52 protein-coding genes (2 of these 52 only partly in view) are annotated in these 56,934 nt (G+C 65.0%); 32 read left to right on the top strand and 20 right to left on the bottom strand.

Going from position 1 to position 56,934, the window contains the following annotated elements; translation table 11 throughout:
• The 5 genes from XM53_RS15885 to XM53_RS15905 form a co-directional block, all read right to left on the bottom strand.
• A protein-coding gene (locus tag XM53_RS15885) for an NADP-dependent isocitrate dehydrogenase (protein WP_057795080.1) crosses the window boundary here: on the bottom strand, positions 1–1,579 show its 5' portion. It extends 629 nt beyond the left edge of the window; the window shows 1,579 of its 2,208 coding nt (coding positions 1–1,579); the start codon lies at positions 1,577–1,579; the stop codon falls past the left edge of the window.
• A gap of 115 nt (positions 1,580–1,694) precedes the next feature.
• Complete coding sequence (locus XM53_RS15890) at positions 1,695–2,933, bottom strand: multidrug effflux MFS transporter (RefSeq protein WP_057795081.1); 1,239 nt, start codon at positions 2,931–2,933, stop codon at positions 1,695–1,697.
• Positions 2,934–3,047: 114 nt separating this feature from the next.
• The gene (locus tag XM53_RS15895) at positions 3,048–3,518 is read right to left on the bottom strand and encodes a metal-dependent hydrolase (RefSeq protein WP_057795084.1); all 471 of its coding nucleotides are present in this window, start codon (positions 3,516–3,518) and stop codon (positions 3,048–3,050) included.
• 102 nt (positions 3,519–3,620) lie between these two features.
• Positions 3,621–4,271: a DsbA family oxidoreductase gene (locus tag XM53_RS15900; protein ID WP_057795086.1), complete on the bottom strand. Its 651-nt coding sequence runs from the start codon at positions 4,269–4,271 to the stop codon at positions 3,621–3,623.
• Entirely contained in the window at positions 4,258–5,784 is a 1,527-nt protein-coding gene (locus XM53_RS15905; RefSeq protein WP_057795301.1) for a class I adenylate-forming enzyme family protein, read from the bottom strand. The genes XM53_RS15900 and XM53_RS15905 overlap by 14 nt, the downstream gene beginning before the upstream one ends.
• Before the next feature lie 67 nt (positions 5,785–5,851).
• Between XM53_RS15905 and XM53_RS15910 the strand changes: the two genes are divergently transcribed.
• From XM53_RS15910 to XM53_RS15920, 3 genes are all read left to right on the top strand, one after another.
• The gene (locus XM53_RS15910) at positions 5,852–6,475 is read left to right on the top strand and encodes a helix-turn-helix domain-containing protein (protein WP_057795087.1); all 624 of its coding nucleotides are present in this window, start codon (positions 5,852–5,854) and stop codon (positions 6,473–6,475) included.
• A 262-nt stretch (positions 6,476–6,737) separates the two neighbouring features.
• Positions 6,738–7,817, top strand: coding sequence for an efflux RND transporter periplasmic adaptor subunit (locus tag XM53_RS15915; protein ID WP_160321400.1), 1,080 nt, complete (start codon positions 6,738–6,740; stop codon positions 7,815–7,817).
• A complete protein-coding gene (locus XM53_RS15920; RefSeq protein ID WP_057795091.1) occupies positions 7,814–10,885 on the top strand; it encodes an efflux RND transporter permease subunit in 3,072 nt (1,023 codons plus the stop codon). The genes XM53_RS15915 and XM53_RS15920 overlap by 4 nt, the downstream gene beginning before the upstream one ends.
• 13 nt (positions 10,886–10,898) lie before the next feature.
• On the opposite strand, the gene XM53_RS15925 is transcribed toward XM53_RS15920, so the two are convergent.
• From XM53_RS15925 to XM53_RS15935, 3 genes are all read right to left on the bottom strand, one after another.
• Positions 10,899–11,594, bottom strand: coding sequence for an EI24 domain-containing protein (locus tag XM53_RS15925; protein ID WP_057795093.1), 696 nt, complete (start codon positions 11,592–11,594; stop codon positions 10,899–10,901).
• Positions 11,591–12,169 carry a nitroreductase family protein gene (locus XM53_RS15930; RefSeq protein WP_057795095.1) on the bottom strand — a complete coding sequence of 193 codons (579 nt, stop codon included), beginning with the start codon at positions 12,167–12,169 and terminating at the stop codon, positions 11,591–11,593. The genes XM53_RS15925 and XM53_RS15930 overlap by 4 nt, the downstream gene beginning before the upstream one ends.
• A 104-nt stretch (positions 12,170–12,273) precedes the next feature.
• Positions 12,274–12,513 (bottom strand): hypothetical protein, encoded by a 240-nt coding sequence (locus XM53_RS15935; protein ID WP_057795303.1) that lies wholly within the window; start codon positions 12,511–12,513, stop codon positions 12,274–12,276.
• Between the two features lie 128 nt (positions 12,514–12,641).
• On the opposite strand from XM53_RS15935, the gene XM53_RS15940 reads away from it, so the two are divergent.
• The 3 genes from XM53_RS15940 to XM53_RS15950 all read left to right on the top strand — a co-directional run bounded on the left by XM53_RS15940 (position 12,642) and on the right by XM53_RS15950 (position 14,096).
• Positions 12,642–13,349: a M48 family metalloprotease gene (locus XM53_RS15940; RefSeq protein WP_057795097.1), complete on the top strand. Its 708-nt coding sequence runs from the start codon at positions 12,642–12,644 to the stop codon at positions 13,347–13,349.
• 9 nt (positions 13,350–13,358) lie between these two features.
• Positions 13,359–13,718, top strand: a complete 360-nt coding sequence (locus XM53_RS15945; RefSeq protein WP_057795099.1) for a YigZ family protein — start codon at positions 13,359–13,361, stop codon at positions 13,716–13,718.
• 111 nt (positions 13,719–13,829) lie between these two features.
• Positions 13,830–14,096 (top strand): DUF6455 family protein, encoded by a 267-nt coding sequence (locus tag XM53_RS15950; RefSeq protein ID WP_057795101.1) that lies wholly within the window; start codon positions 13,830–13,832, stop codon positions 14,094–14,096.
• 24 nt (positions 14,097–14,120) lie between these two features.
• On the opposite strand, the gene trhA is transcribed toward XM53_RS15950, so the two are convergent.
• The 3 genes from trhA to rimO form a co-directional block, all read right to left on the bottom strand.
• Positions 14,121–14,819 carry a PAQR family membrane homeostasis protein TrhA gene (gene trhA / locus XM53_RS15955; protein WP_057795103.1) on the bottom strand — a complete coding sequence of 233 codons (699 nt, stop codon included), beginning with the start codon at positions 14,817–14,819 and terminating at the stop codon, positions 14,121–14,123.
• A 125-nt stretch (positions 14,820–14,944) separates the two neighbouring features.
• Complete coding sequence (locus XM53_RS15960; RefSeq protein WP_057795105.1) at positions 14,945–15,451, bottom strand: hypothetical protein; 507 nt, start codon at positions 15,449–15,451, stop codon at positions 14,945–14,947.
• Between the two features lie 172 nt (positions 15,452–15,623).
• Positions 15,624–17,012 carry a 30S ribosomal protein S12 methylthiotransferase RimO gene (rimO, locus tag XM53_RS15965; RefSeq protein ID WP_057795107.1) on the bottom strand — a complete coding sequence of 463 codons (1,389 nt, stop codon included), beginning with the start codon at positions 17,010–17,012 and terminating at the stop codon, positions 15,624–15,626.
• Between the two features lie 101 nt (positions 17,013–17,113).
• On the opposite strand from rimO, the gene XM53_RS15970 reads away from it, so the two are divergent.
• Both XM53_RS15970 and XM53_RS15975 read left to right on the top strand, forming a co-directional pair.
• Positions 17,114–19,066 (top strand): AsmA family protein, encoded by a 1,953-nt coding sequence (locus tag XM53_RS15970; RefSeq protein WP_057795109.1) that lies wholly within the window; start codon positions 17,114–17,116, stop codon positions 19,064–19,066.
• A gap of 31 nt (positions 19,067–19,097) precedes the next feature.
• Positions 19,098–20,528, top strand: coding sequence for an FAD-binding oxidoreductase (locus XM53_RS15975; RefSeq protein ID WP_057795111.1), 1,431 nt, complete (start codon positions 19,098–19,100; stop codon positions 20,526–20,528).
• Between the two features lie 176 nt (positions 20,529–20,704).
• Here the strand turns inward: XM53_RS15975 and XM53_RS15980 are convergent, their stop codons facing one another.
• The 4 genes from XM53_RS15980 to XM53_RS15995 are packed head-to-tail and all read right to left on the bottom strand — an operon-like array spanning position 20,705 to position 23,149.
• Positions 20,705–21,184: a DUF6505 family protein gene (locus tag XM53_RS15980; protein WP_057795113.1), complete on the bottom strand. Its 480-nt coding sequence runs from the start codon at positions 21,182–21,184 to the stop codon at positions 20,705–20,707.
• Entirely contained in the window at positions 21,181–21,891 is a 711-nt protein-coding gene (locus XM53_RS15985; protein ID WP_057795115.1) for a biotin/lipoate--protein ligase family protein, read from the bottom strand. The genes XM53_RS15980 and XM53_RS15985 overlap by 4 nt, the downstream gene beginning before the upstream one ends.
• A complete protein-coding gene (apbC, locus tag XM53_RS15990) occupies positions 21,888–22,955 on the bottom strand; it encodes an iron-sulfur cluster carrier protein ApbC (protein WP_057795117.1) in 1,068 nt (355 codons plus the stop codon). Before apbC ends, XM53_RS15985 begins: the two co-directional genes overlap by 4 nt.
• A 2-nt stretch (positions 22,956–22,957) precedes the next feature.
• Entirely contained in the window at positions 22,958–23,149 is a 192-nt protein-coding gene (locus XM53_RS15995) for a DUF6494 family protein (protein WP_057795119.1), read from the bottom strand.
• 115 nt (positions 23,150–23,264) lie between these two features.
• On the opposite strand from XM53_RS15995, the gene XM53_RS16000 reads away from it, so the two are divergent.
• Entirely contained in the window at positions 23,265–23,975 is a 711-nt protein-coding gene (locus XM53_RS16000) for a hypothetical protein (protein ID WP_057795121.1), read from the top strand.
• Here XM53_RS16000 and XM53_RS16005 read toward each other — a convergent pair.
• Entirely contained in the window at positions 23,969–25,927 is a 1,959-nt protein-coding gene (locus XM53_RS16005) for a 4Fe-4S binding protein (RefSeq protein WP_057795123.1), read from the bottom strand. The two genes, XM53_RS16000 and XM53_RS16005, sit on opposite strands and share 7 nt — an antisense overlap.
• Positions 25,928–26,284: 357 nt before the next feature.
• Between XM53_RS16005 and XM53_RS16010 the strand changes: the two genes are divergently transcribed.
• From XM53_RS16010 to XM53_RS16050, 10 genes are all read left to right on the top strand, one after another.
• A complete protein-coding gene (locus XM53_RS16010; RefSeq protein ID WP_236544529.1) occupies positions 26,285–26,854 on the top strand; it encodes a DUF3305 domain-containing protein in 570 nt (189 codons plus the stop codon).
• Complete coding sequence (locus tag XM53_RS16015; protein WP_057795125.1) at positions 26,851–27,477, top strand: DUF3306 domain-containing protein; 627 nt, start codon at positions 26,851–26,853, stop codon at positions 27,475–27,477. Before XM53_RS16010 ends, XM53_RS16015 begins: the two co-directional genes overlap by 4 nt.
• Positions 27,474–28,112: a TorD/DmsD family molecular chaperone gene (locus XM53_RS16020; RefSeq protein WP_057795126.1), complete on the top strand. Its 639-nt coding sequence runs from the start codon at positions 27,474–27,476 to the stop codon at positions 28,110–28,112. Before XM53_RS16015 ends, XM53_RS16020 begins: the two co-directional genes overlap by 4 nt.
• A 41-nt stretch (positions 28,113–28,153) precedes the next feature.
• The gene (locus tag XM53_RS16025) at positions 28,154–28,342 is read left to right on the top strand and encodes a ubiquinol-cytochrome c reductase iron-sulfur subunit N-terminal domain-containing protein (protein ID WP_057795128.1); all 189 of its coding nucleotides are present in this window, start codon (positions 28,154–28,156) and stop codon (positions 28,340–28,342) included.
• A gap of 112 nt (positions 28,343–28,454) precedes the next feature.
• Positions 28,455–31,565, top strand: a complete 3,111-nt coding sequence (locus XM53_RS16030; RefSeq protein ID WP_057795130.1) for a formate dehydrogenase subunit alpha — start codon at positions 28,455–28,457, stop codon at positions 31,563–31,565.
• Between the two features lie 12 nt (positions 31,566–31,577).
• Positions 31,578–32,171, top strand: coding sequence for a formate dehydrogenase FDH3 subunit beta (gene fdh3B / locus XM53_RS16035; RefSeq protein WP_057795132.1), 594 nt, complete (start codon positions 31,578–31,580; stop codon positions 32,169–32,171).
• Positions 32,172–32,381: 210 nt separating this feature from the next.
• The gene (locus XM53_RS16040; RefSeq protein ID WP_057795134.1) at positions 32,382–33,623 is read left to right on the top strand and encodes a formate dehydrogenase subunit gamma; all 1,242 of its coding nucleotides are present in this window, start codon (positions 32,382–32,384) and stop codon (positions 33,621–33,623) included.
• Entirely contained in the window at positions 33,624–34,922 is a 1,299-nt protein-coding gene (locus XM53_RS16045) for a c-type cytochrome (protein ID WP_057795137.1), read from the top strand. It begins immediately after the preceding gene.
• A gap of 37 nt (positions 34,923–34,959) precedes the next feature.
• Positions 34,960–35,082 (top strand): hypothetical protein, encoded by a 123-nt coding sequence (locus XM53_RS23960; protein WP_268873931.1) that lies wholly within the window; start codon positions 34,960–34,962, stop codon positions 35,080–35,082.
• A 3-nt stretch (positions 35,083–35,085) separates the two neighbouring features.
• Entirely contained in the window at positions 35,086–36,468 is a 1,383-nt protein-coding gene (locus XM53_RS16050) for a sigma-54-dependent transcriptional regulator (protein ID WP_057795139.1), read from the top strand.
• Positions 36,469–36,489: 21 nt separating this feature from the next.
• Here XM53_RS16050 and XM53_RS16055 read toward each other — a convergent pair whose 3' ends face one another.
• A complete protein-coding gene (locus XM53_RS16055) occupies positions 36,490–38,454 on the bottom strand; it encodes a sensor histidine kinase (protein ID WP_057795142.1) in 1,965 nt (654 codons plus the stop codon).
• Positions 38,455–38,780: 326 nt separating this feature from the next.
• Between XM53_RS16055 and XM53_RS16060 the strand changes: the two genes are divergently transcribed.
• The 8 genes from XM53_RS16060 (at position 38,781) to XM53_RS16095 (ending at position 45,523) form a co-directional block, all read left to right on the top strand.
• On the top strand, positions 38,781–38,993 hold the full coding sequence (locus tag XM53_RS16060; protein ID WP_057795144.1) for a hypothetical protein: 213 nt from the start codon (positions 38,781–38,783) through the stop codon (positions 38,991–38,993).
• A 5-nt stretch (positions 38,994–38,998) separates the two neighbouring features.
• Positions 38,999–39,895: a 5-bromo-4-chloroindolyl phosphate hydrolysis family protein gene (locus tag XM53_RS16065; RefSeq protein WP_057795146.1), complete on the top strand. Its 897-nt coding sequence runs from the start codon at positions 38,999–39,001 to the stop codon at positions 39,893–39,895.
• A gap of 23 nt (positions 39,896–39,918) precedes the next feature.
• Positions 39,919–41,115, top strand: a complete 1,197-nt coding sequence (locus tag XM53_RS16070; protein ID WP_057795148.1) for a toxic anion resistance protein — start codon at positions 39,919–39,921, stop codon at positions 41,113–41,115.
• A gap of 15 nt (positions 41,116–41,130) precedes the next feature.
• A complete protein-coding gene (locus XM53_RS16075) occupies positions 41,131–42,081 on the top strand; it encodes a DUF2927 domain-containing protein (RefSeq protein WP_236544530.1) in 951 nt (316 codons plus the stop codon).
• 98 nt (positions 42,082–42,179) lie between these two features.
• Positions 42,180–43,304: an SPFH domain-containing protein gene (locus tag XM53_RS16080; RefSeq protein ID WP_057795151.1), complete on the top strand. Its 1,125-nt coding sequence runs from the start codon at positions 42,180–42,182 to the stop codon at positions 43,302–43,304.
• Positions 43,301–43,744: a hypothetical protein gene (locus XM53_RS16085; protein WP_057795153.1), complete on the top strand. Its 444-nt coding sequence runs from the start codon at positions 43,301–43,303 to the stop codon at positions 43,742–43,744. The genes XM53_RS16080 and XM53_RS16085 overlap by 4 nt, the downstream gene beginning before the upstream one ends.
• A 4-nt stretch (positions 43,745–43,748) precedes the next feature.
• Entirely contained in the window at positions 43,749–44,852 is a 1,104-nt protein-coding gene (locus XM53_RS16090) for a TFIIB-type zinc finger domain-containing protein (protein WP_057795155.1), read from the top strand.
• Positions 44,849–45,523, top strand: coding sequence for a nitroreductase (locus XM53_RS16095; RefSeq protein WP_057795157.1), 675 nt, complete (start codon positions 44,849–44,851; stop codon positions 45,521–45,523). Before XM53_RS16090 ends, XM53_RS16095 begins: the two co-directional genes overlap by 4 nt.
• Before the next feature lie 10 nt (positions 45,524–45,533).
• Here XM53_RS16095 and XM53_RS16100 read toward each other — a convergent pair whose 3' ends face one another.
• The gene (locus tag XM53_RS16100) at positions 45,534–47,432 is read right to left on the bottom strand and encodes an acyl-CoA synthetase (protein ID WP_057795159.1); all 1,899 of its coding nucleotides are present in this window, start codon (positions 47,430–47,432) and stop codon (positions 45,534–45,536) included.
• 199 nt (positions 47,433–47,631) lie between these two features.
• On the opposite strand from XM53_RS16100, the gene XM53_RS16105 reads away from it, so the two are divergent.
• Entirely contained in the window at positions 47,632–48,654 is a 1,023-nt protein-coding gene (locus XM53_RS16105; protein ID WP_057795161.1) for a Fe(3+) ABC transporter substrate-binding protein, read from the top strand.
• Positions 48,655–48,815: 161 nt separating this feature from the next.
• Here the strand turns inward: XM53_RS16105 and XM53_RS16110 are convergent, their stop codons facing one another.
• Entirely contained in the window at positions 48,816–50,381 is a 1,566-nt protein-coding gene (locus tag XM53_RS16110) for a 2-isopropylmalate synthase (protein WP_057795163.1), read from the bottom strand.
• A 264-nt stretch (positions 50,382–50,645) separates the two neighbouring features.
• On the opposite strand from XM53_RS16110, the gene XM53_RS16115 reads away from it, so the two are divergent.
• Together XM53_RS16115 and XM53_RS16120 are read left to right on the top strand one after the other, a co-directional pair.
• On the top strand, positions 50,646–51,311 hold the full coding sequence (locus tag XM53_RS16115; protein WP_057795165.1) for an SDR family NAD(P)-dependent oxidoreductase: 666 nt from the start codon (positions 50,646–50,648) through the stop codon (positions 51,309–51,311).
• The gene (locus tag XM53_RS16120) at positions 51,305–52,834 is read left to right on the top strand and encodes a cryptochrome/photolyase family protein (RefSeq protein WP_057795307.1); all 1,530 of its coding nucleotides are present in this window, start codon (positions 51,305–51,307) and stop codon (positions 52,832–52,834) included. Before XM53_RS16115 ends, XM53_RS16120 begins: the two co-directional genes overlap by 7 nt.
• 308 nt (positions 52,835–53,142) lie before the next feature.
• Here the strand turns inward: XM53_RS16120 and XM53_RS16125 are convergent, their stop codons facing one another.
• Positions 53,143–54,705: an MORN repeat-containing protein gene (locus tag XM53_RS16125; protein WP_082631055.1), complete on the bottom strand. Its 1,563-nt coding sequence runs from the start codon at positions 54,703–54,705 to the stop codon at positions 53,143–53,145.
• Positions 54,706–54,868: 163 nt separating this feature from the next.
• Between XM53_RS16125 and XM53_RS16130 the strand changes: the two genes are divergently transcribed.
• A complete protein-coding gene (locus XM53_RS16130) occupies positions 54,869–56,527 on the top strand; it encodes an NAD+ synthase (RefSeq protein WP_057795167.1) in 1,659 nt (552 codons plus the stop codon).
• Positions 56,528–56,592: 65 nt separating this feature from the next.
• Positions 56,593–56,934, top strand: the 5' portion of a protein-coding gene (locus XM53_RS16135) for a hypothetical protein (protein WP_057795169.1). It continues 192 nt past the right edge of the window; only the first 342 of its 534 coding nucleotides appear in the window; the start codon lies at positions 56,593–56,595; the stop codon falls past the right edge of the window.

The raw sequence follows: 56,934 nt of genomic DNA on the forward strand, positions 1-56,934 counted from the left end.
TTTCCAAAGACGCGCGGGTGGCTTCGCGCGGGGCCATGATCTCGAACTTGTCGGCGACGCCTTTCGCCTCAAGGATCGGCTTCACAAAGGAAATGAGCTCGGCATCGTGGGCGCGGGTCTCGTCGAGCCAGAAGATCGCGCGGTAGCCGGTGGCCTTCTGCCGTTCGATAGCAAGGTTGACCCAGTCCTCGATCGGCGCCTTGCGGGCCGAGGCGGAGCGCCAGATGTCGCCTTTCTTGACCTCGTGCGAGTGCAGCACGGTGCCGTCTTCGAGGATCATCTTGACGGTGCCGTCCTCGGGGATCTCGAAGGTGGTCGGGTGGCTGCCGTATTCCTCGGCCTTTTGCGCCATGAGCCCGAGGTTCTGCACGGTGCCGGCGGTGGCCGGGTCCAGTTTTCCGTTTGCCTTGAAGAACTTGATGCTCTCGTCATAGACCGGCGCGTAGGAGCTGTCGGGTATGATGCAGACGGCATCGTGTTCCTTGTTGTCCGGGCCCCAGCCCTTGCCGCCCGAGCGGATGAGGGCGGGCATGGAGGCGTCGATGATGACGTCGGAGGGCACGTGCAGGTTGGTGATGCCCCGGTCGCTGTCGACCATGTACATCGGCGGGCGCGCCGCGCGGCAATCCTCGATGGCGGCCATGATTTCGGCGTCGTCTTTGACGCGCTCCAGCAGGTCGCCCAGGCCGGAGGCGGGGTTGACGCCCAGTTCCTTCATCCGGTCGCCGTATTTGTCGAACACCGGCTTCAGCCACTCCTTGACCGCGTGGCCGAAGATGATGGGGTCGGAGACCTTCATCATGGTGGCCTTGAGGTGCAGCGAGAAAAGCACGCCCTCTTCTTTGGTCTTCTTGATTTCCTCGGCGAGGAAGGCATCGAGCGCGGAGGCGCTCATGTAGGTGGCGTCGACGACGGTGCCGGCGGGATAGCTGACGCCCTCCTTCAGCACGGTTTCGCCGTTGGCGCCTTCCAGCACGATTTTCGCGGTGGCGGCGCCGTCGAGCGTGGCGGATTTCTCGTTCGAGAAGAAGTCGCCCGCGTCCATCGAGGCTACGCGCGTCTTGCTGTCGGACGACCAGTCGCCCATGCGGTGCGGATTGTTCTGGGCGTATTTCTTGACCGGCGCGGCGGCGCGGCGGTCGGAGTTGCCTTCGCGCAGGACGGGGTTCACGGCCGAGCCCTTGATCGCGTCGTAGCGGGCGCGAACCTCTTTTTCTGCGTCGGTTTCCGGCGTCTCGGGGTAGTCGGGGATGGCGTAGCCCTGGCCCTGAAGTTCGCGCACGGCGGCCACCAGCTGCGGCACGGAGGCCGAGATGTTGGGCAGCTTGATGACGTTGGCGCCGGGTTGCTTGACCAGTTCGCCCAGGGCGGCAAGGTCGTCGGAGACGCGCTGATCCTCGGTCAGGTGATCGGGGAAGGTGGCCAGGATGCGGCCCGCCAGCGAGATGTCGCGGGTGCCGACGGTGATGTCGGCGGCGGTGGCGAAGCTCTGGATGATGGGCAGGAGGGACGCGCTGGCCAGTTCGGGGGCCTCGTCGACCTTGGTGTAGATGATATCGGGAGTGGAGGTGTCGGCCATCGGAAATACCTTTCGATCAGGACATGACAAAGCGTGAGTCTTGAGCGCGTCATAGACCATGGCCGGGGATTTGGCCAGACGGTATGCGACAGTATACCGATTAAATTTTCGGCGATCAGTGGGCTTGGCTTGGTTCGCGGTCGAGCTTGCGCATGAACTGCGTGAGCAGCAGCGCCAGACTGGCGAAGATCGCGACGCCGATCAAGAGGGGCTGGGGCGTGCCGTTGAAGGCAAGGCCCACGGGAACGGCCAGCAGAATCGAGCCCACCGTCGCGAGCCCTGCGGTGATCGACGCGGCCATGCCGGCGATGTGGCCAAGGGGTTCGAGCGCCAGGGCGTTGAGGTTGCCCAGAGTCAGGCCGATCTGGAAGAACACCGTGACCTGCCAGACGAAGTAGACCGGGAAGCTGCCGCCCCCTGCGAGGAACGTGGCGAGCACGGCGAGGGTCAGACCGGCCTCAATCATCAAGGCCATCTGGATCAGGCGGCGCATTCCCAGACGCATCACCAGCGCGGCGTTCACCAAGCTGCCCACGGCGGCCACGGCGGCAATGGCGGCGAACCAGAAGGGAAATTCCTCTGCCCGGTCATAGGTCACGTCCATGATCTGCTGGATCGAGCTTATGGACGAGAAGAGCATGGCAAAGCACAGCGTCTGCACCGCCATCGAGAGGCGCACCATGGGATAGCGAAAGACCTCGGCGGCGGCGCCGAGGAGCTTTTGCGGGCGGAAGGCGACGCGGCGGTCGCGCGGCAGCGGCTCGGCCAGGCGGGTGGCCATCCAGAGCACGCTGATCCCCGAGAACACGAGGAACGAGATGAAGATGCCGCGCCACTCGTAAAGCGCGATGATGCCGGCCCCGGCCATGGGGGCGATGGCCGGAACGAGCGTGAAGACCAGCATGATGAAGCTCATGAGCCGGGCCATTTCGCGGCCCTTGAAGAGGTCGCGGATGATGGCCATGGCGACGACCCGGGCCGCGGCGGCGCCCAGCCCTTGAAGTACGCGGGCGGCGAGCAAGGTTTCGAGCGTGGGCGCGAGCAGCGCCAGAACGGCACCTGCGCAATAGACGCCCGCGCCCCAGGTGATGACCCGCTTACGGCCATAGGCATCCGACAGCGCGCCGACAAAGAACGTGCCGACGCCTAGGCCCAGCACGAAGCTGCCGATCACCAGCTGCGCCTGGTTGGGCGCGTCGGGCGAGAGCTCGGTCCCGATGGCGGGCAGGGCGGGCAGCATGGCGTCGATCGTATAGGCGACCGTGGCCACCAGCATCGCCATCATCGCCACGAACTCGGGCCGTCCGATGACGGGGGCATGGGAAGTGGCGGGATGGTCGGTGGGGGCGGTCATGCACGGGCGCTATCATGGCGCGTGGATGTGCGCCAGAGAGGGATTTGCACAGACAGGGGGCCGTTTTCGCACAGGTGCCTGGATGCCCGACAGGTCACCTTTCACGTGGTCGCTTCAGGTCGGGCTGCGCCGGAGCAATAGGAAAAGGGCCGTCGCCCAAATGCCCAGTTCCGCGAGGAAAACAGGGTGGAGGATGAAGTTCAGGATCCAATGGCTGTGGGCAGCAGGCACGGTGACAAGGTGAAAGAAGCGGTCCGAGGCGGGCCAGAGCCACTTGATGTCGCCGGCCACGGTGTCGAGCAGCAGGTGAACGAGGATCGCGGCGAAGAAGGCCAGGGTGGGGCGGACCCAGTGAGAGCAGCGCCACGCGGTCAGAGGCAGGACGATCAGGGCGAAGGCGGCCCAGAAGGTCGGGATGTGCACCCAGTAGTGGTGGTGGTGAAAGGCGCGGCCATCAATGAGATAGAACCAGATCAGGTCAAGATCGGGCAGGAGGCCGCCAAGCATCGCGGCCCAGAACACTGGCCCGGACCGGGCAAAGGCACGGGCTGTGAGGTAGGCGGCTGGCAAGTGGGCTGTGATCATGCCCACAGGCTAGACAGGGTCGTGCGGGCCTTTTTTTGCAGCGGTTCATGAGTTTTGGAAGAGCGTCCGCGCAATTTGCGCGTTCACTCGTGTTGCGGCGGTTCAGGCGTCTTGGTCGGTTTCAAGGTTCTCGACGATCTCGTCGATGACCTTGATCCAGAGGTCGGGAGCCTGACAGCCCGGCACGGCGTGCTTGCCGGCCACGATGAAGCAGGGCACGCCGGTGATGCCCATCTCGCGGAAGGCCTTGTCGCGGCCCGCGATGCCCTCGATATCGGCGTCGGAGGCCAGCAGTTTCTGCACCACGGCGGCATCCATCTCGGCACTGTCGGCGATATCGCCCAGAACCTCGTGCTCGCTGATGTCGCGCCCGTCCTCGAAATAGGCGCGGAAGAGCGACATGGCGACGGCCATCTGGCGGCCCTCGATGCCCGCCCAGTGGATTAGACGGTGGGCATCCATCGTATTGGGCGTGCGTTGGATCTTGTCGAAATTGATCGTGAGCCCCTCGGCCTCGGCCCGTTCGGCGATGGGCGCGTAGGCCTGCACGGCACCCTCCTTGCCGCCGAATTTCTTTTCGAGATACTCACGCCGGTCCATGCCTTCGGGCGGCATGTCGGGATTGAGCTGGTACGGATGCCATTCAATCTCGAACGGGTGGCCGGGGCGTTCGGCCAGCGCCTTGTCGAGGCAGGCCTTTCCGATATAGCACCACGGGCAGATCGGGTCGGAGACGATATCAAGCTTGACCATGCAGGTCCTTGTAGATCGGCCGCAGGGCGCGGCGCAGGAGTTTTCCGTTGGCGCCCGTGGGCAGCGCGTCGAGGTGGAAGAAGCCACGGGGGCGCTTATAGGCGGCGAGGTTATCGTTGACATAGGCCTTGAGCGCGTCCTCGGCAACCGGGGCGGGGGCGGTGTAGAAGGCCATGATGAGGCGGGCGTCCTGTTTGACCTCGATCTCGGTCACGGCGGACTGTGTGATGTCGGGATGCGCGTTCAGGACCGCCTCGACCTCCATGGGCGACACGCGGAAGCCGCCGGCGTTCATCATGTCGTCGGAGCGGCCCAGATAGGTGATATCGCCTTCGGGGGACATGACACCCTGGTCACCGGTGAGGAACCACTCGCCTTGAAAGCGGTCGGCGGTCTCGTCCGGTTCATTGAGGTAGCCCAGCATGAGGCCTGGGTCGGAGCGGTGGATGGCGATGGTGCCTTCCTCGCCTACGGGCACGGGGCCGTTTTCGCCGATCAGCGCCACCTTGCGGCCCGGTTGCGGGCGGCCCAGCGTGCCGGGCGCGGCGGGGTGAGCGGGGCAGCCGGAGATGAAGGTGGAGCATTCGGACATGCCGTAGGCTTCGAAGAGCGGCGTGCCGGTCGCCTCGCGCCACTGGGCGTCGATGGTGGCAGAGAGCTTTTCGCCCGCGGTCAGGCCGTGGCGAAGTTTCGACAGGTCGAGCGTCTTGCCGGGCGTGACGAACTTGCGGAAGACGCCGGGGGCGGCGGCGAAGATGGTGGCGTCGTGGCGTTTCATCAGCAGGGGCAGCTGGTCGGGCGTGACGGATGTGGCGGGGATGAGGGCGGTGGCGCCCGCGGTCCACGGATCCATCAGGCCGGTGCCGAGCGTGTAGGTCCAGTTGAAGGCGCCGGCGTGCATCAGGCGGTCGTCCTGGCGCAGGCCGTACCAGCCGTCGACCATCATCTGCCGCGCCCAGATGGCGCGATGCGCGTGCATTACGGCGCGTGGCGTGCCAGAGGTGCCGGAGGTATAGATGATATAGGCCAGCCGGTCGGGATCGCCCATGTCGAACGCGGCCGGGGCATTGTCGTGCATGGCGCGCAGGGTGTCGGTGCCGAGGGCGGGGATGTCAGTGTCGGGGCAGGGAATGCCGTCGCCGCGCAGGATCGCCTTGGGTTGGGTCGTCTTGAGGATGCCCGCGACCTCGCGCTCGGTCAGTTGCGAGGAGGTGGGGATCGGCACGAGGCCGATGGCTATGGCGCCGAGATAGGCGATGGGGAAGTCGACGGTGTTGCCGAGGCGCATGAGGACACGGTCGCCGGGTTGAAGGCCGTGCTCCAAAAGGCCTGCGCCGGTGCCCAGGACCGCGGACTTCAGGCGCGCGAAGCTGTAGCGTTCGGAACCGGAGAGCCCGAGTATTGCAAGCGCGATCTTGTCGGGCAAGTCGTCGGCGTGGCGCAGCACGTGTGCTGCGAGGTTGAAGGGCGCCGGGCAGGGCGGAAAGGCGGTGGTGTCGGTCTCGGAGCGCATGGACCGGAGGATTATGGGCGCCACGGCGAAGTTGCAAGCCATGGCGGCCCTGCGTATAGCGTAGGACATGGAAGACAGATCGCCCGTGAGCCTGATCAGGCTGGCCCGTGAAAGCGGGGAAGAGGACGCGGCCCAGCCGCTGAACCTTGCCGAACGGGTGCGCGATTTGCGCAAGTCGCGGGGCTGGACGCTGGAACAGGCCGCAAAGCAGGCGGGGCTGGCGCGGTCCACCTTGTCGAAGATCGAGAACGGGGTGATGTCGCCCACCTACGATGCGTTGAAAAAGCTGGCGGTGGGGCTGGAGATTTCCATTCCGCAGCTGTTCACGCCGCCGCAGCGCGAGCAGGTGAGCGGGCGGATGGCGGTGACGCGGGCCGGGCAGGGCACGGCGCAGGCGACCACCACCTATGAGCATGAACTTCTGGGCGATGCCCTGTTGAAAAAGCGGATGCTGCCCTATCGCGCCCGCATCCGGGCCCGGTCCGTCGAGGAGTTCGACGGCTGGGTGCGCCATGACGGCGAAGAGTTCATGTATGTTCTGACGGGCGTTGTCCGGCTTTATACCGAGTTCTACGAGCCGATCGAGATGCGCCGGGGCGACAGCGCCTATTACGATGCCACGATGGGCCATAACGTGGTGTCGGTGAGCGACGAGGATGCGACGATCCTGTGGGTGACGTCGCTGGCGTGAGCGTAGTGTGCGTGGGGGCGGCGCGTGGGCTTTCGCCCACCCGACGCAGGCGACACCTCGCGGTTTTGTGATGGCATGGCGGCCGCATTCGCCCGTGACCGAATGACCCGTGGCCTGTTCCTTGGTCCGGGCTGCCCTATCTCGCCAGTTTAACCCGATCGGACGGTCCTGCGCTTGCGCACAGTGCCCTGCATCGGCCTGTGACCGCTTGGAGGTAGTTGATTTGGGCACGGTTTTCAAAACCATACTCGGCCTTTGTGTCGTGGCTGTTTGTGCCGCTGCGGGGCTTTGGGGCACGCAGCAGATCCTGTCGCAGGGCGGTTCGGGCGAGGCCGCGTCGGCGCCGCCGGCGGTGCGCGTGGAACTGACACAAGCCGAAACACGGCAGATCGAGGACCGGGTGAGCGGGGTCGGCACGCTGATTCCGGTGCGCTCGGTCGAGCTGGTCCCGGCGGCGGCCGGGCGGGTGACGGCTGTGCCGGTCTCCTCCGGGGAAGAAGTCACCGAGGGCGAGATCCTCGTGCAGCTGGACGACCGGGCGGCCCGCGCGGCGCTGGCCGAGGCCGAGGCGACCTTTGCCGAGGCGGAAGACGAGTTCCGCCGGGTCGAGGAACTGACCGACAGCAACGCCGCCGCCGAGGCGCGGCTGGAAGAGGCGCGCGCGGCCTATCGCCGGGCGGAAGCCGCCTTGATGATGGCGCGCGCCGATCTGGAAGACCGGACGCTGGTGGCGCCTTTCGACGGGGTGCTGGGGCTCATTGACATCGAGACGGGCACGTTTCTGGGCGAAGGCATGGCCGTGACGCGGCTGTCGGACATCACGACGATGGAACTGACGGTGTCGCTGCCCGAGCGGTATTTCGACCGCATCCGGGTGGGGCAGGCGGTGAACGTGACGACGCCGGCCTACCCGGATGCCGAATTCGACGGCGAAGTGACGGTGCGCGCGCCGGAGGTGAACCTGGAGACGCGCAGCTTCAACATCCGGGCCGAGATCGACAATGCCGACGGGCGGCTGGTGGGCGGCATGTTCGCCGATGCCGAGATCGTGTTGGACACCTACGAAGGCTTGGCCATCGCCGATGACGCGATCATCAGCGAGGGATTGGCAAGCTATGTCTACACCGTCGCGGACGGGGCCGCGGTGCGCACCGAGATCGAGCCGGGCCAGTCGCTGGGCGCGATGACGGAAGTGCGTGAGGGGCTGAGCCTGGAGGACCGGGTGGTCGTGTCGGGGTGGGACAACCTGACGGACGGGGCGTCGGTCGAGGTGGCCGAGGATGTGGACCAGCAGGACGACGCGTCGGCACAGGGCGACGACGCGGAGGGCGCCACCCAATGACGCTGCCCGACCTGTGCATCAAGCGGCCCGTGCTGGCCACGGTCATGTCGATCCTGATCATCGTGGTGGGCATTGCCGGGCTGACCCGGATGCCAGTGCGGGAATTGCCCGACACCACCACGGCCGAGGTCACGGTCAGCGTGCCCTATATCGGGGCCGGTCCTGGTGTCGTGGACAGCGAGCTTGCGACGGTGATCGAAGGCGCGCTGTCGACCGTGTCGGGTATCGACAGCATGAACACCGAATCCGAGCTGGGCGGTTTGCGCACGGTCATCACGTTCCGGCAGGGGCGGGATATCGACCAGGCGGCGGCGGATGTGCGCGCGGCGGTCGAGGGCGTGGCGGGCGATCTGCCTGAAGAGGCCGAAGAGCCGCAGGTGGAGAAGAACGACAGCCAGGGTGACCCGATCCTGTGGATGACGTTGACGTCCGAGACCCTGTCGGCCTCGGAGCTGACGGATTACGCGGACCGCTTCATCACCGACCGGCTGGAAACGCTGAGCGGTGTGGCGGCGGTGCAGATTTACGGCGACCGGGCCTATGCTATGCGCGTCTGGCTGGATCCGCAGGCGATGGCGGCGCGGGGTGTGACCGCGAACGAGATCGCCGACGCGCTGCGGGCCAACAACCTGGAACTGCCTGCGGGCACCATCGAGAACAAGGCGCGCACGTATTTGCTGCGTACCGAGACGCGGCTGTCGAGCGTCGAGGCGTTCGAGGATCTGATCGTGCGGTCGGACGAGAATGGCAGGGTTCTTTTGGGCGACGTGACCCGGATCGAGCTGGGAGTCGAGAGCGATGACAGCGAATTCCGGGCCAATGGCGAGACGGCGCTGGGCCTGGGTGTGTTGCGGCAATCCTCGGCCAATACGCTGTCGATCTCGGCGGCGGTCAGCGAGGAAGTGGAGCGGATCGCGGCAGACCTGCCAGGTGGGACGGATTTGCAGATCACGTCGGACGACGCGGATTTCATCGAGAACTCGATCCGGCAGGTTCTGACAACGCTGGCCATCGCCGTGGGGATCGTGGTGGCGGTGATTTATGTGTTTCTGACTTCGATCCGGACCACGGTGATTCCGGCGGTGACCATTCCCATTGCGCTGTTGGGCGCTTGCGCGGGGATCGCGCTGGCCGGGTTTTCGATCAACATTCTGACGCTGTTCGCATTGATCCTGGCCATCGGGCTGGTGGTCGACGATGCCATCGTGGTGCTGGAGAACATCGAGCGCAAGGTCGAGGAAGGCGAGGACCCAAAGGAGGCTGCGCGCACGGGCGCGAACCAGGTCTTCTTTGCCGTGGTGTCGACCTCGGCGGTGCTGATCTCGGTTTTCGTGCCGCTGTCGCTGCTGGAAGGCGAGTTGGGCAAGCTTTTCCGCGAGTTCGGGGTGACGCTGGCCATTGCGGTGGCGCTGTCCACCTTCGTGGCGCTGACGCTGTGCCCGGTGATTGCCAGCAAGCTGCTGAAGAAGGGCATGAACGACAGCTGGTTTGCGCGCGGTGTGAAGCGGGTGACGCAACGCACCTCGGACGGGTATCGCAAGCTGCTGACCCGGGCGATCAAGGCGCCGCTGGTGGTGCTGGCCGTGGCGGCGGTGCTGACGGGGATGTCCTGGACGCTGTACCAGCAATTGCCGTCGCAGCTGACGCCGGCATCGGACCGGGGGATATTCTTTGTCTCGATCCAGGCGCCGCCGGGGTCGGCCTTGCCGCTGACCGACAATGCTGTGAGCCAGGTCGAGGAGCTGATCGCGCCTTACCGAGACGACGGCGTGGTGGAAGACACCATCGCAATTGTCGGCCAATACGGCGAGTCTGGCCGGGCCTTCGTGGTGGCGGTGATGTCGCCGTGGGGCGAGCGCGACATGGGGCCGCGCGACGTGCTGAACGAGCTGCGGCCCGAGTTCGCCAAGATCACCCGCGCCAGCGTGCGTGCGTTCGCGCCCTCGGGGCTTGATGCGGGCAGTGGCTCGGGGTTGGAGGTAATCGTCACAGGGCCGAGTTTCGAGGATGCCGCCGAGTTTTCGCGGCAGATGGAAGAGGCGATGCGCGCCAGCCCCGACCTGACCGGGGTGCGGCGCGACTACGAGATCAACACGCCGGGCTTCGACATCAGCGTGAACCGGGCCTTGGCACGTCAGATTGGGGTTGAGGCGCGGGATATCTCGGACGCGGTGCGCACCTTCTTTGCCTCGGCAGAAGTGACCGAGTTCATCTCGCGCGACCGGCAGTATCCGGTGATCCTGCAGGCGCCGGACGCGCGGCGGACCAATATCGCGGACCTGACCGGCGTGAACGTGCGGACCGCGACGGGCGAGCTGGTGCCGCTTGACGGGCTGGTCACGCTGGAGCGGCGCGCATCGGTGCGGGCCTTCAACCGCTACAACCGCCTGCCTTCGGTCGAGATCAGCGCGTCTCTGGCGGAAGGTGTCGACCTTGGGTCTGCCATCGCGACGGTCGAGGAGATTGCCGCGGACATGCCCTCGGCCATGCAGATCAGCTATTCCGGGCAGGCCGAAAGCTATCAGGAGACGTCGGGGGGGATCGCGCTGACATTCGCGCTGGCGCTGTTGATCGTGTTCCTTGTGCTGGCGGCGCAATTCGAGAGCTTCATTCAGCCGGTGGTGATCCTGCTATCCGTGCCTTTGGCCGTGGCGGGGGCGCTGTTGACGCTTTTTGCGCTGGGCGAGGCTATCAACATCTATACCCAGGTGGGGATGGTGATGCTGATCGGGCTGATGGCCAAGAATGGCATCCTGATCGTGGAATTTGCCAACCAGCTGCGCGAGGAAGGCCGAAACGTGCGTGACGCGGTGATCGAGGCGTCGGCGGTGCGGCTGCGGCCGATCCTGATGACAGTGATGTCGACGGTGCTGGGCGCGGTGCCGCTAGTGCTGTCCACCGGCGCGGGGGCGGCCAGCCGTTTTTCCATCGGGATCGTCATCATCGGCGGGTTCATGTCGGCCTCGGTGCTGACGCTGTTCCTGACGCCGGTGCTGTATGACCTGTTGCAGAAGGACCGGCAAAAGGAAGATGCGCCAGAGGGTGCGGGCGCGCAGCCGGCGGAGTAGGGGCGCCTGCGCCTCAGATTTCTGATTTGGCTACCTTGTGATAGATATGGGTGAAGGTCGCCGCGCCCAGGATCGGGATCACGAGGTTCACCAGCGGGATCGACAGGGGCAGGGCCATCAGGGTGCCGGCCATCCAGATCGTGCCGCGATGTTCCTTGCGCAGAACCTTGGCGTTGGCGCGACCGACGCGGCGCATGGCGGCCAGTTGAAAATACTCCATTCCCAGCAAGTAGCCGTTCACGCCCCAGAAGATGAAGGGCGTGGCGGGCGGAAAGAAGGCGTAGAGGATGAAGGCCAGGAGGTTGGCCGCGATGATGACGCCGAGGAAATTGACGCTGTCCTTCAGCCCGTCGAAGAAGGGCACCGGCGGAACGGTGGGCAGGTTGGGATAGTGCCGGTCCTCGACCGCCTGGGCGACCGTGTCGAGGAAGAGCGAGGTGATGGCCGAGGCCACGGGCACCATCAGGAAGACCGACAATATCAGCATCAGGAAGAAGCCGGACCAACCGAGCAGGTCGTCGATCCAGTTGACCTCGCCGATGACGGGCAGGGTGGTGGTGTCGCCGGTGGCCCACTGGATGAACATCAGAAAGGCGGCGGTGGTGGCGACGAGCAGCAGGAAAGACAGCGCTACGCCCAGCCAGAAGACCTTGCGAAAGCGCGGATCGCCCAACTGCCCCAAGGCCTTGAAGAAGGCAGTGAAGATCATTCCGTTACCCAGGTGGTGATCGCGTCGATATCCGGGCGGGGGCGCTCGGGCGGGGCCGATGTTTCGGTGCCGAGGAAGATCAGGCCGGCGATGCTTTCATTGTCGGCAAGGCCGAAACCCTGCGTAAGGAAATCACGGTCGTGAGCCGCCCAGCCGGTGAGCCAGTTGGCGCCCCAGCCCGAGGCCAGAGCGGCGTTCAGCAGCGCAAGGCAGACGGCCCCGGCGGAGTAGGTCTGTTCGATGGCGGGGATTTTTTCCGATGGTTTCTGTACCTCGACCACCGCCACGGCCAGTTGTCCGTCTTCGTACTGTTTGGCGGCCTTGGCGATATCCTCTTCCGATTTGCCCAAGGCGGCGCCGCGCGCGCGGGCCAGGGCGGCCAGGCGGGGCATGGCGGCGCGATCCAGCACGATGAAGCGCCACGGCTCCAGCTTGCCGTGATCGGGCGAGCGGGCGGCGGCCTGGAGAATGGGCAAAAGGTCGTCGCGCGAGGGCGCCGGGCCGGTCAGCGTCTTGGCCGGGCGCGAGCGGCGCGTCAGCAGGAATTCCATCGCGGCAGGATTGGGAACGGGCATGAGGGCCTTTCGTTACAAACTTGGATATTGGGGCATATGTCGGGCGGTGCGGTCCGGGCGTCAACCCTTTTGCCGCAAACGGTCAGGCCCCTGGAAAAACGCGATTATGTCTTGCCGCGCGACAGGCTGTAGACCCCTTCGGGCAGGTTCAGCGCGGCGCCGAGATCCTGCAACTGGGTGATCGACAGCGTCACCTTCTGCACCCGGTCGGTGCGCGGATCGAGCTGTTCTATGGTCACGCATTCCTCGAACGCGTTGATGGTGACGTCCTCTTGCAAGGGCGTGGTGCCCTCGTCGATGAGGGTGACAACGGTGGCGTCGAATTCGTGCTCTATCGAAAACATGGGATCACAGTAACGCATGGGAGCCCGAGCGCAATCGGCTATGCTTTGCACGTCCGTGTGAGGGGGACTGGCCCTCGGCGCAAAGCCTGCTAAAACTAACGGATCGGGAGCAATTGTGGGTGAGACAGATGCGGTGGAAGGTTCTGATTTGTGCGGTTTTCCTGGCGGGTTGCGAGGTAACCACCACGGGCGGCGACGCGCCGCAACCGCGTCCGACGGGGCAGCAGCAATCGGTCAAGGCGCCGTCGGGCACGCAGCTGGCGCGATTCCGGCAGGTGGTGGCCCGGGTCGAGCCGGTGGCCGAGCGTGAGTGCCGGGCGCGGGGCGGCAACGTGAACTGCGATTTCAACGTGGTGCTGGACGATCGCCCGGGCCGTCCGCCCAACGCGTTCCAGACGCTCGATCGCAATGGCCGGCCGATTCTGGCCTTTACCGCGTCGCTGATTGCGGATGTGCGCAACGAGGACGAGCTTGCGTTCATCTTCGCGCACGAGGCGTCGCACCATATCCGGCGGCATATCCCCCGCCAACAGCAGAGCGCCGCGGCGGGGGCCATCCTGCTGGGCGGTCTGGCGACGCTGGCCGGAGCCGGAACGGGCGCGGTGGATGCCGCCACCAATGTGGGCGCCTCGGTCGGCGCGCGCAGCTATTCCAAGGAGTTCGAGCTGGAGGCCGATGCGCTGGGCACGATCATCGCCAAGAAGTCGGGCTACAACCCGATCCGGGGCGCGGAGTATTTCACCCGCATTCCCGATCCGGGCAACCGGTTCCTGGGCTCGCACCCGCCCAACGCGCAGCGGATCGAGACCGTGCGCCGCGTGAATGCGCAGTTCTGACGGGGTGACATGCTGCAACTGACCGGCGTGATTTCCGACCGGGGGTCGAAATACGCCGTGTCGGGCGGCGTGGCGCGGGACCGTGCGGCGGTGGACGCGTTTCTCAAGGAACTGAAGCGCGAAAAGAAATTCGCCAAGGCCACGCACAACACCTGGGCGATGCTGGATGCCGAGGGCACCGCGCTGAAATCCGACGATGGCGAGGCCGGGGCAGGCATGGTGATCGTGCGGATGCTGGAGCGCGCGGATCTGCGCGAGCACGTGATCGTGGTCACGCGCTGGTTCGGGGGCAAGCATCTGGGCGGCGACAGGTTTCGCCACGTGCAGGACTGCGTCAGCGCCTATATTGAGGCGCTGGACGGCGCTTGATGCAGATCAAGGCGCGCTTGGAGGGGCTGCGCCAGTCTCGGCGGCAGGGGCGCCCCTGACGCGGCAATCACGCCGGCAGGACAGGTGGCACCCTTTCGACAGGAGGGCGCCATGCCGCAGACGAAAACCATCAAACGCCATGCCGATCTTGTGGACCGGATGGCCGGAACGCTTGGACTGGACTTGGAAGAGAAAGTCTATGCCGGGCAACTGGACCCCGAGACGCTGTGCGACGCGATTCTGCGATGCACGGGCTGTTCCGATCCGGAAGGCTGCGAGGCGTGGATGGCGCGGCAGACGGCCCCGGTGGACGCGACGCCGCTCATGTGTCGCAACGGCGAGGTGTTTGCCGCGCTGACGGCGGGACGGCGGATCTGACGTGTTCAAGCGGGTGATGCGGCGCTAGAGCGGTGCGATGCTCTTTGCCATGGCGCCTGAAATGCCGAGAAAGCAGCAGGCGGTGGCGATCAGCACGCAGGCGTGCCAGATCGCGTTGCTGAATTTCAGCGTGTCCCAGCAGTAGAACACCACCGCGCCGGAATAGATGATGCCGCCCGCGAAGATCAGTGTCAGGCTGTTGGCCGGCAGCGACGGCCAGAGCGGGACGATGATGATCAGGCCCAGCCAGCCAAGCGCCACCTGTGGCAGCCAGTGCGTGCTCATCTTGCCGCGCGCGGCCAGGAGTTTGCGCACCGCGCCCGAGAGTGCGAGGAACCAAACCAGCGTCAGCACGGTATAGGCGAAGGGCGTGTTCAGCAGAACGGCAAGCGGCGTGATCGTGCCCGCGATCTTGACGTAGATGGCGGCGTGGTCGATCCGGCGCAGCACCGGGCGCAGGGAGGTATGTGCGGCCAGGTGATAGGCCGCCGAAGCCGACAGCATCAGGATCATGGCGAGCCCGTAGACGATGGCCGCCGTCATCGGCCCCGCCGTCAGTTGGCCGGCGTTGGCGATGATCAGGAACGCGACCGCGACCAGCGCAGCGCCGACCCCAAGCACATGCACGGCACCGTCGGCGATCCGTTCTGCGCGTGTGTAGCTGGGGTAGGACATATCGCGGTCCTTTGTCCTTTGGCTGTCCAGTTGGTTCGTGTCGATCATGACACTGAGATGTCTCTATTATGTTTCAGTTTTAGGTCTGTTCGTTCAAAATTTATATGACAAGACCGTAATCAAAATGGAAACACGGGCCCGATCGGACCCATGTTTGCTTTGTTTGCAAATAGTTAGCGGGCGTGAAGCCGCTCGAGATAGACCACGGTTGACGCTGCGGCAATCCCGTAGATCACGTGGCCGACCAGCGCCACCCAGGTGATGCCGGTGAAATTCAGAAAGAACGGCAGCCCGGCGATGCTGGTGACGCCGCCGATGGCAAAGACCCAGAGCGCCGCGCCGTAGAGCGCCGAGGCCGGGAACCAGTGCAAGCCGGGAAGGGCGCGTTTCAGCGCGGGACGCGCGATGTAGAGCCAGCCGATGGGATAGGCCAGAAGACCAACGAAGAAGAGGTGCATCAGGTGGCCGTAGGGGGCAGCGTTGGGCAGGCCCAGCGAGCCCAGCAGGCTGCGGGCAAGGCCCACGGGGGCGAGGTTGGCAAAGCCCAGGAGGGGCGAGAGCGCCTGGCCGAAAATGTCGAAGGCGATGGTGCCGGCGGCGCCGGAGAGCAGGATGAGCAGCACCGTGTCGACGGAAAGGGCGGGCACGGTGCGGGCGGGATCGGTGGCGAGGGACGTCATGGTCGCGGTTCCTTGTCAGGCTGTGGTTGCGTTGGTGCCGCCAAGCTGCGGGGGAACCATATGACAATCAACTGACAGGCCCGTGAGCACACGGGTTGGTGTAAATCATTGAGAATAATGAAATATTTCAGGGTTTCACGGGGGCGTCAGGCGACGCGCGAAACCTGTAACACTAGAGGCGCCGCCCCCACAGGTCATATTCTCCGGCCTCGTCCACCTCGACCGTGACGATCTCACCCACACTCAGTCCCTCGGTGTTCTCGTCGATGAAGAGACAGCCGTCGATTTCGGGCGCGTCGGCCTTGGTGCGGCAGGTGGCGATGCCGTCCTCGTCGATATCGTCGACGATGACGTCTTGCACGGATCCGACCTTGGCGGCCAGCTTATCCACAGAAATGGCCTGTGCCTTTTCCATGAAGCGATCCCAGCGGTCCTGCTTGACCTCTTCGGGCACGTGGTCGGGCAGGTCGTTCGAGCGAGCGCCCTCGACGTTCTCGTATTTGAAGCAGCCGACGCGGTCGAGCTGTGCCTCGTCCAGCCAGTCGAGCAATGTCTGGAATTCCGCCTCGGTTTCGCCGGGATATCCGACGATGAAGGTCGACCGCAGCGTCAGGTCGGGGCAGATCGCACGCCAGGCGGCGATCTCATCGAGGGTTCTCGCGCCGGCGGCGGGTCGGGCCATGCGCTTCAGCACGTCCGGGTGGGCGTGCTGGAACGGGATGTCGAGATAGGGCAGCACGCCGTTTTCGTGGTCGGCCATGAGCGGGATAAGCTCACGCACATGGGGGTAGGGATAGACGTAATGCAGGCGGACCCACGCGCCGAGCTGCCCCAGCGCCCGGGACAGATCGACGATATGGCTGCGCAGATCGCCGTCCTTCCACGGGTTGACGTCATACTTGCGGTCCAGCCCGTAAGCGCTTGTATCCTGAGAGATAACCAGAAGCTCGCGCACGCCGCTGTCGACCAGTTTCTCGGCCTCGCGCAGAATGGCGTGGCCGGGGCGCGAGGCAAGGCGGCCGCGCATGTCGGGGATGATGCAGAACTTGCACTTGTGGTTACAGCCCTCTGAAATCTTGAGGTAACTGTAGTGGCGAGGGGTCAGTTTCACCCCCGCCTCGGGCAGAAGGTCGATGAAGGGGTCGGGGCTGGGCGGCACGGCGGTGTGCACCGCGTCGAGCACCTGTTCGTACTGGTGCGGGCCAGTCACCGCGAGGACGCGGGGATGGGTGCCAGTGATGTATTCGGGTTCGGCCCCCAGACAGCCGGTGACGATGACGCGGCCGTTCTCCGCAAGCGCCTCGCCGATAGCGTCGAGGCTTTCGGCCTTGGCGCTGTCGAGAAAGCCGCAGGTGTTCACGATCACCGCGTCGGCCCCGGAATAGTCGGGCGAGATCCCATAGCCCTCTGCCCGCAGGCGCGTCAGGATGCGCTCGCTGTCGACCAGCGCCTTGGGACAGCCCAGGGACACCATGCCGATCACCGGTTGGCCCTTGCGGGGCGTCTCGGTCACGCGGGCGCGTGCTAGGTCGGGGCGCAGATCGGGTGGGTTGGTGCTCATCCGGCGCGATATAGTCCCCCAAGGCCATCCGATAAAGCGGAAAAGCTGTTGTTGGGCGCACGGGCTGTGCCTAGTCTGAAAAGAAAACGGTGGAGAGCGGTATGCGGTGGCTCATTCGCATTTTCATGATCGTGCTGGCGGCGGCGGTTCTGGTTGTCGCGGCGGTGTTCTTTCTGCCCGGTGAGCGGATCGCGGGCATCGCGGCGGACCAGTTGAGCCGCATGACAGGCCGCCAGGTTACGATGAGCGGCGAGACCACCATCAGCTTCTGGCCGATCCTCGGGGTCAGCACGGGGGCGGTGACGGTCGCCAATGCAGACTGGGCGGGCGAGACGCCGATGTTTCAAGCGGACAGTCTGAAGATCGGGGTCGAGCCGCAGGCGCTATTCGGCGGCGATATCCGCATCACGGGGCTGGAGGCGGTGGGCCCGCAGATCAACCTGCGCCGCGCCAGCGATGGCCGGGTGAACTGGGAGTTGAACGTCGAAGGCGTGGCGCCGTCGGGGCAGGGCGCGGGCGGCGGTGCACCGGCGCGGTCGAACCGGCTGTCGCTGACGCTGGACCGGGCGCTGATCGAGAATGCGTCTTTGGTTTACGTCGATGATGTGGACGGGACCACAGTGCGCCAGTCGGGCGTGGATTTCGATCTGCGCTGGCCGGATTACAACGGCGCGGCGGATTTCGACCTGACCTTGCGCCCCGGGGGCGAGGTGGTCGAGATCTCGGGCACGCTGAACCGGGTGGACCATTTCATCGATGGCGGCGTGTCGGACGTGGAGGCGCGGATTTCCACCAAGGCAGGCACGGCCAGCTTTGCCGGGCGCGCGGGATCGGCGCCCGAGGTGGCAGGCCGTCTGAGCGCGGATCTGAGCAGTACCTCGCAATTCATGACGCTGATCGGGCAGGGGCCGATGGACATTCCCGAGGGTCTGGGCCGGGCCGCGACGCTGGAGACGGACGTGGTTTTCAAGGACGACCGGCTGTCGCTGCGCAACACGGCGCTGGGGCTGGACGGCAACCGCTTTACCGGCGCGGCAGACGTGGATCTGGGCGAGGACAAGCCGCGGCTGAACGTGCAGCTGAACGCAGGCGCGTTGGACCTGACCGGGCTGAGTGCGGACAGCGGGGAGGGCAGCGGCGGCAGCGGTGGTGTGGCCGACGAGGGTTGGTCAAAGGCGCCGATCAATGCCTCGGGACTGGCGGCGGTGAACGGGGAGTTCGCACTGGTCGCCGACAGCATCGACCTGGGCGATTTCAAGCTGGGCACGGTGCGGACGCTGGCGACGCTGGACCGCTCGCGGCTGGTTTTTGGCCTGCGCGAGGTGCGCGCCTATGACGGGCTGATCACCGGGCAGTTCGTGATGAACAACCGCTCGGGCCTGTCGGTGGGCGGCGAGATGATCGCCACGGGCATCAACCTCAAGACCTTTTTGGATGACGCGATGGATGTCTCGCGCTTCGAGGCGAAGGCGGATGGCGAGGTGGATTTTTTGGGAGTCGGCGAAAGCGTGCACGCGATCATGAATTCGCTGAGCGGCGGCGGCGCGTTCAAGACCGGGCGCGGCGTGATCTCGGGTTTTGACCTCGACCGGCTGATGCGGTCGGGCAGCGGAACCGGGGGCACGACGGTGTTCGATACGCTCCATGCGACCTTCACGATGGAGGACGGCAACGTGTTCAACGACGACCTGACACTGAAGCTGCCGCAGGCGAGTGCGGCAGGCGAAGGGCGCGTGGGGCTGGGGGCGCGGGATATCGATTACCTCTTCACGCCGCGCCTGCTGGATGGCGGCAGCCGCGACGGGCTGGCGATTCCGGTGAAAATCCGGGGACCGTGGGCCAACCCGAAGATCACGCCGGATCTGGAAGCCGCGATCGACCTGAACTTCAAGGAAGAGAAGAAGGAGCTGGAGCGTCAGGCGCGGCAGGAGATCGAACGCGAGGTCGAAAAGCAGCTTGGGATCGAGCGGCAGGAGGGCCAGTCGCTGGAGGATGCGGCAAAGGACGCGCTGGAGGACGAGCTTGAACGCGGCCTGTTGAAGCTGTTCGATTGACGGTCTCGGAACCACAGCCTAGGAGCCGGGCATGACACTGAATTCCGTGACCGAAGACTTTATCGCGCATCTGCGCGGCGTGCTGCCCGAGGCGGCGTTCCGCGAGGTTATGCCGTCCTACCTGGAAGAGCCGCGCGGACGCTGGAAGGGGCGGGCGGGCGTGCTGATCGCACCCGGCAGCACCGAGGAGGTCGCAACCCTGGTGCGGGCCTGTGCCGAGGCATCTGTGCCGGTGGTGCCCTATGGCGGCGGCACGGGGTTGGTCGGCGGGCAGTTGTCGCCCGAGGGGCCGGTGCCGGTTCTGCTGAGCCTGGAGCGGATGCGGGCCGTGCGCGGGGTCTGGCCCGAGGAAAACGTGATGGTGGTCGAGGCGGGCGCGATCCTGCAGGACATCCATGCCGAGGCGGACGCGGTGGACCGGTTGTTTCCCTTGTCGCTGGCCGCCAAGGGCAGCGCGCGGATCGGCGGGAACCTTGCGACGAATGCCGGAGGCGTGAACGTGCTGCGCTATGGCAATGCGCGGGACCTGTGCCTGGGGCTGGAGGCGGTGCTGCCGGACGGCACGATCTGGCACGGGCTGAAGCGGCTGAGGAAGGATAACACCGGCTATGACCTGCGCAACCTGCTGATCGGGTCCGAGGGCACGCTGGGCGTGATCACCGCCGCCGCGCTGAAGCTTTTCCCCAAGCCCGCCGGAGAAGGCACGGCGCTGATGGTGGTGGAGAGCCCCGAGGCGGCGCTGAGCCTTTTGTCGATGGCGCGTGATCACATGGGCGAGGGCGTGTCGGCGTTCGAACTGATGCACCGGGCAGGCCTGGATTTCCTGGCCGAGACCATGCCGGACATGCGTTTGCCCTTCGCCGAGCCGCCCGAGTGGTTCGTGCTGATCGACATCGGGTTGGCCAAGGGGCTGGATCCGGCGGAGGCGCTGGAGGCGCTCTTCGTCGAGGCGGCGGAGGCGGGATTGGTCAGCGACGGCATGATTGCGCAGTCCGAGGCGCAGCGGCAGGCATTCTGGGAGGTGCGCGAGACGATCCCCGAGGCCAACCGGCGCATCGGGTCGATCAGCAGTCATGACATTTCCCTGCCGCTGAGCGCGGTGCCCGGGTTTATCGACAAGGGCAACGCGGCGCTGAGAGAGCTGGGGCCGTTCCGGATCAACTGCTTCGGACACTTGGGCGACGGCAACCTGCATTACAACGTGTTTCCGCCCAAGGGCGAGACGCGCGATGGCTACACGGGCCAGCGCGACGCCATAAAACGGTTGGTGCATGACCTCGTGCACGACATGGACGGATCGGTGTCGGCCGAGCACGGGATCGGGCGGCTGAAGGTCGATGACTTGGAGCGCTATGGCGATCCGGCCAAGCTGGCGGCGATGCGGGCGATTAAGGCGGCGCTGGATCCGAAGGGTATCCTGAATCCCGGCGCGATTCTGAAGGTGTTACCGGATCGACAATGAGTATTTTTGGAACAGTGAAAGCCGGGCGGGCGCTTTTGCTTCACTGTTCTTCAAATACTCAAAAGCCGCGGTTCAACAGGCGCGGCCGCAACGGTCAGTGCGTCACGCTGCAACGTTTCCCCGAGGAGGACGCAAGGACGACGAGATATCCTGCGCGCCGCAGGCGCTCTGCCGGGTCACTCGTCGAGGCTGCCGTGGATGGCGAACTGTTCCAGCCCGGCATCCTGCGCGGCGATGGCGCGATAGGTTTCGCGCACGCCGGCCTCGGTCAACTCGCGCGCGACGGTCAGGAGCGTGTTGGGATCGTGGTCGTCGCACATCTCGATCATCTGGGCGATCTCGTCGGCGGCCACGGGGCGGGCGGCGTCGATGTCGGGGGCGCCGTAGACCGAGACGAAATGCTGCGCCAGCGCGTCGGTCAGGGCGGCGCGTTCGGGCTCTTCGATCTGCGTCACCGCCACGAACGTCACGCGGCCGAAGGTTTCCAGCCCCAGCCAGCCGTTCGAGAACGCCTGGCGCTGTTTGCCGCTGAGGTCGGCGTCGGACCAGTTGGAAAATTCGAACCCGCCGGAGATGCACCATTCGCCGGTGCGGGCGGGCGAGGGATAAACGCGCGTGTCGCTCTCGTCGAAATGGATGGCGCGGGCGAGTTTCATGTGTCTGTCTCCAGCACGGTGCTGAGCGGGATGAGGCGGGTGTCGCCCCCGGTCCGCAAGAGCATTCCGAAATTTTCATCGACGCCCATGAAGGTGCCTGTCTGGCCGTCGATGGTGATTTCCTCGCCGATCCCGTGCGCGAGGCCGCGCCATTCGGAGTGCAGGGCCCGGGGGCCGTCGTCTTCCCAGCGGGTGATCCAGACCAGCGTGTGTCGCGCCCAGCCTTCCAGCAGGGCGACCGGGTCGACGTCGGCGCAGCCTTCCTCGTAGAGCGCGGTGCGGTCGGGGGCGTCGCCCGGCACGGCGTCGGTCAGCATCAGTGGCATTTCCAGCCCCACCACCAGCCAGCCGGGCATGGCGGCGGGATCGGTCGTGCCCGCCATTGCGCGAAGGCGGCCGCAGGAGGCGCCGTTGATGCGCAAGCCCCCGGCCCATTCCAGGTGCACCGCCACCTCGGGAGGGGCGATGGCGCCGAGGGCGTTCTGGAACCCGACGCCGCAGGTGGGCAGCATCGCCATCGCCTGTTCCAGCGGCACCTCGGGCGCCATGATCAGTGCCGCAGCCAGCCGGTTGGCCCCCACGTTATGTACGATGGTGCCAGCGTCGCATCCGAGGGCCGCCATGGCGCAGGCCTTCTCGAACGGGTCTATCCCTGCGTCCACGGCGTGGCCCTGCATCAGGGGCGGGAAGGCCGGGTCGCGCGTCATGCCACGCCCTGTGCCACCAGCACCCGCGCGATGTCGCGGAAAGCTTGCGACTGAGGCGCGTCGGGCTTGGACACCACGATGGGTGCGCCGCCGTCCGAGGCCATGCGGATGTCGATATGCAAGGGCACCTCGGCCAGGAGGGGCACGCCCATCTTCTGCGCCTCGGCGGCGACGCCGCCATGGCCGAAGACATGTTCCTCGTGCCCGCAGTTGGAACAGATATGCGTCGACATGTTTTCGATCATACCGAGCACGGGCACCTTGAGCTGGTTGAACATGTCGATCCCCTTGCGGGCGTCCAGCAGGGCGACGTCCTGGGGCGTGGAGACGATGATGGCACCGTCCACATGGGCCTTTTGCGCCAGCGTCATCTGCACGTCGCCGGTGCCGGGCGGCAGATCGACGATCAGCACGTCGAGCGCGCCCCATTGCACCTGCATCAGCATCTGTTGCAGCGCGCCCATCAGCATCGGGCCGCGCCAGACCACGGCCTGATCCTCGTTGGTCATCAGGCCCAGCGACATCATGGTGACGCCGTGGTTGCGCATCGGCAGGATGGTCTTGCCGTCGGGCGAGGCGGGCCGGCCCGAGACACCCAGCATTCGGGGCTGGGACGGGCCGTAGACATCGGCATCCAGAAGGCCGACGCGGCGTCCCTCGGCGGCCAGCGCGCAGGCGAGGTTGGCCGACACGGTCGACTTGCCCACGCCGCCCTTGCCGCTGGCGATGGCGATGATGTGGTCGACGCCGGGCACGCGCTGCGGGCCCTGCGGCTCGGCGGGTTTGGCCTTGGCCTTGAGATCCGGCGGCGCCTTGGCGGAATGGGCGGTCAGCACGGCGGACACCTCGGTCACGCCCGTCACGCCGCGCACGGCCTCCTGCGCCTCGGCCAGCACGGGCTCGTAGGCCTTGGATTTCGCGGGGTCGATTTCCAGCACGAAGCGGACGGTGCCGCCCTCGACATTCAGGCCGCGGGTCACGCCCGCCGACACGATGTCGTCGCCCGTGCCGGGGTCTTTCACGTTCTTCAGCGCGGCGAGCACGCTTTCCCTTGTTGCCGTCACGTTCACCCGCCCTTGATCGTGCCGGTGACCACGTGTTCGACATCGAGACCGTCGACAGTCAGCACGACCTTGGCCTCGAATGTCTTGCCCTCGGTATCTTTTGTGTTGCGCATGGCCTCCTCGATGGCCTGCTGCGAGGTCACGCCGACCTGCTTGAGGAACTTGCGCATGGACATGTTGAAATCGTCGCTCATTTTACTCTCCTTTATCCAAGAGTGTTGACGCGTGGCTGCGGGCCTTTCTAGGCTTGGAACCATGCGTGGGCAATTCTTATCCCTGGTTTGCGTGATTGTGGTGGTCTGTCTCGGGATGTCCACCGCAGAAGGGCGCGCGGACGAGGATTTTCGGCTGGGCGCGCCGCCGCCGCTGATCGAAAGCGGGCTTCTGGACTACGTGCTGCCGCGCTTTTCGCTGAAGACTGGTATCCGTGTCGAGGTCGTGGCCCTGGACGCGGGCGGTGACATTTTGCTGGCGCCCGATGCCGAGGGGCCGCGGGTGTTCGACGGGCGGCAAGCGAAGTGGCGGATGCAGATCAACACGCCCAGCCACGAGGGTGCGGCGCGCTTTGCCGATTGGCTGACGTCCGAGATCGGTCAGCGGACGGTGACCAGCTATGAGGTGGAGGGCGCGGCGCCGTTCGACCTGCCGAAAGCGGACGAGCGCGAGGTGGCCGAGGTGAGTTTCGACGGCGATGCGGACCTTGGGCATGACCTGTCGGTGGCGCATTGCGCCCGGTGCCACGCGGTCAGCGAGGCGACGCGGATGAACGCCATGGCCTCGACCCCCAGTTTCGCCGTGCTGCGGGCGATGGCGGACTGGGACCGGCGTTTTCAGACCTTCTATATCCTCAATCCGCACCCGGCCTTTACCCAGGTCGAGGACGTGACCGAGCCGTTTCCGATCAACCGTCCGTCGCCGATCGCGCCCATGGAGATCACCATAGACGACTTGCAGGCGATCCTGGCCTACGTGTCCGGTGTCGAGCCTGCGGACCTTGGCGCGCCGATCGAGCATCAGTGATCCCGGCGTTTCGAGAAATAGTCGTCGGTGGTGCGTACTTGCGGGCGTTCGCCGCCGGCGAAGGGGTTGTCCTTTGAGTGGAACTGCGCCTTCACCCGGCAGTCGTCGCACATCTGGATGAGTCGTGCCGCCGACTCGTTGCCGAACATCGAGTGCTTGCCCGCCAGCTTCTCGGTGATCCGGTCGATGGTGGATTTCACACCGAAAGCCACGCCGCATTCGATGCACTGGGCCGGTTCCTCCTCGTTCAGCACGACCTGGCCCATCGCCTCGTCGCGCAGGTTCAGGCGCGGTTCGTAGGCGATGGCGTCCTCGGGGCAGATGTTGGCGCAAAGGCCGCATTGCAGGCAGGCGTCTTCCTGAAAGCGCAGCTCGGGTTTGTCTGGGTTTTCCACCAGTGCGCCAGAGGGGCAGAGCGAGACGCAGGATAGGCACAGCGTGCAGGCGTCGGTGTCGACAAGCACGGCGCCGTAAGGGGCGTCGTCGGGCAGGGGCAGGATGGTGTCGTCGCCATGCAGGGCCTTGGCGGCCAGGCGCGTGACCTGACGGCGGCTGCCCATGGGCAGTACCGGCTCGGCCACCGGATCGGGGCGGGCCGCGTCGGTGTAAAGCGCATCGCAGAGCGCGTCGGGATCGGCCACGTCGAGGAGCGTCACGCGGTTCTCGCCCGCGATGGCGCGCGCGAGGGGGATCTCGCGGTCGAGCGCGTCGCGTTCGGTGGTGGGCGAGAGCAGGATCGTTACGTCCGCGAAGCCCGAGGCTAGGGCCGCCAGCATTTCGGCATGACCGAAGCCCGAGAGCGCGGGCACTTCCAGCGGGATCACTTCGGCGGGCAGGCCGCGGGAATAGCGGGCGGCGAGGCTGATCATCTGTTGGCCGTGGGTGTCATCGCAGACCAGCAGGCGCGGGGCTGTGCCGCCGGCCTTGCGGAAGGTCGCGGCGAGCGTCTGAATTCGGCGGAAAAGCGTGGCGGGTGAGGGCGCGTCGTAAGAGATGGCTCCCGAGGGGCAGAGCGCCGAGCACGCGCCGCAGCCGGCGCAGATCATCGGGTCGACGGTGACATGCTCGCCTGCCGGGGAAATCGCGCCGGTCGGGCAGACGTCGAGGCAGTTGGTGCAGCCGGTCTGTTGCGCGCGGGAATGCGCACAGATCAGCGGCTCGACCGCGACGTAGAGCGGTTTTTCGAAGGTGCCGATCAGCTGGCTGGCCTCGAGTATCGCGTCGGCCACCGCCGTCATGCTGCCGGGATCGGGGCGCAGGTAGCCTTCGCGCTTTTGCGGGGCCGGAAAGAGTGGCGTGCCGCCGGTCAGGTCGAGGATGACGTCGCACTCGGTGCGCGCGCCATCGCGCGGTGCGGTCCATGTCAGCGCGCCGCGGCCCGACGGATCGACCTGTTGCAGCGCATCGATCTGGACCGAGAAACCGCCCAAAGCGCCTGTGGCGCGTTTCAGCTGGCCGCGAATGACGTCGTACCCGGTTGGATCGGGGGCATCGGCGTCATCTGTCAAAAGAACCGTGACGCCGAGGATATCCTTGAGCTTGTCGGCGGCGGTCATAACGGTGTCCGAGGGGCCGACGATCAGGCACAGGCCTTCGGACATGAGGTCGAGGGATTTGCCCGAAGGCACATCCAGCGTGGCCTCGGCCAGAAGCGCGGCCATTTTGGGTAGTTTGCTGGCGGGGTCGTCTGACCATCCGGCCCGGTCGCGCAGGTCGGTGACGGGCGGCTCGGGCAAGTCCAGTTCGGCGGCCAGTTCCGCAAAGAGGCGCTGTTCCTGGCGGCAGCAGAGGATCGCCTCACCCGAGGCGATGGCCTGTGCCGTGGCGTCGGTCTGGGTGGTGCAAAGGCCGGAATGCACCGCGCTGCAGGTGAGGCCGGTGGCGGCTTCGAGTGCGTCTTTGTCGAGCTGCTGAGAGCCCGCACAATTGCACAGAATCAATTGCTTAGTCATTATATGCCCCGGCTTTCACTGGCGGGTCGCACCATGGTTCGGCGCAACGAGCTGATGGGTTGCAGCGCAGGTCGCTCCCCACGAGCCTGCACGGGCCGTGCGCCGCTTTTCCCGACAAACTTGGTCGGGAATGGCGGGCGCGTGGCCTGCGATTCTTCTGCCTTTCGCGACGCTGTTGCAAGCAGGAAACCCGAGCGTTTTTCTTGTCCGGTCATTCTGTCCGTCGCCCCCTCGATATTGGCCCGTGGCTGCCCAAATTGTCCAGATTCGCGTTCCGTCCACAATTGGATACTTTTTTTCTTTGAGACACCGGGGCAGTTGGCTCAGGATGAGCGAACGGGAGGATACCAGCCACACATGATCCACAATCCGGACATGTACGCCATTATGCCTTTGGGGATCGTCATGCGCCGCACGCCGGGCGTGACGCGCTGGGCCGCGTGGGCGTGGAAGGCCGTGGCGGTTCTGCCGGGGGCCGGCCCGGCCGCGTGGCGCGTGCTGCGCCAAGAGGGCGATGTCACCGAGTATCATGCCGCGACCATGACGCTGGAACTGCACGGGGCGGAGACCGAAAGCTATCTGCACGGCCTGTCTGCACAGGTGCCCTCGGTCTATGCGGTATTTCGCAGGACCGGCGCAGGAGAGTGCCCGCTGGAGGCGGTGCTGGTCACGGCCTCGCCCTATGAAGCGCAGGATTACGAGGACAATGGCGAGGATATCGTCGAGAAGATCCCGATGCCCGAGGGGTTGATCGCCTGGGTCCGTGACTTTGCCGAGGCGTATCATACGGAAGAGGAATTCAAGAAGCGCCGCCGCGACCGGGTGAAGGTGGATGCGCATGTGGACGGGATCGGCGATCCGCGCATCGCGCAGCAGCGCGACATCTACCGCTCGCCCACGCTGCGGCGGAAAGGGCGGATGCAATGAGCGCACGCGAAGATTTCTGGTCGCGCCGCAAGGCGCGGGTGGCGGCGGAGGATGCCGCCAAGGCCGAGGCGCGCGAAGAGGCGCAGCGGGCCGAGGCGCGCGCATCGCTTGAAGAGAAAAGCGACGCCGAGGTGCTGGAACTGCTGGGCCTGCCCGATCCAGACACGATGAACCGTGGCGACGATTTCAGCGCTTTCATGGCCGAGGCGGTGCCGGACCGTATCCGCCGCTGGGCGTTGCGGCGGCTGTGGGGTACGAACCCGGCGCTGGCCAACCTGGACGGGCTGTTGGATTACGGCGAGGATTTCACCGACAAGGCGATGGTGATCGAGAACATGCAGACGGCCTATCAGGTGGGCAAGGGCATGTTGACCCATGTTCAGAAGCTGGCACGCGAGGCCGAGGCGCTGACGGCCATGGCCGATACGGAGGGCGAGGGCGACACGGATGCGCCGGAGCCGGACGTGGACGAGGCGGTTGAAGACGCCGACCCGCTCGAGCTGGCCGAGGCCGCGCCGGTCTACACCTATGAGGTCGCCGCGCAGGAAGAGGACGCGTACGCGCCGCCGCCGCGCCGCCGGATGCAGTTCACCTTTGACGACACGGCGGAGCCCGGCACATGAGCAAGCAGGAGACGGTGATGACCACAGAGGCGCGTGCCCAGATCGCGGACGAGGACCGGCTGCGCGCCGATCTTTACGATTTCCTGGGCGTGTTGCTGGCGGCCCCGCCGTCCGAGGCCCTGTTGGCGCAGACGGCCAGCCTGTCGGGCGATAGCGAGACCGATCTGGGTGTTGCCGTCGCGGCGCTGTCGCGCATCGCCAGGCACACCAAGCCGCAGGCGGTGGAGCGTGAGTTCAACGCGCTGTTCATCGGGCTGGGGCGGGGCGAGTTGTTGCCCTATGCGAGCTATTACCTGACCGGGTTCCTGAACGAGAAGCCGCTGGCGAGCCTGCGGCGGGACATGGCGGCGCGGGGCATGACCCGGGCGCAGAACGTATACGAGCCCGAGGACAATATCGCCTCGCTGATGGAGATGATGGGCGGGCTGATCACCGGGCGGTTCGGCAAGCCGGCCACCTTGGGCGATCAGAAGACGTTCTTCAACACGCATATCGGCCCCTGGGCCGGGCATTTTTTCACGGATTTGGAGGCTGCGAAGAACTCGGTTCTCTATGCCTCGGTCGGCGCTGTCGGCCGGGTGTTCATGGAGATCGAGGCGGAAGGTTTCCGGATGAGCGCGGAGGGATCCGCATGAACCGGCAGGGCGACCTGTCACCACCAGAGAGGAGGACTCTCATGAGCGAGAAAACGCAAGGCAACAGCCGTCGCGATTTTCTGAAGATGGCCGCCGCGGGCGCGCCCGCGGTCGCGGTCGCAACGGCAGCGTCCACCGGCACTGCCGAAGCGGCGGAACCGGACCTGTCATCGGACAAGATGCAGGACACCGCGCACACGCGCGCATACTTCGATAGCGCCCGGTTCTGACCGGACGTGATCACTTGACCTGCCGGCGACTGGTTGCGGGACGCCCGACTGTCGGTGGATAACCTTAGTACCCAGCAATCCCAATCGGGAAAGCTCGGGAGGAGAGAGAAACATGCTTAGGAAAAAGACCAACGGGGTTGCGCGACGCCCCCAGCGGACAAGTATCCTGTCTGAGGTCGGGGGAAAGACCATCGACCGCCGCGCGTTCCTGCGCGGCTCCGGCCTGGCCATCGGTGGCCTGGCTGCCATCGGTGCAACGGGGGGCACTGTCACCCGGGCCAACGCGGCGGCCGCGGCGAACGCGGCGGTCAACACTGTGAAATCGGTTTGCACGCACTGCTCGGTCGGCTGCACGGTCGTGGCCGAGGTGAGCGACGGCGTCTGGGTGGGCCAGGAGCCCGGCTGGGACAGCCCGTTCAACCTGGGCGCCCACTGCGCCAAGGGCGCATCGGTGCGCGAGCACGCCCATGGCGAGCGCCGCCTGAAATACCCGATGAAGAAAGAGGGTGGCGAGTGGAAGCGCATCAGCTGGGAACAGGCGATCAACGAGATCGGCGACGGCATGATGTCGATCCGGGAGGAAAGCGGCCCGGACAGCGTCTACTGGCTGGGCTCTGCCAAGCATAACAACGAACAGGCCTATCTGTTCCGCAAGTTCGCGGCCTACTGGGGCACGAACAACGTGGACCACCAGGCCCGTATCTGTCACTCGACGACCGTTGCAGGTGTTGCCAACACCTGGGGCTACGGCGCGATGACCAACAGCTACAACGACATCCACAATTCCCAGGCGATCTTCATCATCGGCGGCAACCCGGCGGAAGCACACCCCGTCAGCCTGCTGCACGTGCTGAAGGCCAAGGAACAGAACAACGCGCCGCTGATCGTGTGCGACCCGCGCTTCACGCGCACGGCCGCCCACGCGGACGAGTATGTCCGGTTCCGCCCGGGCACCGACGTGGCGCTGGTCTGGGGCATCCTGTGGCACATCTTCGAGAACGGGTGGGAGGACAAGGAGTTCATCCGCACCCGTGTCTGGGGGATGGACCAGATCAAGGACGAAGTGGCCAAGTGGACGCCCGAGGAAGTCGAGCGTGTCACCGGCACGCCGGGCAGCCAGCTGGAGCGCGTGGCGCGCACCCTGGCCAACAACCGTCCGGGCACCGTGATCTGGTGCATGGGCGGCACCCAGCACACCAACGGCAACAACAACACCCGTGCTTACTGCATCCTGCAACTGGCCCTTGGCAACATGGGCACGTCGGGCGGCGGCACCAACATCTTCCGCGGGCACGACAACGTGCAGGGCGCGACGGACCTCGGTGTTCTGAGCCACACCCTGCCGGGCTATTACGGCCTGTCGGCGGGGGCATGGGGCCACTGGTCACGCGTCTGGGGGGAAGACCCTGAATGGCTGGCCGGACGGTTCGTCACGACCAAGACCAAGGACGGCAAGGACACCAGCCTGCAAAACCTGTCGGGCATCCCCGTCAGCCGCTGGATCGACGGCGTTCTGGAAGACCCAGAGAACATGGACAACCCCAACAAGGTGCGTGCCATGGTTCTGTGGGGCCACGCGCCGAACAGCCAGACACGGATGACGGAAATGAAGACGGCGATGGAGCAGTTGGACATGCTGGTCGTGGTCGACCCGTATCCGACCGTTTCGGCGGTGCTGCATGACCGGACCGACGGCGTCTACCTGCTGCCGGCCTGTACGCAGTTCGAGACCTATGGCTCGGTCACCGCGTCGAACCGCTCGATCCAGTGGCGGGAAAAGGTCGTCGATCCGCTGTTCGAATCGAAGTCGGACCATGAGATCATCGGTCTGTTCGCTCAGAAGTTCGGCTTCCACGACCGGATGTTCCGCAACATCGGCATCGAGGATGACGGCGTGACGCCAAACATCGAGGACACGCTGCGCGAGATCAACCGCGGCATGTGGACGATCGGCTACACGGGTCAATCGCCCGAGCGGCTGAAGATGCACATGGAGAACCAGCACACGTTCGACCGCACCACGCTGAAGGCGGTTGGCGGTCCGGCTGACGGGGACTATTACGGTCTGCCGTGGCCAAGCTGGGGCACACCGGAGATGAAGCACCCCGGTACGCCGAACCTCTATGACATGTCCAAGCCGGTGGCCGAAGGTGGCCTGACCTTCCGCGCGCGTTTCGGTGTGGAGCGGGATGGTGACAACCTGTTGGCCGAGGGCGTCTATAGCGTTGGCTCGGAAATCCAGGATGGGTATCCCGAGTTCACCTACCAGATGCTTGTCGACCTGGGTTGGGACAGCGACCTGACCGAGGAAGAGAAGCGTGTGATGGGCCGGGTGGCCGGTGTCGAAGGTATCGACGAGGACGCGTCGGTGGGCAACCAGGATGACGGCGAGGAAGCGCAGAACGCGGTTCCGACAGAAGGTGGTCAGACCGAAGAGGTCCAGGACACCGCCGAAGCCCAGAACCTGGCACAGCCCAATGGCGAGCAGGGGGCCAACGAGGAAGTTGGCGAGCAGGCGATGTCGCCGTTCCCGTCCGACTTCAACGCCAAGGTGGCCGAGGTCAACTGGAAAACCGACCTGTCGGGCGGTATCCAGCGGGTCGCGATCAAGCATGGCTGTGCGCCCTTCGGCAACGCCAAGGCCCGGGCCGTGGTGTGGACCTTCCCCGATCCGGTGCCGCTGCACCGCGAGCCGCTTTATACCTCGCGGCGCGACCTGGTCGCGGATTATCCGACCTACGAGGACCGGCACGCGTACCGCCTGCCGACGCTTTACGCCTCGATCCAGAAGAACGACTTTTCGAAGGACTTTCCGATTGTCCTGACATCCGGTCGTCTGGTCGAGTACGAGGGCGGCGGCGACGAGACGCGGTCGAACCCGTGGCTGGCCGAGCTGCAACAGGACATGTTCGTGGAAATCAACCCGCGCGACGCCAACAACCTTGGTGTGCGGGATGGCGAGCAGGTCTGGGTCGAAGGGCCCGAAGGCGGCAAGGTCAAGGTCATGGCCATGGTGACCAACAGGGTGGGCGAAGGCGTGGCCTTCATGCCGTTCCACTTTGGCGGTCACTTCCAGGGAGAGGACCAGCGGAGCAAGTATCCCGATGGCGCCGACCCCTATGTCCTGGGTGAATCCACCAACACCGCCCAGACATACGGCTACGACTCGGTAACCCAGATGCAGGAGACGAAGGCGACTCTCTGCAAGATCTCAGCAGCATAAGGAGAAGATGGAATGGCTAGAGCTAAATTCCTGTGTGACGCCGAACGCTGCATCGAGTGCAACGCCTGCGTGACTGCCTGCAAGAACGAGCACGAGGTGCCGTGGGGCATCAACCGGCGCCGCGTGGTGACCATCGAGGATGGCAACCCCGGCGAACGCTCGATCTCGGTGGCCTGTATGCATTGTTCCGATGCGCCGTGCATGGCGGTCTGTCCGGTGGATTGTTTCTACCAGAACGAGGAAGGCGTCGTCCTGCACTCGAAGGACCTGTGCATCGGCTGCGGTTATTGCTTCTACGCGTGCCCATTCGGCGCGCCGCAATTCCCGCAGGCCGGCAACTTCGGATCGCGCGGCAAGATGGACAAATGTACCTTCTGCGCCGGCGGCCCCGAAGAGAACAACAGCCAGGCCGAGTTCAACAAGTACGGGCGCAACCGGATCGCGGAAGGCAAGCTGCCGATCTGCGCCGAGATGTGTTCCACCAAGGCGCTGCTGGCCGGTGACGGGGACGTGGTTGCGAATATCTATCGCGAGCGTGTCGTCTCCCGTGGCTTCGGCTCGGGGGCCTGGGGCTGGGGCACGGCCTATGACCAGAAGGGCGGCTGACCGCTTTTCGACGTCAGTCTGAGACCAGGCGAAAGAGGCGGGTATGTCCCGCCTCTTTCATCCCGTCCCCGCGCAGGGATCCAAGAGTATCTTGAGAAACGCACTTTGCATCACGTTGCCGCACGCCGCAAAGTCCGTTTCCCAGAATATTCACAATGCACCGATCCGAGGTGAGGCCCGCGACACCGGGCAGGGTAGAAAGGAAAAGACATGTACAGGCTGTTTCTGATTTGTCTTCTGAGTTTGACGATGCTGGCCGCCCCGGGCGTGCAGGCACAAGACGCGAGCCAAGGCGCGACTGAGGGTGCGACCGAGTCACCGCAGGCCGACCGTTCGGCCACGGGCGGCGCGCAGACGTTGGAAGATATCATGGCTCGTCAGCGCGGCGAGGAAGTGCCCGACCGCGCCCGTGCGGGTGAAGACCCCGATAGCGCGGGTGCCATGGTGGGCCAGCTTGGCGCGCTGGGCGGATCATCGGATTCAGACGTCTGGAGCGCGCTGCGCTACGGCACCGCCGACGTGACCGTGTCGTCGGGCGGCGCACCGGCGCGGGTTCTGATCCAGGACAACGGCATGTGGTGGCTGAACTTCCGTCAGGGGCCGCTGATCAAGTATGGTGGCTGGCTGCTCTTGGGCACGATCGCGCTTTTGGCGCTGTTCTTCCTGATCCGGGGGCGCATCCGCATCGACGGCGAGAAGACAGGCCGCACAGTGACCCGCTTCAAATTCATCGAACGCTTCGCGCATTGGCTGATGGCCGGATCCTTCATTCTGCTGGGGCTGACCGGACTGGTGGTGCTGATGGGGCGCAAGTTCATCATCCCCACATTCGGACACGAGGCGTTCGCGACCGCCGCCGTCGCCTCGAAATGGATCCACAACAATGTCAGCTGGGCCTTTATGGTCGGGCTGGTCTTGGCCTTCGTGTTCTGGGTGGCGCACAACATCCCCAACAAGACCGACCTGAAATGGATCGCCGTCGGCGGCGGGATCTTCAAGAAAGGCGTTCACCCGCCGGCCAAGAAGTTCAACGCGGGCCAGAAGATGATCTTCTGGTCGGTGATCATTCTGGGCGCGTCGATCTCGGCCTCGGGCCTGTCGCTGCTGTTCCCGTTCGAATTGCCGATGTTCGCCAAGACCTTCGGCATCTTGAACGACATGGGCGTGCCGCAACTGCTGGGCTTCGGCGCGTTGCCCGAACAATTGGCGCCGCATGAAGAGATGCAATATGCCCAGCTGTGGCACGCGATCGTCAGCTTCGTTCTGATGGCGATCATCATCGCGCATATCTATATCGGCTCGGTCGGCATGGAAGGCGCCTATGACGCGATGGGCTCGGGCCAGGTTGAGGAACAATGGGCGCGCGAGCACCACAGCCTGTGGCTGGACGAGGTGAAGCAGCGCGAAGGCGAGCCGAAGCCGGCCAACACCGCGACGACGCCCGCCGAATAGATGCGTGCCCTGGTGCTGGTATGCGCGGGCCTGCTGGCCGCCGGTGCGCCGGCGGCCGCGCAGGAGTTCACCACGCTGAAAGGTCATGGCGGTCCGGTCATGGGGATCGACGTGAACCCCGAGACGGGCCAGGTCGCCACGGCCAGCTTCGACAATTCCGTGGGGCTGTGGGACGGGCGCGAGCCGCGCTGGCTGGAAGGGCATGACGCGGCGGTGATTACCGTGCGGTTCCTGGACGGACAGACAGCCGCGTCGGGCAGCGACGATTTCGACGTGATCCTGTGGTCGCTTCCCGAAGGCGCGGCGACGCGGCTGGAAGGGCATCAGGGCAAGGTCGCCGAGATCGCGCTGTCGCCGGATGGACAGACGCTGGCGACGGCCAGCTGGGACGGCTCGATTGGGCTGTGGTCGCGCGACGGCGGCGCGGCACGGTTTCTGAAAGGGCACAACGCGTCGGTCAGCGACGTGGCGTTCAGTGCGGATGGCGCGCGACTTTACTCGGCCTCTGCCGACGGGACGATCCGGTTGTGGCAGGTGGCCGAACCCGACGGCGCGCCGCGCGTCCTGGTGAACGCGGGCTTTGGCGTGAACCGACTGATCCTGGACCCGGACGACCAGTGGCTGGCTTATGGCGCGGTGGATGGCGTGACGCGGGTGGTGGACCCGATGTCGGGCGAAACGCTCCGGGATTTCTCGCTGGACCGGCGGCCGATCCTGTCGATGGCCTATCACGCGGCCAGCGGGCAGCTGGCCGTGGGCGACGGGCACGGGTTCATCATGATGATCGACACCGAAGTGTGGCAGATCGCGCGGGATTTCCGCGCCATGCGGCAGGGGCCGGTCTGGGCGCTGGAGTTTTCGCCCGACGGCACGATGATCTATGCCGGCGGGATCGAGGACGTGGCCTTTGGCTGGCCCGTCGCCGGTCTTGACGCGTTCGATCCGGCAGGCAGCGACCAGCGCACATTCCTGCGCGACCCCGAGGCGATGCCCAATGGCGAGCGGCAGTTCATGCGCAAATGCAGCATCTGTCACGCGCTGACCCCGCCGCCCTCGCGCAAGGCGGGGCCGTCGCTGCACGGGCTTTTCGGGCGCAGGGCGGGCACGGTGCCGGGTTATCCCTATTCGGATATCCTGGACGGGTCCGATATCGTCTGGACCGAAGAGACAATAGATGCGCTTTTCGACATCGGCCCGGACCACTATATTCCCGGCTCGAAGATGCCGATGCAGCGCATCGTCGCCGGGCAGGACCGGCAGGATCTGATCGATTACCTGCGCGAGGCCACGGGGCCTTGAGGCGCGCATTGAAAGGGAGAACGGAGCAATGAAAGCGATGCTTTCCGCGTTTGCCGCCACGGCCATCATCGCCGTGGTCGCGTGGTACGGGCTGCACGAGGCGGGATTCTCTGCCGGTGAGCAGAATGCCGGGGAGTCGGTTCGACTGGGAGACGAGTAAGGCATGTCAAGGCCCGCCGCCGCGCCAGCGCCCGGAGGCCCGGCCGAAAAGGCGCGGGACGATTATGGCGAAAACCTGCAGTTCGCCTCGGTTCTGGTGATCGACGACGAGCCGGGGATGCGCAACTTTCTGACCAAGATCCTGGAACCGCGGGTCAAGCGGGTCGAACAGGCACGGTCGGCCGAGCAGGCGGCGGAGATCCTGGATCTTGCGCATTTCGACCTCGTGATCCTGGACAACGTGATGCCGGGCAAGACCGGGCTGGACTGGCTGTCCGAGCAGCGGCGCGTGGGGCTATTCGCCGACACGATCATGATTACGGCCTATGCCGATCTGGACACCGCGATCCGGGCGTTGCGCACGGGCGTGGCGGATTTCGTGCTGAAGCCGTTTCGCGCCAACCAGATCCTGAACGCGGTGGCCCGCGCGCTGGACCGCAAGTACCTGCGGCGCGAGAACTTCCTGCTGAAACACGAGTTGAGCGAGGGCGGGCAGGCCGCGCGCGGGCGTCTGTTGGGCAATTCGCCCGCGATCCAGCGGGTGCGCGACGTTCTGGCCAAGCTGGCGCCGACGCCGGCCTCGGTGTTGTTCACGGGCGCCAGCGGCACGGGCAAGGAGATTGCCGCGCGCACGCTGCACGCCATGTCGGACCGCGCCGGCGAGCCTTTCGTTGCGGTCAACTGTGCCGCGGTGTCGCCGGACCATATCGCCGAGGAACTGTTCGGCGTGGTCGAGGGCCGCGACCGGACCCGTGACGGGCTGTTTCTGCACGCCGATGGGGGCACGCTGTTTCTGGACGAGGTGGCGCAGCTGCCCGAGCAGGTGCAGGCAGGTCTGTTGCGGGTGCTGGAGGATCGCAGGATCCGGCCATTGGGGGCCGAGCGCGAGATCCCTCTGAACCTGCGTTTTTTCTTTGCCACCAACGCGGATTTGCAGGCCGAGGTCGATGCCGGGCGGTTCCGTGCGGACCTTTATCACCGCATCAACGTGGTGAACGTGGACATGCCGCCGCTGGCCGACCGCAGCGAGGATATCGTGGAGCTTGCCGCGCTGTTCATGAGCGAGTTTTCCCGTGCGCTGGCGCTGCCGGCGCTGGATCTGAACGAGGAAATCCTGCTGAAGCTGAGCCGTTACGACTGGCCCGGCAACGTGCGCGAGCTGCGCAACCTGATCGAGCGGTCGGTGATCCTTGGCCAGTTCCCGGAGGAATTCGCGGGCCATGGCACGGTGACGGGGCAAGAGGCGATCGAAACCTTGGCGCTGGTGGAGCAACGGCACATCATGAGCGTGCTGGACGCCTGCGACGGCAACCGGGCCGAGGCGGCGCGGCGTCTGGGTGTCAGCCGCAAGACGGTGGACCGGAAATGCGCCGCGTGGGATATTTGATCGGGCTAGGCGCGGTTCCGATCACGGGTCATCTTGATCCTGGGGCAGCCAGACGGTGAATTCCGCGCCGCCCGTATCGCGGTTGCGCACGCTGATCAGGCCCCCGGACTGGCGTATCAAGGTCTGGCTAACCGAAAGGCCAAGGCCGGTGCCTTCGCCCGGCTTGGTGGTGTAGAACGGGTCGAACACGGTGTTCAGCCGCTCGTTCGCGATGCCGGGTCCGGTATCGGCCACGACGAGCGCGGTGCCGGACTGTCCGTCGCGCCGCTCGGCCCGGATCGACAGCGACAGCTCGCCGGGGCCGTCCATCGCCTGTACCGCGTTGACCACAAGGTTGATGATGACCTGCTGTAACTCTCCGGGGTTGATGCGGACCGGCGGGGCATCTTCGGCGCGGTGGGTGGTGACGGTGACATTGCGGCGCGAGATCACGTGATCGACCAGCACAAGGCAGTCGTCCAGTACGGCGGCGACTTCGACATGCTCGGAAAAGGCGTTGAATTCGCTGGGACGGGCGAATTGCAGCAGCTTGCCGACGATGGCGTTGATCCGGGCGATCTGGCGGTCGATCAGGTTGAGTTCGGTCATGAGTGGCGTCGCGTCGTCGGCGAGGGTTTCGCGGATGACGTCGATATTGCCCTGGATGACCGCGACCGGATTGTTGATCTCGTGCGCGACACCGGCGGTGATTTCGCCGATCGAGGCGAGTTTCTCGCTCATCACAAGCTGCTGGTAGGTGGTTTCAAGCTTTTCATTGGCCTCGCGCAGCTCGGCAGTACGGTCCTCGACGCGGGTGTTCAGCTCGTCCGCCCAGGAGCGCAGGGCGCGGTCGCGTTCCTGCACCTGGTCCAGCAGTTCGTCGAGATGCGCCGCGACCTGGCCGATTTCGTCGCGCGAGGACACGGCGCCGATGCGCGCGTCAAGCTGGCCGCCCTCGACCCGTTTCATGGTCTGGTTCATGCGCTCGAGCGGCGAGAAGATGCCCCCGGCCATGCGCAGAAAGAGCGGAATGGTCAGCAGCAGGACACCGACGAAGGCCGAAAAGACAAGGATGAAGGCGCTGCGCTTTTCCGCGACGAAGGGGGCCTCGAGAAAGCCCACATAGAGCATTCCGACGCGGCGCGAAAAGCTGTCGGTCAAGGGCAGATAGCCGGAGATGTACCAGTCGTTGACCACGAAGGCGCGGTCGAGCCAGGTGCGGCCTTCGTCCAGCACCCGGTTGCGCACCACCGCCGAGACGCGGGTGCCAAGCGCGCGCTCGCCTTCGAACAGGCGCACGTTGGTCGAGACGCGCACGTCTTCCAGAAACAGGGTCGCGGTGCCTTGCCGTTCGACATCGGCGGCGTCGTCGGACTGGTAGACAAGGGCGTTGATCGTGTCGATGAAATCGAGGTTCCGGTTGAGCAGGATGCCCCCGACCAGCACGCCCGCGCCGCCCGCCGCGCCGAGATCGGTCGCGGTGTGCACGATCATGCCGCGGTCCTCGACCACGCGTTCGGTGGGCACCGCGGCCTCGGTCGGGATGAGCGGCAGGCGCGCGCGCATGGCCAGGCCGGGGTCTATCGCGGCAAGCTGGTCGCCCGACAGGATGTCGATATCGGTCGCGCTGCCGCCCTTGAGCGCGGCGGCGATGACCGGCCAGGTCTCGGCGGCGGCCCGGGCGGGGGGCTCTGGCAGGTAATAGAGGAAATCCAGGCCCAGCGACCTGCGCTCGGTGTCGAGAAACCGGACCATATTGGCGTCTGCGCCCGCCATAGCCTCACGGAACCGGGTGGAGCGGGCCAGCGCGGCGACGTCGCCGCCGGTGGTCGCGAGGATCTGGTCCAGATACTGCTCGGCGATGCGCAGATCGCTTTCGACATTGGTGATCAGCAGGTTGTCATAGTTTGCGGCCCAGCGGCCGACGGCAAGCCACAAGAGCAGGGGCAGCAGGACCACCAGCGGCAAAAGTGCCAGGATCAGAAGGCGCAGACGGACCGATGTCATGCCGGGGCGGGTCCTTGTTCGTTGTCCTCGGACTTTAGGCGATGGGGTGCTGGGCGTCCATTCCGGCGGGGTGGGGCCATTTGGTTTAGGTTTCGTGAGGTATATGAGCTGAGCCGTTCGAATTTCCCTCCGTGACGCTGGGTGCAAATCTTTTGTCAGAAAAGATTTGCCAAAAGCTTTCATAAAGCTTTTGGAGCGTCCCAAAAGGGCCGAAGTGCTTGGGAACACGGGAAGCGGTTGCGATGTTTCCCCTAGCAACCCCCGAAGCGTTAACCTAAGTTTCGGGTAGGAAATGCGACACCGGACGCGGGAGACGGGGCGGCGTGATGCGGATTCTCATGCTGATATTCTTGATTGTTGCCGCGGTCGCGCTGGCCGCGGTGGCGATGTCCGCCGTGGCGCGCGCGGCACGTGACGCGGGGGCGGTCGGGCGCGACATCGCGGTCACAACGAGAGGAACTTTCATGCAGAAAATCGCCTATGCGGCTCTTTTCATCGTGATGCTGGGCGTCACCAGCGGCCTGCTTGGGGGCTTGTGACGCGCATGGCACGGAAGTTCGGCGGAAAATACAGCCCCGATGGCGGCGGTGCGGAGGTGGCGAAGCCGCGCGATGCCTCGTCCTACCGTGGTGCGACGGTCGAGCCGGCGGGCGCGCGGGCGAACCTGATGTTCGTACCCGCGGCGGTGGTTTTGTTCACCTCGCTGACCTCGGGGGCGACCGGGTTGGCGCTTGGGGTCGTGTCCGCCGCGGTGCTGGCGCTGTCGGCATGGCTCTTGCGCGACGGGCTGAAGGCGGAGGCGGCTTACAACACGCGCAAGGTGGCGCGGCGGCCGGGCATCCCACGCAAACTTTTCTCGTCCGTTCTGGCGGGGCTGGGCATCGCGGTGGCCGCCTACAAGGTCGAGGCCGGGGTGGCGGCGCCGGTGATCTTCGGCGCGGTGACGACGGCGCTGCATGTCTTTTCCTTTGGCGTCGACCCTATGAAGGACAAGGGCATGGAGGGCGTCGACAGGTTGCAGACCGACCGCGTGGCGCGGGTGGTGGACCAGGCCGAGACGTACCTGAGCGCCATGTCCGACGCGATCCGCCGGGCCGGGGACCGCACGGCGGAAGCCCGGCTGGAGCGGTTTCAGGTCAGCGTTCGCGACATGCTGCGCACCGTCGAGGACGACCCGCGCGACCTGACGGCGACGCGCAAGTACCTTGGCGTCTACCTGATGGGGGCGCGGGACGCGACGGTGAAGTTCGCCGATATCCAGGCGCGGTCGCCGGACCCAAAGGCGAAGGCGAATTACCTAGAACTGCTTGGCGACCTCGAGGCGAATTTCGAGGCCAAGACAAAGACGCTTCTGGCCGACAACAACAGCGATCTCGAGATCGAGATCGAGGTTCTGCGCGACCGCCTGGCGCGCGAAGGTATCAGATACGACACGACCTAGGAATTTCAGGAAGGACATTGATCATGTCAGAAGACGTACGCACGAAGGCCGAAGCCGCCCTGGCCGAGGTGGAAGAAGTGAACCGCGTGGTCCTGCCCGAGCCGAAAGAGGCCGGGGCCGTGGTGACCATGGCGGAGGCCGATCCCGCGGTGGGTGCCGAGATCCGGCAGCGGATGGACGAGATCGACATGGCCGACACCAATTCGATTGTGTCGTTCGGGTCGGCCGCGCAGGCGGAGTTGCAGGAAATCTCGCAATCCATGCTGCAGGGCGTGCGCAACAAGGATGTGGGACCGGCGGGCGACAGCCTGCGTGGCATCGTCACGACCATTCGCGGATTTTCGGTCAGCGAGCTGGACGTGCGGCGCGAGCGGTCATGGTGGGAAAAGTTGATCGGGCGGGCCGCGCCGTTTGCCAAGTTCACCGCGCGCTTCGAGGATGTGCAGGGCCAGATCGACAAGATTACCGACGACCTGCTAAAGCACGAGCATGTGCTGCTGAAGGACATCAAGTCGCTGGATCTTCTGTATGAAAAGACGCTGCAATTCTACGACGAACTGGCGCTTTACATCGCGGCGGGCGAGGAAAAGCTGAAAGAGTTGGACGAAAACGACATCCCGGCCAAGGAGGCCGAGGTCAACGCCGCGCCCGAGGACGACCAGGTGATGAAGGCGCAGGAATTGCGCGACCTGCGCGCCGCGCGCGACGACCTGGAACGCCGCGTGCATGACCTAAAGCTGACGCGTCAGGTCACGATGCAGTCGCTGCCGTCGATCCGGCTGGTGCAGGAGAACGACAAGAGCCTGGTGACCAAGATCAACTCCACCCTGGTGAACACCGTGCCGCTTTGGGAGACGCAGCTGGCGCAGGCGGTCACCATTCAGCGCAGCGCCGAGGCCGCTGCGGCGGTGCACGAGGCCAACGACCTGACCAACGAGCTGTTGACCGCGAATGCCAAGAACCTGCGGGACGCCAACAAGACCATCCGCCAGGAGATGGAGCGCGGGGTGTTCGACATCGAGGCCGTCAAGCAGGCCAATGCGGACCTGATCGGCACGATCGAGGAAAGCCTGCAGATCGCCGACGAGGGCAAGGCGCGCCGCGCCAAGGCCGAGCAGGACCTGCAATCGATGGAAAAGGAGTTGCGCGACACGCTGGCCGCCGCCAAGTCGCGTGGCGATGGCGTGGGCGAGAACAGCGGAGGCGCGGTGCCGGCATGATCGGGTGGGGGTGCCTTGCGTAAACTGTACAGATATTTTCCCGGCGTTCTGATGCTGGCCGGTGCGCTTGCGCTGGCGGGCTGCGACGATGTGGTGTCCGAGGATCCCCCGACCAAGCCGCAGGCGCGGCCCAACGCGATGGTGCGTGCGCCACAGCCCAGCGGCCCGTCGGAGGCCAGCCAGGATCTTGCGCGCTATTACCAGCGGGTTGAGAATGACCTTGTTGCGCAGGGGCTGATGCGCCGGGATGGAGGCGGTGTGGACACGCCGTTTACCGATACAGATCTTCTGCGGAATTTCGTGCAGATCGGGTTTTACGAGGAATATCAGCGCGACAAGGGCCTGTTGCCGTCTCAAAGCGGGCCGGTGGCGATCAAGAAATGGACCGGACCGGTGCGGATCGGGGTCGAGTTCGGGCGCAACGTACCGGACGCCATCAAGACCAGTGAACGCGCTCGGGTCGCGGCCTATGCCAGCCGTCTTGCGCGGGTCACGGGCCATCCAATCACGGTCAGCGATGCATCGCCCAATTTCGTGGTGCTGTTCATGAGCAACGATGACGGGGCGCAGTCGCGCGCGCGGGCTTTGGAGGTGATCCCGGCGATTGCCAAGTCGAACCTGGCGATCATCACCAACCTGCCGCGTTCGACCCAGTGCTTCGTGATTTCCGCCGGTGTCCGCAGCGAGAACGAGCTTGGCGTCGCGCTGGCCTATATCCGGTCAGAGCTGACCGACCTGCAACGGCTGGCCTGCATTCACGAGGAAATCGCGCAAGGGTTGGGCCTGACCAATGACAGCCCGCGCGCCCGGCCCTCGATCTTCAACGACGACGAGGAATTCGCGCTGTTGACCACCCATGACGAGATGCTGCTGGAGGCGCTATACAATCCCGCGCTGACGCCCGGCATGGGGCTGGAAGAGGCGCGCCCAATCCTGCGGCGCCTGTTCGAGAGGGGCGCGTCGTGAGGGATGTCACGATAGGATCTTTGGCGGCTTTGCCACTTGGACTAATGATAAAAACAGATGTCCGCGTGGCGGACGGAAACTAGCGCACGGAGATTACCATGGGCATTTTTGATTTTCTTTCAGGCGAATTCATCGACGTCATCCATTGGGTCGACGATACCCGCGACACGATGGTCTGGCGGTTCGAACGCCACGGGCACGAGATCAAGTACGGCGCCAAGCTGACCGTCCGCGAAGGCCAGGCGGCGGTGTTCGTGCACGAGGGGCAGCTGGCGGATGTGTTCACGCCGGGGCTTTACATGCTCGAGACGAACAACATGCCGATCATGACGACGCTTCAGCACTGGGACCACGGGTTCAAGAGCCCGTTCAAGTCCGAGATCTATTTCATCAACACGACGCGGTTCACCGATCTCAAGTGGGGCACGAAGAACCCGATCATGCTGCGCGATCCCGAGTTCGGGCCGACGCGCATCAGGGCCTTTGGAACCTACAGCACGCGGGTGACGGACTCGGCCAAGTTCCTGACCGAGATCGTCGGCACCGACGGCGAGTTCACGATGGACGAGATCAGCTATCAGATCCGTAACATCATCGTGCAAAGCTTTAGCCGGATCATCGCGGGCAGCGGCATTCCGGTGCTGGACATGGCGGCCAATACCGCCGATCTGGGCAAGCTGGTGGCGGCGGAGATTTCCGCCGTGGTGGCGGAGTACGGGCTAACGATCCCGGAGTTTTATATCGAGAACATCTCGCTTCCGCCGGCGGTCGAGGAGGCGCTGGACAAGCGTACGTCGATGGGTCTGGCGGGCGATCTGGGCAAGTTTACCCAGTATTCGGCGGCCGAGGCGATGACGGCAGCGGCCAAGAACACCGGCGGGGCCGGTGGCGGCATGGGCGCCGGGATCGGCGCGGGGCTGGGCATGGCGATGGCGGGCCAGATGGCCGGGCAGGGCGGGCCTTGGGGCCAAGCTGCGCATCAGCCGTCACCGGCTGCCGCGCCGCCCCCGCCGCCGGTCGAGCATGTCTGGCACATCGCCGAAAACGGCCAGACCCATGGCCCCTATTCCAAGGCCGCGCTGGGCCGGATGGCAAGCGAGGGTAAGCTGACGCGCGAGAGCCACGTCTGGACCGCGGGGCAGGATGGCTGGCTGAAGGCCGGAGACGTGCAGGAACTGGCGCAGCTCTTCACCATCTTGCCGCCCCCGCCGCCCGGCGCGTGAAGGCGTTCAAGGCACGGCGGCTGGCGACGCAGATCCTGCATTGGACGACAGGCGTGCTTTTGTACCTTCTTTTGTCCGTCGACGACCGGATATTCGGCCTGTTGGGTTGGGCCTTCGTGGTGTCTGGCGGGGCGCTCTGCGTTCTGTGGCTGTGCTTCGGCCTGCTGAACCAGGGGCCGGGGCCCGCGCTGGAAGGTGTCTTGCGCACAGCGCATCCTTGGCTGAGCCGGGCGATGTACGTTCTGCTGGCATGGGCCGTGGTGGCCCTGGCCGCCGGGGCGCTGGGGCGGCCCTTGCCGGGGCCGGAGGCGCGGACAGCGTTGCTGGTGCTGGGGGCAGCCGCGCTCTTTCACGCGATATTCCATCTTTGGCGCCACACGGCCTTGCGGGACGGGGCGCTGCGCCGCATCATCCCGGCGAAATTGCACAAGTACCTGTAGGCACATGCTCGATTCCCCGACCGTAGAACAAGAACACCGTTTTCCCTGTGACCAGTGCGGCGCCGATTTCCGGTTTGATCCGCAGGCGGGCAAGCTGATCTGCGATCATTGCGGCAACGAGGCGGAGATGGAGCAGGCGGGCCCCTGGGCCGCGCCCTTGAAGGAACTGGATTTCGGCGCGGCGGTGAAGGGCGACCTGGCGGCGTCCGAGATCGAGGAGACGCGCGTCGCGACCTGCCCCAACTGCGCCGCGCAGGTGGAATTCGACGCCACGGTACACGCAAGGGAGTGCCCGTTCTGCGCCACGCCGGTGGTGACGGACACCGGCACCCACCGGCATATCAAGCCGCGCGGGGTCTTGCCGTTCAAGGTGGACGAACCCGCCGCGCGGGGCGCGATGACCGACTGGCTGGGCCGGTTGTGGTTCGCGCCCAACGGGTTGCAGGAGTATGCCCGCAAGGGGCGCAAGATGCAGGGCATCTATGTGCCCTACTGGACCTATGATGCCGACACCAGGTCCAGCTATACCGGCGAGCGCGGGACCGTCTATTACGAGACCAAGACCGTGATGCGCGATGGCAAGCGGCAGCAGGTGCAGGTGGCCAAGGTCCGCTGGACGCCGGTGCAGGGCCGGGTGGCGCGGTTCTTCGACGATGTGCTGGTATTGGCGTCCAAGACGTTGCCGAAACGCTATACCGACGCGTTGGAGCCGTGGGAACTGGGCGAGTTGCAGCCCTACAGCCCGGAATTTCTGGCCGGATTCCGGGCCGAGGGGTACCAGGTGACGCTGGACGACGGGTTCGTGCAGGCGCGCCAGATCATGGATGCCCGGATCGCACGGGACGTGCGGTTCGATATCAGTGGGGATCGGCAGCGGATCCATTCCATCGACACGGCGGTCAGCGCCGTGACCTTCAAGCATATCCTGCTGCCGGTGTGGCTGGCGGCCTACAAGTACCGCGGCGAGACTTACCGCTTCGTCGTCAATGGCCGCACCGGCAAGGTGCAGGGCGAACGGCCCTATTCCGCGATCAAGATCGCGATTGCCGTGGTGATCGGCGTGATTGTCGCGGCCGCTGTGGGCTATGGCGTGGCGATGAGCCAATGAGCGCGGATGGTGAGACCCTGAAGCGTCTGATGCAGGCGCGCTATTCCTGCCGCGCCTTTCGGCCCGAGCCGGTGGAGGATGCCATTATCGAGCGGATCGTGGACACCGCGCGGCACACCGCCAGCTGGAACAACACCCAACCCTGGGAAGTGCTCGTGACGCGTGGCGCAGAGACGGAAAGCTTCCGTCAGGCCCTGCTGAGCGAGGTGCAGGCGGGCAAGCCGGGGCCGGACATGGACTGGCCCGAAAGCTATCCTGGCGCCTTAGGCGAGCGGCGGCGGACCTGTGGTTATGCGCTTTACAACGCGGTCGGGATCGCGCGGGAGGATCGCGAGGCGCGGGCGCGGCAGTCGATGCGGAATTTCGAGCTGTTCGACGCGCCTCATGTAGCCATCCTGCATATCCCGCAGGTTCTGGGGCCTTATGGCGCGCTGGATGCCGGCGGGTTCCTGACGGCCTTCATGCTGGCGGCGACGGCCGAAGGGCTTGGCACGATCGCGCAGGCGGCGGTGGCGGCCTATCCAAAAGTGATCCGGCGGCAGTTCGGACTGCCCGAAGACCACGCGATCCTGTGTGCGATTTCATTCGGCTATGCCGATGAGACGCACCCCGTGAACCAGTACCGCACCGAGCGCGAAGACATCGGTGCGATCCTGTCGTTCAAGGGCTGAGGCCGGACCTTCAGGCGGCGTCGGCCTTGGGCTTGGCGTCGGCCCATTCCCACGGGCGGGTGAATTCGCCCAGGCATTGCGAGATCGCCGCCTCGTCCGCGTCGCCGGTTTTCGACAGGCGGGCCACCAGACCGCGCTTCTTGTCGTCGATCACCTCGGTAACCTCGGCGTTGATGCCAGCGTCTGCCAGCGCGGCATTGTAGACGCGCGTTATCGCCCGCTTGCGCAGATCAGGCTTGAAGACCTTGCCGACAGCGGTTTTCGGCAGTTCGTCCAGCACCTCGATATATTTCGGGATGGCGGCGCGTTCGTGGACATGCACCTTGCAATGTTCCAGCAGCGCGGCGCTATCCACCGAGCCGCCCGAGACCAGTTCGACATAGGCGCAAGGCAACTCGCCCGAATGCGCGTCTGGCTGGCCGATGGCACCGGCGCCCGCGACCTCGGCATGGGCCATCAGCGCCTCTTCGATATCGGCGGGGTCGATGTTGTGGCCGCCGCGAATGATCAGATCCTTGGCGCGGCCGGTGATCCAGAGGTATCCGTCGCCGTCGATCCGGCCCAGGTCGCCGGTGCGCAGATAGACCTCGTGATGGTAGAGGTCCTTATTCTTGGCGGCCTCGGTATAGGTGTTGCCGGCAAAGACGCCCGGGTTGGCGATGCAGATCTCGCCCACCTCGTCGGGGCCGCATTCGGTGCCGTCGGTCTTGTAGATCTTGACGTCGGTATAGGGCAGGGGGACGCCGACGCTGCCGACCTTCTTTTCGCCCGTGGGCGGGTTGCAGGAAACCAGGCATGTGGCCTCGGTTAGGCCGTAGCCCTCGATCACGGTCATGCCGGTGGCGGATTCGAAGCGTTTGAACAGCTCCAGCGGCATGGGCGCGGAGCCCGAGAAGGCGTTTTTCACCTTCGAGATATCGGCGTTCACCTTGCGCTGCATCAGCGCGGCGGTGGCGGTGGGCACGGTGATGACGAAGGTCGTGCCCCAGCGTTCCAGCAGCTTCCAGAAGTTGTCGAACACGCCGTCGCCGCGATAGCCCGCAGGGGTGGGAAAGACCACATGCGAGCCGGACTTGATCATCGCCATCAGAATCACGTGGCAGGCGAAGACGTGGAACAAGGGAAGCGGGCACATGATACTGTCATGCTCGTCAAACAGCAGCCGATGGCCCAGCCAGCCGTTATAGACCATGCCGGAATACTTGTGCTGGGCGACCTTGGGCATCCCGGTGGTGCCACCGGTGTGGAAATAGGCGGCGACGCGGTCGGTGGCGCTGTCCTCGAAGGCCAGCGTCTTGGGGTGCTTGCGGGCCTCGGCGTTGAAATTCTTGACGTCGGCGTGGTGGTTGTCGGGATTCTTGGGGCGAATGAGCGGGACGATCCAGCTTTTGGGCGGCGTCAGGTAGCGGACAAGATCGACCTCCAGCACCGTGTGCACGCGCGGCGCGTTGCGCACGGCCTCGGCCATTTTCTGGGCCACGTCGGTTTTCGGGAAGGACCGCAAGGTCACGACCACGCGGGCGTCGGTTTCGCGCAGGATCGCGCCGATCTGTTCGGGCTCGAGCAGGGGGTTGATCGGGTTGGCGATGCCCGCGACCATGGCGCCGATCGTGGCGATGGCGGTTTCCAGGCAGTTGGGCATGACGAGGGCAATCACGTCATCCTGTGAAATTTTCAGGCTGCGAAAGAGGTTCGCGGCCTGGCAGACACGCCCGTGAAACTCGGCCCAGGTCAGCGTCTGCGCCTTGTCCGTGGGGCCAGACAGAAGCTGGTAACTGACCGCCGGACGATCCGGAAAGGCCGCGGCGGTGTCCGCCAGCATCCGGTAGACCGTCTTGGGCAGGTCGCGCGCCTCCCACGGCATTTCTTGCTGGATAGCGATCACGTCCTGGCGTGTCGAAAATGTCATGGTGTCTCCTCCCGTAGCGCGACTTCGTGCGCCCTTTTCTCCCGTTCGGGCAGCATGGTCACGAATTGCAGGGCGCGCAAGTTTTACGCTGCGTATTCTTGCCGTCTGCGGCGTGGTCAAAAACGTCTCTTGACTCTTTTAGTCGGAAAATTCATCAGTAACCTACAAATTCACTCAGAAAAAGAAAGGCTGTTACTTGATGGCTAATCTGACCTCTCGTTCCCTTGTTGCCGCCCTGGCCCTGACCGGCGTGGCCGTGCCAGCCCTCGCGCAAGAGGTGAACGTCTATTCCTCGCGTCACTACGACACCGACGACGCGCTTTATGACGCGTTCACCGAGGAGACCGGGATCACGGTGAACCGGATCGAGGCCGATGCGGACGAGTTGATTGCGCGGCTTGAGGCCGAGGGCGAGAACAGCCCCGCCGACGTGCTGATTACCGTGGACGCGGGCCGCATGGCGCGGGCCGAGGAGCTGGACCTGCTGGCGCCCTACGAGTCGCAGACCATCGAGGACCGCATTCCGGATCACCTCGAGCATCCCGACAACCTGTGGTACGGCATCGCGCAGCGCGCGCGGATCATCTATTACGACAAGGAAAAGGTGGAAAACCCGCCGCAGACCTATGAAGAGCTGGCCGATCCCGCGTGGGAAGGCAAGATCTGCATCCGGTCGTCCTCGAACATCTACAACCAGTCGCTGATGGCCTCGATCATCGAGACCCACGGCGAGGAAGCGGCCAAGGAGTGGGCGCAGGGTATCGTCAAAAACATGGCGCGCGACCCGCAGGGCGGCGACACCGACCAGCTGCGCGGCATCGTGTCGGGCGAATGCGAAGTGGCGGTGGGCAACCATTATTACTTCGTGCGCGGGTTTGAATCGGACGTCGAGGGCCTGAGCGACGGCATCGATCAGATCGGCTGGGTCTGGCCCAACCAGGACGGGCGCGGGACGCATGTGAACCTGTCGACGGCGGCGATGCTGAAGACCGCGCCGAACCCCGAGAACGCGATGAAGCTGATGGAGTATTTCACCAGCGATACGGCGCAGACCAACCTTGCGACGGGCAATCACGAATACCCCGCCGTCGAGGACGCGCCTGGCACGGCGACCACCGAGCGCCTGGGCGACTTCAAGCCGGACGAGACCACGCCCACCGCAGCCTTTAGCCGGAACGCGGCCAAGGCGCAGGAACTGTTCAACGCGGTCGGCTGGGACTGATCCTTCTTTCGAGCAGGCAAGTTATGCGGCGTCCCCAATTGGGGGCGCCGTTTTCGTTGACCGATGGTTTATTGCTTTCGGGATTTGTTAAGCGGTAGGAGCGGTCGTCAGCCCCTCTCGAAAGTGCCTCGCCCGGGTCTGGCCCGGGCAAGGCGGGCTTGTCAGCTTACATCCTTGTAGCTGACTTCCTTTTCGTTCTCGCCAAGCTTCGCACGGCGCGTCAACAAACGGTTGAGCGCGTTGATATAGGCCTTGGCGCTGGCGACCACGGTGTCGGTGTCTGCCGACTGGCCGGTGGCGATGTTGCCGCCTTCTTCCAGCCGGACAGAGACCGTGGCCTGTGCGTCGGTGCCCTCGGTCACGGCGTGCACCTGGTAGAGCGACAGGTGCGCGTCGTTGGGGTGCAACTGGCGCACGGCCTTGAACGTGGCGTCCACGGGGCCGTCGCCTTGCTCGGTCGCGGAGGTTTCCTTGCCGTCGATGGACATGACCATCTCGGCCTCGGCCTGTCCGCCCGTGCCGCAGACCACGCGCAGGGATTTCAGAACAAGGCGGTCATTTTCGGCGTCCTCGCCGGCGGTGACCAGCGCGATCAGGTCTTCGTCGAACACCTCTTTCTTGCGGTCGGCCAGTTCCTTGAACCGCACGAAAACATCGCTCAGCTGATTCTCGGCCAGCTCGATCCCGAGGTTTTTCAGCTTCGACCGCAACGCGGCGCGGCCCGAATGCTTGCCCATGACGATGTTGGTTTCCGTCAGGCCCACATCCTCGGGGCGCATGATCTCGAACGTCTCGGCGTTCTTCAGCATTCCATCCTGGTGAATGCCGGATTCGTGGGCGAACGCGTTCTTGCCGACGATGGCCTTGTTCGGCTGCACCTGAAAGCCCGAGACGGTGGCGACCCGGCGGGACAGATGCATGATCTTCGTACTGTCGATGCGCGTGTGATAGGGCAGGATGTCGTTGCGGACCTTCATGGCCATCACGACCTCTTCCAGCGCGGTGTTGCCGGCGCGTTCGCCCAAGCCGTTGATCGTGCACTCGATTTGCCGCGCGCCACCTTCGACGGCGGCCAGCGAGTTGGCCGTGGCCATGCCGAGATCGTTGTGGCAGTGGGTTGCGAAAACCACCTCGTCGGCGCCGGGCACCTCGGCTATCAGGCGGCGAATCAGGTCGGCGCTTTCGACCGGCGCGGTGTAACCGACGGTATCGGGGATGTTGATCGTGGTGGCCCCGGCCTTGATGGCGATCTCGACCACGCGGGCGAGGTAATCCCACTCGGTCCGCGTCGCATCCATTGGGGACCATTGCACATTGTCGCAAAGGTTGCGCGCGTGCGTCACCGTCTCGTGGATGCGCTCGGCCATTTCATCCTTGGTCAAGTTCGGGATGGCGCGGTGCAGGGGCGACGTGCCGATAAAGGTATGAATGCGGGGCTGGGCCGCGTGCTTCACGGCCTCCCAGCAGCGGTCGATATCCTTGAGATTGGCGCGCGCGAGCCCGCAGATCACGCTGTTTTTCGCGTTCCTGGCGATCTCGGAAACGGCACGGAAGTCGCCTTCGGACGCGATGGGAAAGCCGGCCTCGATGATGTCGACGCCCATTTCGTCCAGAAGGCCGGCGATTTCCAGCTTTTCGGCATGGGTCATGGTGGCGCCGGGGGATTGTTCGCCGTCGCGCAAGGTGGTGTCGAAGATCACCACGCGGTTTTCGTCTGAAGTGGTCATGTCATGTCTCGTGTTTTGGTCCTAAGCCTGTGGCGCGAAAGGCTACTCCTCTGAGCGGTCGCGCCGGATCAGGGCACGCTCAGAGGCGGCTTAGGAGCAGACGCGCGGAAAGGCAAGCCGCCGGGGCGGGGCTTGCGGGGCCGTGGATATGGCGGCGCGTAGACATGACGCAGAGCATAGGCACGATTGGCGGCGTTGAAAACCCCCGATCTGGCGGCGATTTGCGCCTTGAAGCAGGGGTGCCGCCCGCTAGCTCTTGGCGTCATGAAAGATGCATTGGTGATAGGCGCCTCGGGTGGGATCGGATCGGCCCTCGTGGCCGAGTTGGAAAACCGCGATGTGCGGGTGACAGGACTGTCACGGTCGGCCGACGGGCTGGACGTGACGGACGAGGCGTCGGTCAAGGTGCATCTGGGGGCTTTGGACGGCGAGTTCGATCTTGTCTTCGTGGCCACCGGCGCGCTGGAACTGGACGGGCGCGGGCCCGAGAAGTCATTGAAAGAATTGACAGCTGACGCGATGGAAGCGCAGTTCCGGGTGAATTGCGTGGGGCCATCTTTGGTGCTCAAGCATAGTGTTCGGCTGTTGCCGCGCGACCGGGAATGCCGGTTTGCCGCCCTGTCGGCGCGCGTCGGGTCGATCGGGGATAACGGCCTGGGTGGCTGGTACGGTTACCGCACGGCCAAGGCGGCGGTGAACCAGATGATCCACGGCGGGGCGATCGAACTGAGCCGCACGCACAGGCAGTCGATCTGCGTCGCGCTGCATCCCGGCACGGTGGAGACGCCGCTGACGGAAAAGTTCGCGGGCGGGCACACAACGGTGACGCCCGAGGCGGCAGCGACGAACCTTCTGGATGTGCTTGCGGGGCTAACCCCCGAGAATACCGGGCAATTCTTTGATTGGGCCGGGGAGCCGGTGCCGTGGTGAAGCGGCTGATCCTGGTGCTGGGGGACCAGCTGAGCAAGACCCTGTCGGCGCTGCGTGAGGCCGACAAGGACAGCGACCTCGTGGTCATGGCCGAGGTGGCGGACGAGGCCAGTTACGTTGGGCATCATCCTAAGAAAATCGCGCTGATCTTTTCGGCCATGCGCCATTTTGCCGGAGAATTACAAGGCGATGGCTGGCAGGTGGCGTATTCGCGACTGGACGATGACGAGACGTCGAAATCCATCGTCGGCGAATTGATGCGACGTGGGCAGGAGCATGACACGACCGAGGTGGTCGCGACCCGGCCCGGTGAATGGCGATTGATCGAAGCTCTGGACAATGCGCCGCTGACTGTGAAGACCCTGCCCGATGACCGGTTCGTGGCCTCGCTCGATGAGTTCAACACATGGGCCGAGGGACGCAAGTCCTTGAGGATGGAGTATTTCTATCGCGACATGCGGCGCAAGACGGGCCTGATGATGGAGGGGGATGAGCCGGCGGGCGAGAAGTGGAATTACGACCACGAGAACCGCAAGCCCGCGTCGGGCGACATGCTGCGCTCGACGCCGATGGAGTTCACGCCGGACCAGATCACAGAGGAGGTTCTGAATCTGGTCGAGAAGAAATTCGACAAGAATTTCGGGGTGTTGCGTCCCTTTACTTATGCTGTGACCCGGGGGCAGGCGCTGCGGGCGCTGGATCATTTCGCCAAGAACCTGCTGGACTGTTTCGGCGATTATCAGGATGCGATGTTGCAGGACGACCGGTTTCTGCACCATTCGCTGTTATCGCAATATTTGAACATCGGATTGCTGGATCCTGTGGAAATCTGCACCCGTGTGGAAGAAGAATGGAAAGCCGGGAACGTGCCGATCAATGCCGCTGAAGGCTTTATCCGGCAGATCATCGGCTGGCGGGAATATGTGCGGGGGATCTATTTCCGGGAAGGTCCGGACTATGTGACGCGCAATGCGCTGGGGCATGAACGGGACCTGCCGTGGATGTATTGGGGCGGTGAGACGCATATGAACTGCGTCTCTCATGCCGTTGATCAGACACGGGAATTGGCTTATGCGCATCATATTCAAAGGCTGATGGTGACGGGCAATTTCGCCGTTCTGGCGGGGGTCGATCCGCACCAGGTGCACGAGTGGTACCTGGCCGTTTACCATGATGCGTATGAATGGGTGGAGGCGCCCAACGTGATCGGGATGAGCCAGTTTGCCGATGACGGGATCATTGCGTCGAAGCCCTATGTCAGTTCGGGCAATTACATCGACAAGATGTCGGATTATTGTGGGTCCTGCGCCTATTCCGTCAAGGAGAAGACAGGCGAAAAGGCGTGTCCTTTCAATCTGTTATATTGGGACTTTCTTGTGCGGCACCGGGAGAAATTCGCCGGCAATCCGCGCATGGGGCAGATGTATGCCACATGGGACCGAATGAAGGACGACCGCAAGGAGGCGGTTCTGGAAGGTGCGAAGCGGATTTTGGACCGGCTGGATGCGGGCGAGGTGGTGTGAGTCGGGCGAGAGGTTAACAGCCCGAAAATCGCGAAAACCACGTCTGTATCGCGTCGGTATTCGCGTCGGTATTGCGACGGTGCCAGCGTCAGAGCGCCGGGGTGAACAGGGCGTGCGGAGTTAACGAAAAATTAGCGGGGCGACGCGTGGGTTTTCACCCACCAGAGGTGGGTTTTCACCCACCCTACGCGTGGAGCGGGGGGGCGGCACGCGGCATCCCGGGCTTGACCCGGGATCTCTTGTTGGAGCGTGGTGCCCCCTTGTGGCGAGAGGTCCCGGATCAGGTCCGGGACGGGCGGAACGCAGGATCAGTTGCTTTCGTCGGTGGTCCCATCATCCGAGGTTTCGGTCTCTGCCGAGGTTCCGGTTCCGCCAGTCTCGGTCGACCCTGTGCCGCTCTCCTCGCCGGAGGCGTCGGGGGTGTTCCCCGTGGTGGCCGGTTCGGCCGCGGCCTCTTCCTCGGTGATGATGGTGGTCTGCTCGGCCAGCGCGCCGTCGGACCATTCGCCGGAGGCCTCTTCGCCGGTGGCGTAGCGCATGGTGCCGGTGCCCTGCCGCTTGCCGTTTTCGAACGTGCCCTCGTAGACGTCGCCATTGGTATAGGTGGCGACGCCCTGGCCCGAAATCTCGCCGTTCTGCCACTCGCCTTCGTAGACGAAGCCGTCGGGCATGGTGATCTTGCCCTGCCCGTGGCGCTGGCCCGCGCGGAACTCGCCATCGTAGACGGTGCCGTCGGCGTAGGTGGCGGTGCCTTGCCCGTGCCGTTGGCCGTCCTGCCACGCGCCTTCATAGCGATAGCCGTCGGGATAGGTCATCACGCCCTGACCGTGGTTCTTGGCGTTCTGGAACTCGCCTTCGTAGACGAGGCCGTTGGGATAGGTGGCCTTGCCCATACCTTCGATCACGCCGCCCGACCACTCGCCCTCGTAGGTGGAGCCGTCGGGATAGGTGACCTTGCCCTGGCCGTTGGCCAGGTCGTCGCGGAACTGGCCGACATAGACCGAGCCGTCGGGATAGGTGACCGTGCCTTGGCCCGATATTTTGCCCGCGACCCACGACCCTTCGTAGCGATAGCCGTCGGAGCCGGTGAACGTCCCCTGGCCATGGCGGCTGTCATCGGCGAACTCGCCCTCGTAGACATCGCCGTTGTTGTAGACCACGCGGCCCTGGCCCTCGCGCCGGCCCGCCACAAGCTCGCCCTCATAGACGTCGCCGTTGGGCTGCGTGAGCTTGCCGGTGCCGTTGATCTGGCCCTCGGCCCAGGTTCCCTCGTAGATCAGCCCGTCGGGCATGGTCAGCGTGCCTTCGCCATCGCGCGCGCCGCGCTTGACCTGGCCTTCATAGACCGCGCCGTCGGGGTAGGTGATCGTCGCCATGCCTTCCTTGACGCCGTTCACCCAGTCGCCGTCGTAGATATATCCGCCGGGGCTTTCCATGCGGCCGCGGCCATGGTGTTGCGCGTTGCGAAAGCCGCCCTGGTAGCGCACGCCGTTGGCATAGACTGCCACGCCCTCGCCGTTGATCTTGCCGTCCTCCCAGGTGCCCTCGTAGGTGCCGCCGTCGGAAAAGGTGATCTTGCCCACGCCCTCGGGCTTGCCCTTGGCGAACTCGCCCTCGTAGACCGAGCCGTTGGGAAAGCGCGCGGTGCCGGTGCCGCGGATCTCGCCATCGACCCATTCGCCGGAATACTCATAGCCATTGGGAAGCGTGTAGGTGCCGGTGCCGTGCTGAAGCCCGTTACGGAACGTGCCTTCGTATATGCCGCCATCGTCGTACTGCTTGGTCTGGACCTCGCCGTCCTGCGCGAGCGCGGGGCTGCTGAGCCCAAGCATCGCGGCGAGGACGATAGATGTGACGGTTCTGCTCTGCATGTCTGCCCACTCACCCAGGTTCTGCGACAACCCCCCAACGGGTCTGCAAGAGCGTAATTGACCGGCGCAGGGGAGACAACGGCTTTTCCCGGTTTCGGCTTTCCCTCGCGCGTTCATCTGTTAAATCGAAGGGGAGCGATGAATGGCAGGGGTTCAAGGGCGCATGGCGGATCGGTTTCGCGTGACATTGGCACAGCTGAACGCCACGGTGGGCGACCTGGAGGGCAACGCCGCGCTGGCGCGCAAGGCGTGGGAGGCGGGGCGCGACTCCGGGGCCGACCTTGTGGCGCTGCCCGAGATGTTCATCACCGGCTACAACACGCAGGATTTGATCAAGAAGCCGGTCTTTCACCAGGCGGCGATCGCGAAGATCGAGGCGTTGGCGCAGGACTGCGCGGTGGGGCCGGCGCTGGCCATCGGGGGGCCGGCGCTGGAAGGGGCGGAGCTTTACAACGCCTATTACATCCTGAAGGGCGGCAGCATCACGGCCTGCGTGCTGAAGCATCACCTGCCCAACGAGACGGTGTTCGACGAGGTGCGGCTTTATGCGTCGGGCGACGTGATGGGGCCCTACGCGGTGGACGGTGTGCGCATCGGGTCGCCCATCTGCGAGGACAGCTGGCACGAGGACGTGCCCGAGACGCTGGCCGAGACGGGGGCGGAGTTCCTGCTGGTGCCCAATGGCTCGCCCTATTACCGCGGCAAGCTGGCGCATCGGCACCAGTTGATGGTGGCCCGCGTGGTCGAGACGGGGCTGCCGCTGATCTACCTCAACCTGGTGGGCGCGCAGGACGACCAGGTGTTCGATGGCGGGACCTTTGCGCTGAACCCCGGGGGCGGTTTGGCGGTGCAGATGCCGCTGATGGAAGAGGACATCGCGCATATCGACCTGCTGCGTGGCGACGACGGCTGGCGGATCGAGACGGGGGCGCTGGCGCATATCCCCGACACGCTGGAGAGCGATTACCACGCGATGGTGCTGAGCTTGCGCGACTACATGCGCAAGACGGGGTTCAATAAAGTGCTCTTGGGTCTGTCGGGCGGTGTGGACAGCGCGATTGTCGCCACCATCGCGGTGGATGCGCTGGGGGCCGAGAATGTGCGTTGCGTGATGCTGCCGTCGGAGTATACTTCGCAGGCCTCATTGGACGATGCCAAGGATTGCGCCAAGGCCCTTGGCGCGCGGTATGATTTCGTGCCTATCGCCGAGGGGCGGGCGGCGATCACCAATACGCTGGCGCCCTTGTTCGAGGGCACCGAACCGGGGATCACCGAGGAGAACATACAGTCGCGGCTGCGTGGTTTGTTGTTGATGGCGCTCAGCAACAAGTTCGGGGAAATGCTGTTGACCACCGGCAACAAGTCGGAGGTGGCGGTGGGCTATGCCACGATCTATGGCGACATGGCGGGGGGCTATAACCCGATCAAGGATCTGTACAAGACGCGGGTCTTTGATGTGTGCCGGTGGCGCAATGCCAATCACCGCGAGTGGATGATGGGGCCGGAGGGCGAGGTGATCCCCGAGAACATCATCACCAAGCCGCCCAGTGCGGAGTTGCGCGAGGACCAGAAGGACAGTGACAGCCTACCGGATTATCCGGTGCTGGACGGGATATTGCAGATCCTGGTGGACGAGGACGGCTCGATCGAGGATTGCGTCAAGGCGGGCTATGACCGCGCGGATGCGGCGCGGGTCGAGCACCTGATCTACATCAGCGAATACAAGCGGTTCCAGTCGGCGCCGGGCACGCGCCTGTCGAAGCGGGCGTTCTGGCTGGACCGGCGTTATCCCATCGTGAACCGGTGGCGGGATGGGGGATGAGCCGGTTCTGCATGACCGAGGGGTGTCTGTTAACGTCTGGGCATTGATATGCGCAGGAGGTTGATATGACACGTTTTTTCACGGCAATTGCCGCGATTGTGCTGGCGGCGCCGGCTTGGGCGGCGGAGCTGAACGACGACTTTGAGGCGATCGGGACGATGAGCGTCACGCTGGACGGCGAGACGATGGAGCTGGTCATTCCCTATGATGTAGACGGCGAGGAGGCCTACGCCCAGCAGAAGATGATCATGGGATCGACGCTGTCGATCAATGCCGTGGGGCAGACGGTTGGCAAGGATGGCACACCGGGGCGGCCCATGGTGCAGGTCACGCTGCTGGAGCAGGGCGGCGAGATGCGGTTTCTGTCGGCGGAGGTCTTCGACGAACAGGGCTTTGACGCGCCGCTG

The organism is Roseovarius atlanticus (genome assembly GCF_001441615.1).
GTDB lineage: Bacteria > Pseudomonadota > Alphaproteobacteria > Rhodobacterales > Rhodobacteraceae > Roseovarius > Roseovarius atlanticus.

Bases quoted from the DNA above. Each gene is read 5' to 3' on its own strand.
- XM53_RS15890 (WP_057795081.1), bottom strand. From the start codon at position 2,933: ATGACCGCCCCCACCGACCATCCCGCCACTTCCCATGCCCCCGTCATC.
- XM53_RS15895 (WP_057795084.1), bottom strand. From the start codon at position 3,518: ATGATCACAGCCCACTTGCCAGCCGCCTACCTCACAGCCCGTGCCTTT.
- XM53_RS15900 (WP_057795086.1), bottom strand. From the start codon at position 4,271: ATGGTCAAGCTTGATATCGTCTCCGACCCGATCTGCCCGTGGTGCTAT.
- XM53_RS15905 (WP_057795301.1), bottom strand. From the start codon at position 5,784: ATGCGCTCCGAGACCGACACCACCGCCTTTCCGCCCTGCCCGGCGCCC.
- XM53_RS15910 (WP_057795087.1), top strand. From the start codon at position 5,852: ATGGAAGACAGATCGCCCGTGAGCCTGATCAGGCTGGCCCGTGAAAGC.
- XM53_RS15920 (WP_057795091.1), top strand. From the start codon at position 7,814: ATGACGCTGCCCGACCTGTGCATCAAGCGGCCCGTGCTGGCCACGGTC.
- XM53_RS15925 (WP_057795093.1), bottom strand. From the start codon at position 11,594: ATGATCTTCACTGCCTTCTTCAAGGCCTTGGGGCAGTTGGGCGATCCG.
- XM53_RS15930 (WP_057795095.1), bottom strand. From the start codon at position 12,169: ATGCCCGTTCCCAATCCTGCCGCGATGGAATTCCTGCTGACGCGCCGC.
- XM53_RS15935 (WP_057795303.1), bottom strand. From the start codon at position 12,513: ATGTTTTCGATAGAGCACGAATTCGACGCCACCGTTGTCACCCTCATC.
- XM53_RS15940 (WP_057795097.1), top strand. From the start codon at position 12,642: ATGCGGTGGAAGGTTCTGATTTGTGCGGTTTTCCTGGCGGGTTGCGAG.
- XM53_RS15945 (WP_057795099.1), top strand. From the start codon at position 13,359: ATGCTGCAACTGACCGGCGTGATTTCCGACCGGGGGTCGAAATACGCC.
- XM53_RS15950 (WP_057795101.1), top strand. From the start codon at position 13,830: ATGCCGCAGACGAAAACCATCAAACGCCATGCCGATCTTGTGGACCGG.
- trhA (WP_057795103.1), bottom strand. From the start codon at position 14,819: ATGATCGACACGAACCAACTGGACAGCCAAAGGACAAAGGACCGCGAT.
- XM53_RS15960 (WP_057795105.1), bottom strand. From the start codon at position 15,451: ATGACGTCCCTCGCCACCGATCCCGCCCGCACCGTGCCCGCCCTTTCC.
- rimO (WP_057795107.1), bottom strand. From the start codon at position 17,012: ATGAGCACCAACCCACCCGATCTGCGCCCCGACCTAGCACGCGCCCGC.
- XM53_RS15970 (WP_057795109.1), top strand. From the start codon at position 17,114: ATGCGGTGGCTCATTCGCATTTTCATGATCGTGCTGGCGGCGGCGGTT.
- XM53_RS15975 (WP_057795111.1), top strand. From the start codon at position 19,098: ATGACACTGAATTCCGTGACCGAAGACTTTATCGCGCATCTGCGCGGC.
- XM53_RS15980 (WP_057795113.1), bottom strand. From the start codon at position 21,184: ATGAAACTCGCCCGCGCCATCCATTTCGACGAGAGCGACACGCGCGTT.
- XM53_RS15985 (WP_057795115.1), bottom strand. From the start codon at position 21,891: ATGACGCGCGACCCGGCCTTCCCGCCCCTGATGCAGGGCCACGCCGTG.
- XM53_RS15995 (WP_057795119.1), bottom strand. From the start codon at position 23,149: ATGAGCGACGATTTCAACATGTCCATGCGCAAGTTCCTCAAGCAGGTC.
- XM53_RS16000 (WP_057795121.1), top strand. From the start codon at position 23,265: ATGTCCACCGCAGAAGGGCGCGCGGACGAGGATTTTCGGCTGGGCGCG.
- XM53_RS16005 (WP_057795123.1), bottom strand. From the start codon at position 25,927: ATGACTAAGCAATTGATTCTGTGCAATTGTGCGGGCTCTCAGCAGCTC.
- XM53_RS16010 (WP_236544529.1), top strand. From the start codon at position 26,285: ATGATCCACAATCCGGACATGTACGCCATTATGCCTTTGGGGATCGTC.
- XM53_RS16015 (WP_057795125.1), top strand. From the start codon at position 26,851: ATGAGCGCACGCGAAGATTTCTGGTCGCGCCGCAAGGCGCGGGTGGCG.
- XM53_RS16020 (WP_057795126.1), top strand. From the start codon at position 27,474: ATGAGCAAGCAGGAGACGGTGATGACCACAGAGGCGCGTGCCCAGATC.
- XM53_RS16025 (WP_057795128.1), top strand. From the start codon at position 28,154: ATGAGCGAGAAAACGCAAGGCAACAGCCGTCGCGATTTTCTGAAGATG.
- XM53_RS16030 (WP_057795130.1), top strand. From the start codon at position 28,455: ATGCTTAGGAAAAAGACCAACGGGGTTGCGCGACGCCCCCAGCGGACA.
- fdh3B (WP_057795132.1), top strand. From the start codon at position 31,578: ATGGCTAGAGCTAAATTCCTGTGTGACGCCGAACGCTGCATCGAGTGC.
- XM53_RS16040 (WP_057795134.1), top strand. From the start codon at position 32,382: ATGTACAGGCTGTTTCTGATTTGTCTTCTGAGTTTGACGATGCTGGCC.
- XM53_RS16045 (WP_057795137.1), top strand. From the start codon at position 33,624: ATGCGTGCCCTGGTGCTGGTATGCGCGGGCCTGCTGGCCGCCGGTGCG.
- XM53_RS23960 (WP_268873931.1), top strand. From the start codon at position 34,960: ATGCTTTCCGCGTTTGCCGCCACGGCCATCATCGCCGTGGTCGCGTGG.
- XM53_RS16050 (WP_057795139.1), top strand. From the start codon at position 35,086: ATGTCAAGGCCCGCCGCCGCGCCAGCGCCCGGAGGCCCGGCCGAAAAG.
- XM53_RS16055 (WP_057795142.1), bottom strand. From the start codon at position 38,454: ATGACATCGGTCCGTCTGCGCCTTCTGATCCTGGCACTTTTGCCGCTG.
- XM53_RS16060 (WP_057795144.1), top strand. From the start codon at position 38,781: ATGCGGATTCTCATGCTGATATTCTTGATTGTTGCCGCGGTCGCGCTG.
- XM53_RS16065 (WP_057795146.1), top strand. From the start codon at position 38,999: ATGGCACGGAAGTTCGGCGGAAAATACAGCCCCGATGGCGGCGGTGCG.
- XM53_RS16070 (WP_057795148.1), top strand. From the start codon at position 39,919: ATGTCAGAAGACGTACGCACGAAGGCCGAAGCCGCCCTGGCCGAGGTG.
- XM53_RS16080 (WP_057795151.1), top strand. From the start codon at position 42,180: ATGGGCATTTTTGATTTTCTTTCAGGCGAATTCATCGACGTCATCCAT.
- XM53_RS16090 (WP_057795155.1), top strand. From the start codon at position 43,749: ATGCTCGATTCCCCGACCGTAGAACAAGAACACCGTTTTCCCTGTGAC.
- XM53_RS16095 (WP_057795157.1), top strand. From the start codon at position 44,849: ATGAGCGCGGATGGTGAGACCCTGAAGCGTCTGATGCAGGCGCGCTAT.
- XM53_RS16100 (WP_057795159.1), bottom strand. From the start codon at position 47,432: ATGACATTTTCGACACGCCAGGACGTGATCGCTATCCAGCAAGAAATG.
- XM53_RS16105 (WP_057795161.1), top strand. From the start codon at position 47,632: ATGGCTAATCTGACCTCTCGTTCCCTTGTTGCCGCCCTGGCCCTGACC.
- XM53_RS16110 (WP_057795163.1), bottom strand. From the start codon at position 50,381: ATGACCACTTCAGACGAAAACCGCGTGGTGATCTTCGACACCACCTTG.
- XM53_RS16115 (WP_057795165.1), top strand. From the start codon at position 50,646: ATGAAAGATGCATTGGTGATAGGCGCCTCGGGTGGGATCGGATCGGCC.
- XM53_RS16125 (WP_082631055.1), bottom strand. From the start codon at position 54,705: ATGCAGAGCAGAACCGTCACATCTATCGTCCTCGCCGCGATGCTTGGG.
- XM53_RS16130 (WP_057795167.1), top strand. From the start codon at position 54,869: ATGGCGGATCGGTTTCGCGTGACATTGGCACAGCTGAACGCCACGGTG.